The organism is Aeromicrobium sp. REDSEA-S38_B2 (assembly GCF_001628525.1).
In the GTDB taxonomy this organism is placed as follows: Bacteria; Actinomycetota; Actinomycetes; order Propionibacteriales; family Nocardioidaceae; genus Aeromicrobium; species Aeromicrobium erythreum.
The window spans coordinates 1-53,562 of the sequence record NZ_LUNH01000043.1 but is presented as its reverse complement, the minus strand read 5'-3'; the positions used below and the strand labels follow the sequence as shown (position 1 = coordinate 53,562).

At 71.9% G+C, this 53,562-nt stretch carries 46 protein-coding genes and 1 pseudogene; 20 read left to right on the top strand and 27 right to left on the bottom strand.

Translation table 11 applies throughout. The features are described from left to right. Positions 1-630: 630 nt before the first annotated feature. Both A6Q81_RS10495 and A6Q81_RS10490 read right to left on the bottom strand, forming a co-directional pair. The gene (locus A6Q81_RS10495) at positions 631-1,305 is read right to left on the bottom strand and encodes a potassium channel family protein (RefSeq protein ID WP_067858832.1); all 675 of its coding nucleotides are present in this window, start codon (positions 1,303-1,305) and stop codon (positions 631-633) included. Beyond that, positions 1,298-2,644 carry a TrkH family potassium uptake protein gene (locus tag A6Q81_RS10490; RefSeq protein WP_067858836.1) on the bottom strand — a complete coding sequence of 449 codons (1,347 nt, stop codon included), beginning with the start codon at positions 2,642-2,644 and terminating at the stop codon, positions 1,298-1,300. Before A6Q81_RS10490 ends, A6Q81_RS10495 begins: the two co-directional genes overlap by 8 nt. 61 nt (positions 2,645-2,705) lie before the next feature. Between A6Q81_RS10490 and A6Q81_RS10485 the strand changes: the two genes are divergently transcribed. After that, positions 2,706-3,686 carry a glycosyltransferase gene (locus tag A6Q81_RS10485; RefSeq protein WP_067858839.1) on the top strand — a complete coding sequence of 327 codons (981 nt, stop codon included), beginning with the start codon at positions 2,706-2,708 and terminating at the stop codon, positions 3,684-3,686. Between the two features lie 21 nt (positions 3,687-3,707). Here the strand turns inward: A6Q81_RS10485 and A6Q81_RS10480 are convergent, their stop codons facing one another. Continuing rightward, positions 3,708-4,412, bottom strand: a complete 705-nt coding sequence (locus tag A6Q81_RS10480) for an IspD/TarI family cytidylyltransferase (protein WP_067858840.1) — start codon at positions 4,410-4,412, stop codon at positions 3,708-3,710. Between the two features lie 100 nt (positions 4,413-4,512). Between A6Q81_RS10480 and A6Q81_RS10475 the strand changes: the two genes are divergently transcribed. Beyond that, positions 4,513-6,423: a glycosyltransferase gene (locus tag A6Q81_RS10475; protein WP_067858842.1), complete on the top strand. Its 1,911-nt coding sequence runs from the start codon at positions 4,513-4,515 to the stop codon at positions 6,421-6,423. An 18-nt stretch (positions 6,424-6,441) separates the two neighbouring features. On the opposite strand, the gene A6Q81_RS10470 is transcribed toward A6Q81_RS10475, so the two are convergent. From A6Q81_RS10470 to A6Q81_RS10460, 3 genes are read right to left on the bottom strand one after another with little or no spacing between them, the layout of a single operon-like run. Further along, positions 6,442-7,413, bottom strand: coding sequence for a lysylphosphatidylglycerol synthase domain-containing protein (locus A6Q81_RS10470; protein WP_067858844.1), 972 nt, complete (start codon positions 7,411-7,413; stop codon positions 6,442-6,444). Beyond that, positions 7,403-8,638, bottom strand: coding sequence for a polysaccharide pyruvyl transferase family protein (locus A6Q81_RS10465; protein WP_067858847.1), 1,236 nt, complete (start codon positions 8,636-8,638; stop codon positions 7,403-7,405). The genes A6Q81_RS10470 and A6Q81_RS10465 overlap by 11 nt, the downstream gene beginning before the upstream one ends. Positions 8,639-8,640: 2 nt before the next feature. Then, entirely contained in the window at positions 8,641-9,864 is a 1,224-nt protein-coding gene (locus A6Q81_RS10460; RefSeq protein ID WP_067858850.1) for a glycosyltransferase, read from the bottom strand. A gap of 223 nt (positions 9,865-10,087) precedes the next feature. On the opposite strand from A6Q81_RS10460, the gene A6Q81_RS10455 reads away from it, so the two are divergent. Beyond that, a complete protein-coding gene (locus A6Q81_RS10455; RefSeq protein ID WP_067858853.1) occupies positions 10,088-11,914 on the top strand; it encodes a hypothetical protein in 1,827 nt (608 codons plus the stop codon). Positions 11,915-11,998: 84 nt separating this feature from the next. Here A6Q81_RS10455 and glf read toward each other — a convergent pair whose 3' ends face one another. After that, complete coding sequence (gene glf / locus A6Q81_RS10450) at positions 11,999-13,156, bottom strand: UDP-galactopyranose mutase (protein WP_067858856.1); 1,158 nt, start codon at positions 13,154-13,156, stop codon at positions 11,999-12,001. 160 nt (positions 13,157-13,316) lie between these two features. On the opposite strand from glf, the gene A6Q81_RS10445 reads away from it, so the two are divergent. Then, the gene (locus tag A6Q81_RS10445) at positions 13,317-14,324 is read left to right on the top strand and encodes a glycosyltransferase family 2 protein (protein ID WP_083516415.1); all 1,008 of its coding nucleotides are present in this window, start codon (positions 13,317-13,319) and stop codon (positions 14,322-14,324) included. Positions 14,325-14,369: 45 nt separating this feature from the next. On the opposite strand, the gene A6Q81_RS10440 is transcribed toward A6Q81_RS10445, so the two are convergent. Together A6Q81_RS10440 and A6Q81_RS10435 are read right to left on the bottom strand one after the other, a co-directional pair. Further along, on the bottom strand, positions 14,370-15,140 hold the full coding sequence (locus A6Q81_RS10440; RefSeq protein WP_236749730.1) for an ABC transporter ATP-binding protein: 771 nt from the start codon (positions 15,138-15,140) through the stop codon (positions 14,370-14,372). After that, on the bottom strand, positions 15,140-16,000 hold the full coding sequence (locus tag A6Q81_RS10435) for an ABC transporter permease (RefSeq protein ID WP_286690392.1): 861 nt from the start codon (positions 15,998-16,000) through the stop codon (positions 15,140-15,142). The genes A6Q81_RS10440 and A6Q81_RS10435 overlap by 1 nt, the downstream gene beginning before the upstream one ends. Before the next feature lie 138 nt (positions 16,001-16,138). On the opposite strand from A6Q81_RS10435, the gene rfbB reads away from it, so the two are divergent. After that, positions 16,139-17,140 carry a dTDP-glucose 4,6-dehydratase gene (rfbB, locus tag A6Q81_RS10430; RefSeq protein ID WP_067858863.1) on the top strand — a complete coding sequence of 334 codons (1,002 nt, stop codon included), beginning with the start codon at positions 16,139-16,141 and terminating at the stop codon, positions 17,138-17,140. 32 nt (positions 17,141-17,172) lie between these two features. Here the strand turns inward: rfbB and A6Q81_RS10425 are convergent, their stop codons facing one another. The 4 genes from A6Q81_RS10425 to A6Q81_RS10410 form a co-directional block, all read right to left on the bottom strand. Beyond that, positions 17,173-17,934, bottom strand: a complete 762-nt coding sequence (locus A6Q81_RS10425) for a DUF6716 putative glycosyltransferase (protein WP_286690391.1) — start codon at positions 17,932-17,934, stop codon at positions 17,173-17,175. A 132-nt stretch (positions 17,935-18,066) separates the two neighbouring features. After that, positions 18,067-18,480 carry a DUF6716 putative glycosyltransferase gene (locus A6Q81_RS10420; RefSeq protein ID WP_286690390.1) on the bottom strand — a complete coding sequence of 138 codons (414 nt, stop codon included), beginning with the start codon at positions 18,478-18,480 and terminating at the stop codon, positions 18,067-18,069. Continuing rightward, entirely contained in the window at positions 18,477-19,370 is an 894-nt protein-coding gene (locus A6Q81_RS10415; RefSeq protein WP_286690389.1) for an N-acetylneuraminate synthase family protein, read from the bottom strand. The genes A6Q81_RS10420 and A6Q81_RS10415 overlap by 4 nt, the downstream gene beginning before the upstream one ends. Continuing rightward, positions 19,363-20,622 carry an acylneuraminate cytidylyltransferase gene (locus A6Q81_RS10410; protein ID WP_083516416.1) on the bottom strand — a complete coding sequence of 420 codons (1,260 nt, stop codon included), beginning with the start codon at positions 20,620-20,622 and terminating at the stop codon, positions 19,363-19,365. Before A6Q81_RS10410 ends, A6Q81_RS10415 begins: the two co-directional genes overlap by 8 nt. Positions 20,623-20,831: 209 nt before the next feature. Here A6Q81_RS10410 and A6Q81_RS17250 point away from each other — a divergent pair. After that, a pseudogene (locus tag A6Q81_RS17250) lies at positions 20,832-21,975 on the top strand (DUF6716 putative glycosyltransferase). Positions 21,976-21,985: 10 nt separating this feature from the next. On the opposite strand, the gene A6Q81_RS10400 reads toward A6Q81_RS17250, so the two are convergent. Next, positions 21,986-22,672 (bottom strand): siderophore-interacting protein, encoded by a 687-nt coding sequence (locus tag A6Q81_RS10400; protein ID WP_286690387.1) that lies wholly within the window; start codon positions 22,670-22,672, stop codon positions 21,986-21,988. 17 nt (positions 22,673-22,689) lie between these two features. Here A6Q81_RS10400 and A6Q81_RS10395 point away from each other — a divergent pair, with 17 nt between their 5' ends. Together A6Q81_RS10395 and A6Q81_RS10390 are read left to right on the top strand one after the other, a co-directional pair. After that, the gene (locus A6Q81_RS10395; RefSeq protein WP_502692815.1) at positions 22,690-24,705 is read left to right on the top strand and encodes a M13 family metallopeptidase; all 2,016 of its coding nucleotides are present in this window, start codon (positions 22,690-22,692) and stop codon (positions 24,703-24,705) included. After that, the gene (locus A6Q81_RS10390; RefSeq protein WP_286690386.1) at positions 24,702-25,931 is read left to right on the top strand and encodes an MFS transporter; all 1,230 of its coding nucleotides are present in this window, start codon (positions 24,702-24,704) and stop codon (positions 25,929-25,931) included. Before A6Q81_RS10395 ends, A6Q81_RS10390 begins: the two co-directional genes overlap by 4 nt. Here the strand turns inward: A6Q81_RS10390 and A6Q81_RS10385 are convergent. From A6Q81_RS10385 to A6Q81_RS10365, 5 genes are all read right to left on the bottom strand, one after another. Continuing rightward, entirely contained in the window at positions 25,912-26,973 is a 1,062-nt protein-coding gene (locus A6Q81_RS10385) for an HTTM domain-containing protein (RefSeq protein ID WP_286690385.1), read from the bottom strand. The two genes, A6Q81_RS10390 and A6Q81_RS10385, sit on opposite strands and share 20 nt — an antisense overlap. Beyond that, positions 26,970-27,746: a DUF5819 family protein gene (locus A6Q81_RS10380; RefSeq protein ID WP_067858877.1), complete on the bottom strand. Its 777-nt coding sequence runs from the start codon at positions 27,744-27,746 to the stop codon at positions 26,970-26,972. The genes A6Q81_RS10385 and A6Q81_RS10380 overlap by 4 nt, the downstream gene beginning before the upstream one ends. Before the next feature lie 77 nt (positions 27,747-27,823). Beyond that, positions 27,824-29,608 (bottom strand): choice-of-anchor G family protein, encoded by a 1,785-nt coding sequence (locus A6Q81_RS10375; RefSeq protein WP_067858880.1) that lies wholly within the window; start codon positions 29,606-29,608, stop codon positions 27,824-27,826. Positions 29,609-29,764: 156 nt separating this feature from the next. Next, positions 29,765-30,739 (bottom strand): HTTM domain-containing protein, encoded by a 975-nt coding sequence (locus A6Q81_RS10370; RefSeq protein WP_286690384.1) that lies wholly within the window; start codon positions 30,737-30,739, stop codon positions 29,765-29,767. Next, entirely contained in the window at positions 30,736-31,515 is a 780-nt protein-coding gene (locus tag A6Q81_RS10365) for a DUF5819 family protein (RefSeq protein ID WP_158509207.1), read from the bottom strand. Before A6Q81_RS10365 ends, A6Q81_RS10370 begins: the two co-directional genes overlap by 4 nt. A gap of 40 nt (positions 31,516-31,555) precedes the next feature. Between A6Q81_RS10365 and A6Q81_RS10360 the strand changes: the two genes are divergently transcribed. Then, positions 31,556-32,065 (top strand): GNAT family N-acetyltransferase, encoded by a 510-nt coding sequence (locus tag A6Q81_RS10360; RefSeq protein ID WP_067858889.1) that lies wholly within the window; start codon positions 31,556-31,558, stop codon positions 32,063-32,065. On the opposite strand, the gene A6Q81_RS10355 is transcribed toward A6Q81_RS10360, so the two are convergent. Beyond that, positions 32,035-32,505 (bottom strand): MarR family winged helix-turn-helix transcriptional regulator, encoded by a 471-nt coding sequence (locus A6Q81_RS10355; RefSeq protein ID WP_067858892.1) that lies wholly within the window; start codon positions 32,503-32,505, stop codon positions 32,035-32,037. The genes A6Q81_RS10360 and A6Q81_RS10355 overlap by 31 nt on opposite strands. Beyond that, positions 32,502-34,133 (bottom strand): MDR family MFS transporter, encoded by a 1,632-nt coding sequence (locus tag A6Q81_RS10350; RefSeq protein WP_317698372.1) that lies wholly within the window; start codon positions 34,131-34,133, stop codon positions 32,502-32,504. The genes A6Q81_RS10355 and A6Q81_RS10350 overlap by 4 nt, the downstream gene beginning before the upstream one ends. A 122-nt stretch (positions 34,134-34,255) precedes the next feature. Here A6Q81_RS10350 and A6Q81_RS10345 point away from each other — a divergent pair, with 122 nt between their 5' ends. From A6Q81_RS10345 to A6Q81_RS10305, 9 genes are all read left to right on the top strand, one after another. Then, positions 34,256-34,639, top strand: a complete 384-nt coding sequence (locus tag A6Q81_RS10345) for a DUF1304 domain-containing protein (RefSeq protein WP_067858899.1) — start codon at positions 34,256-34,258, stop codon at positions 34,637-34,639. Between the two features lie 238 nt (positions 34,640-34,877). Next, positions 34,878-37,004, top strand: coding sequence for a DUF6002 family protein (locus tag A6Q81_RS10340; RefSeq protein ID WP_286690383.1), 2,127 nt, complete (start codon positions 34,878-34,880; stop codon positions 37,002-37,004). A gap of 33 nt (positions 37,005-37,037) precedes the next feature. After that, positions 37,038-38,063: a hypothetical protein gene (locus A6Q81_RS10335; RefSeq protein ID WP_286690382.1), complete on the top strand. Its 1,026-nt coding sequence runs from the start codon at positions 37,038-37,040 to the stop codon at positions 38,061-38,063. Continuing rightward, the gene (locus A6Q81_RS10330; protein ID WP_286690381.1) at positions 38,060-39,244 is read left to right on the top strand and encodes a hypothetical protein; all 1,185 of its coding nucleotides are present in this window, start codon (positions 38,060-38,062) and stop codon (positions 39,242-39,244) included. Before A6Q81_RS10335 ends, A6Q81_RS10330 begins: the two co-directional genes overlap by 4 nt. 89 nt (positions 39,245-39,333) lie before the next feature. Then, positions 39,334-41,724 (top strand): lantibiotic dehydratase, encoded by a 2,391-nt coding sequence (locus A6Q81_RS10325; protein ID WP_286690380.1) that lies wholly within the window; start codon positions 39,334-39,336, stop codon positions 41,722-41,724. Further along, a complete protein-coding gene (locus A6Q81_RS10320; protein ID WP_286690379.1) occupies positions 41,721-43,055 on the top strand; it encodes a hypothetical protein in 1,335 nt (444 codons plus the stop codon). The genes A6Q81_RS10325 and A6Q81_RS10320 overlap by 4 nt, the downstream gene beginning before the upstream one ends. Further along, positions 43,052-43,606, top strand: a complete 555-nt coding sequence (locus A6Q81_RS10315) for a thiamine pyrophosphate-binding protein (RefSeq protein WP_286690378.1) — start codon at positions 43,052-43,054, stop codon at positions 43,604-43,606. Before A6Q81_RS10320 ends, A6Q81_RS10315 begins: the two co-directional genes overlap by 4 nt. After that, positions 43,603-44,277, top strand: coding sequence for a thiamine pyrophosphate-dependent enzyme (locus A6Q81_RS10310; protein WP_158509208.1), 675 nt, complete (start codon positions 43,603-43,605; stop codon positions 44,275-44,277). Before A6Q81_RS10315 ends, A6Q81_RS10310 begins: the two co-directional genes overlap by 4 nt. Further along, positions 44,274-45,575 carry an MFS transporter gene (locus A6Q81_RS10305; RefSeq protein WP_067858920.1) on the top strand — a complete coding sequence of 434 codons (1,302 nt, stop codon included), beginning with the start codon at positions 44,274-44,276 and terminating at the stop codon, positions 45,573-45,575. Before A6Q81_RS10310 ends, A6Q81_RS10305 begins: the two co-directional genes overlap by 4 nt. 57 nt (positions 45,576-45,632) lie before the next feature. Here the strand turns inward: A6Q81_RS10305 and katG are convergent, their stop codons facing one another. Together katG and A6Q81_RS10295 are read right to left on the bottom strand one after the other, a co-directional pair. Then, entirely contained in the window at positions 45,633-47,825 is a 2,193-nt protein-coding gene (gene katG, locus A6Q81_RS10300; RefSeq protein WP_286690393.1) for a catalase/peroxidase HPI, read from the bottom strand. 80 nt (positions 47,826-47,905) lie between these two features. Next, entirely contained in the window at positions 47,906-48,370 is a 465-nt protein-coding gene (locus A6Q81_RS10295) for a Fur family transcriptional regulator (RefSeq protein WP_067858923.1), read from the bottom strand. A 127-nt stretch (positions 48,371-48,497) separates the two neighbouring features. Here A6Q81_RS10295 and A6Q81_RS10290 point away from each other — a divergent pair, with 127 nt between their 5' ends. Next, the gene (locus A6Q81_RS10290) at positions 48,498-48,992 is read left to right on the top strand and encodes a GbsR/MarR family transcriptional regulator (protein WP_067858926.1); all 495 of its coding nucleotides are present in this window, start codon (positions 48,498-48,500) and stop codon (positions 48,990-48,992) included. Here the strand turns inward: A6Q81_RS10290 and A6Q81_RS10285 are convergent. From A6Q81_RS10285 to A6Q81_RS10270, 4 genes are read right to left on the bottom strand one after another with little or no spacing between them, the layout of a single operon-like run. Then, on the bottom strand, positions 48,946-49,743 hold the full coding sequence (locus A6Q81_RS10285; RefSeq protein ID WP_286690377.1) for an ABC transporter ATP-binding protein: 798 nt from the start codon (positions 49,741-49,743) through the stop codon (positions 48,946-48,948). The genes A6Q81_RS10290 and A6Q81_RS10285 overlap by 47 nt on opposite strands. After that, a complete protein-coding gene (locus A6Q81_RS10280) occupies positions 49,740-50,756 on the bottom strand; it encodes a FecCD family ABC transporter permease (RefSeq protein ID WP_286690376.1) in 1,017 nt (338 codons plus the stop codon). Before A6Q81_RS10280 ends, A6Q81_RS10285 begins: the two co-directional genes overlap by 4 nt. Further along, positions 50,753-51,733, bottom strand: coding sequence for a FecCD family ABC transporter permease (locus A6Q81_RS10275; RefSeq protein ID WP_286690375.1), 981 nt, complete (start codon positions 51,731-51,733; stop codon positions 50,753-50,755). The genes A6Q81_RS10280 and A6Q81_RS10275 overlap by 4 nt, the downstream gene beginning before the upstream one ends. Further along, entirely contained in the window at positions 51,733-52,752 is a 1,020-nt protein-coding gene (locus tag A6Q81_RS10270; RefSeq protein ID WP_067858935.1) for an iron-siderophore ABC transporter substrate-binding protein, read from the bottom strand. Before A6Q81_RS10270 ends, A6Q81_RS10275 begins: the two co-directional genes overlap by 1 nt. Positions 52,753-52,987: 235 nt before the next feature. Between A6Q81_RS10270 and A6Q81_RS10265 the strand changes: the two genes are divergently transcribed. After that, positions 52,988-53,464, top strand: coding sequence for a neocarzinostatin apoprotein domain-containing protein (locus A6Q81_RS10265; RefSeq protein WP_067858939.1), 477 nt, complete (start codon positions 52,988-52,990; stop codon positions 53,462-53,464). Positions 53,465-53,562 lie beyond the last annotated feature (98 nt).

Here is a 53,562-nt window from a genome sequence, read left to right as displayed (position 1 = left end):
GGGCTTGGTGGTGCGCTGCCGCGGGGGTCTGGGTCTGCTGGTGCGCTGCCTGCGGGGGTCCGGGTTTGCTGGTGCGCTGCCGCAGGGGGTCTCGTCCTGCTGGTGCGCTGCCTCGACTTTCGCTGGGGGTGGTCTCCGAAAGGCCTCGACCGGGCGGCTGGCGGCGGCGCTGGTCTGGGGTCTCGGGCCGTGGCCCGCGTCGGACGCAAGGATCTGCGTTCGTGCGTGGGACTCCAAGGCTTCTGCGTTTGCTACGGGATCCCGTCACCAACGCAGAAGCATTCGACCTTCGACGCACGAAGGAAGAATCGTGGGTGCCCTTGGGGTGGGGGGCAGTGCTTCTCCCTTCGCGTGGCACGGTCCACGAGAAGGGAGAACCTCTGCCACGTCTGGCCCCGCTCAGCGGTGGATCCGCCACCTGTACAGCGCTCAGAAGGTGGCAGATCCACCCCCGACGACGATCCAGTGGCAGACCCACCGCTCGACCCTCAACACCAACCCGCAGCCCGAGACCCCGGACCAGCGCCGCAGCCGCCCGGTCGAGGCCCTGGCGGAGCGCAGGTCCACGAGAAGCCGCGCCGACGCAGCCGCAGGTCGAGCGAGGAGCCGCGTGCACGCAGCAGCAGCCCCTCACCCCAGCGCGCAGTACTCCTCGACCTTGGAGGTGGGGCCGGAGACGATCAGCTCGTCGCCGGTGGTGACGAAGGTGTCGGCCTGGGCGTAGGTGAAGTCCTGGCCGCGGGTCTTCACGCCGACGATGGTGACGCCGTACTTGCGGCGCACGTCGGAGTCGGTGAGCGTACGGTCGACGGTGCACTCGGGGGCGCGGGTGCGGGCGATGGCGAAGCCGTCGTCGAACTCGATGAAGTCGGTCATGGTGCCGGTGACGAGGTGGGCGACGCGCTTGCCCATCTGCGACTCCGGCCGGATCACGTGGGTGGCGCCGACGCGCTCGAGGATGGCGGCGTGCTTGCCGCTGATCGCCTTGGCCCACACCTCCTTGACGCCGAGGTCGAGCAGGCCGAGCACGGTCAGCACGCTCGCCTCGATGTCGGTGCCGATCCCGACGACGGCCACCTCGAACTGCTCGGCGCCGATCTGGCGCAGCGCCTCGGTGTCGGTGGTGTCGGCGGCGACGACGTGCGTGAAGTCGCTGGCGTAGCGCTGCACGATCTCCGGACGCTCGTCGACGGCCAGGACGTCGTGCCCCAGGTGCACGAGGGAGCGCGCCACGGCGGTGCCGAAGCGACCCAGCCCGAGGACAATGACGGGCGCATTGGGTGCGGTGTCCTTCTTCTTAGCCAATGATCGGTTGCTCCTCGGGAAGGTGGTAGCGCGGTGCACGCCGTCTCAGGACGAACGCCGACGCCGCCGCAATCGTGCCCACTCGGCCGATGAACATCAAGACGGCGAGCACCAGCTTCGCGCTGTCGGGCAGCTGCGGCGTGAGCCCGGTGCTCAGCCCGACGGTCGCGAACGCCGACGTCGTCTCGAACAGGACCTCGTCGAACGGGAAGTCGGTCAGGATCATGATGAGCAGCGTCATCGACGTCACGAGCATCACCGAGAGCAGAGCGATGCTGAGCGCCGTGCGGACCACGGCGGGGCCGACCGACCGGTTGCCGACCGTGACCTCGGGGTCGCCGCGCAGCTCGGCGAGGATGACGAACGCGAGCAGCAGGAACGTGGTCACCTTGATGCCGCCCGCGGTGCTGGCGCTGCCGCCACCGATGAACATGAGGATGGTGCCGATGGCGAGGGTCTCCCCCGACACGGCACCCCAGTCGAAGCTGTTGAGCCCGCCGGAGCGCGGCATGATGCCGCCCTCGATGCCCGTGACCAGCTTGTCGTGCACCGACATCGGCGCGAGGGTGTCGGGGTTCGCCCACTCGAGCGCGAGGAACGTGAGCGCACCGAAGACGAGCAGGCCGAGGGAGCCCCACACCGTCAGCCGCGTGTGGATCGTCCAGCGGTCGGGCGTGCGCCACTCCTTGAACAGCTCGGCCAGCACCGGGAAGCCCATCGCGCCGATGAAGACCGCCACGCAGATGGGGATGATGATGAGCCCGTCGCCGGCGTAGCCGACCAGGCTGTCGCTGTTGAGCGAGAAGCCGGCGTTGTTGAACGCCATCACCGAGTCGAACACGCCGTGCCAGAGGGCGGTCGGCAGGTCGTCGAAGTACGCGAGGCGGTACCGCGTCGTGAGGATCGCCGCGATGACGGCCTGGAACCCGAACATGGTCACGGCCACGCGGCGGAACAGGGGCCGCACCTCGCCGATGTTGACGACGTGCATGTCGGCCTGGGCGACGAGGCGCGTGCGCAGGCCGAGGCGCCCGCCGATGAACAGGCCGAGCACGGTCGCGAGCGCGACGATGCCGAGCCCGCCGATCTCGACGAGGACGAGGATGATCGCCTGCCCGGTCGGGCTCCAGTACGTCGAGGTGTCGACGCTGGCCAGCCCGGTCACCGTCACGGCCGACGCCGACGTGAAGAACGCGTCGACGAGGTCGGCGCGACCCTCGGCGCTGCGCGCGACGGGCAGGAGCAGCAGGAGGGTGCCGAGCACGACCAGGGCGAAGAACGTGAGGGGCAGCAGACGCACGGGGTGCGCGATGGCAGCCGGGATCCTCGGTCGGGGCACGGGACGACGGTACCTGCCCCACCCGGCCACCTGGCCTGGATCGGCCGATAGTCTGACGCGGATGTCCGACGTCCCCGCCTCGCCTGCCGCCCGGCTGGCCATCGTCATCGTCACCTACAACAGGTCGACGTACCTGGCCGACCTGCTGCGCAGCGCCACCGCGCTCACCGTGCCGCCGTGGCGCATCGTGGTCGTCGACAACGCCAGCACCGACGACACCCCCGACGTCGTCGCCGAGGCCGCCGGCTGGTTCCCCGAGGGCGTCCTGGTCGACCGCCGCCTCGACACCAACACGGGCGGGTCCGGCGGGTTCTGCGAGGGCACGCGCACCGCGCTCGAGCTGGGCGCGGAGTGGGTGTGGCTGATGGACGACGACGTCGAGATCCTGCCCGAGGCGCTCGAGCGGTTCGCGCCCGCGATGGAGCGGTTCCGCGTCATCCACGGCCGCCGCTACGACTTCGACGGCTCGCCGTTCTACTGGCAGGCCAAGTTCAACCAGTTCCTCGGCGTGCCGCTGCCGTACGGCTTCCGGCGCACCTTCGACGACGAGGGCTACGCGATCACAAACTCGGGCACGTTCGAGGGCATGCTGATCCACGCCGACGTCGTGCGCACGATCGGCCTGCCGGACCCCCGCTTCTTCATCACGTGGGACGACGCCGCCTACGCGTGGCTGGCGGCCCAGCACACCGAGGTCGTCTACATGGACGCGTTCGTGCTGCAGCGCAAGCGCGAGCAGCAGCAGGTGAACCTCGGCGTGCGGCACCTGAACGACGGCAGCCCGCTCTTCCGCTTCCACGTCATGCGCAACCGCGCCTACGTGGGACGCTACTTCGCCGAGCACGGGCAGCTGCACCGGGTCGGCTTCGCGCTGGGCACGCTGCTGACCTTCGCCAAGGAGGTCTTCCGGCTGGTCGTCGTCCAGCACACGCTGCACGGCGTCGGCGACCTCGTGCGCGGGGCGCGGGCGTCGCGTCGCATCTGGCGCGACCGCACCTGGCGACCGATGGACCCCGCCGAGGTGCCGCCTCCGCCGAGCTGACCGGTCGGCGGCGGGGATCCCCTAGGGGCGCGCGGCCAGCAGCGCCCGGGCCACGACGAGGTCGGTCGCGTCGGTGATCTTGAGGTTCTCGGGGTCTCCCTCGACGACGCCCACGCGGACGTCGGGCACGAGCGCGATCGCCAGCGTGCAGTCGTCGGTGACCTGCACGGCCGGGTCGGCGCAGGCCCTGCGGTGCGCCTCCTCCAGCACGCCCACGGTGAAGCCCTGGGGCGTCTGGTGGCGACGCAGCGTCGCGCGCGGGAGCGGCGCGGTCGGCAGCCCGGTCGTCGGGTCGACCTGCACGATCGTGTCGGGCGTCGGGACCAGCACGGCGACGACGTCGTGCTCGTCGAGCGCGCGCACCACGTCGGCGACGATGCGGGCGCTCACGAGCGGACGGGCCGCGTCGTGCACCAGGACCCTGTCCCCCGCGCTCGCTCCGGCCCCGAGCAGGGCCGCGAGACCCGCCCGGGTGCTGTCGTGACGTTCGCGTCCGCCGTCGACGACCCGCAGCCCCGGCCCCACGTGCTCCTCGACGGCTGCGCGCCACGCGGCGGGCGCGACCAGGACGACGTCGTCGACCGCGGGGTGGTCGCGCAGGGCGGCCACGCTGCGCTGCAGCACGCTGCGTCCGGCGAGGTCGAGCAGCTGCTTCGGCCGGTCGGCGCCGACCCGCAGTCCGAGCCCGCCAGCGAGCACGATCGCCCACGTCCGACGCTCTGCCACGCCGGTGAGCGTAGCGCAGCAACCGGCGTACTAGGCTCGGACGCGCATGCCGCCGCCCGTCGCCCGGCCGCGGACCGTCGACCTCGGAGACCCCTGACCTATGCCCCACCTGCTGCAGCGCGTCCTCTTCCCCCTCGAGCGGGACCCCGACATCCTGCCGCTCTACGCCGACCCCGAGGTCTGGACGGCCGTGCGGGGCAAGCCGCTGCGCGTGAGCGACGACGCGCACGCGAACGACATCCTCGGCCGCGACCGCTTCCGGGTCCGCACGTCGCGCCGGGTGTCCTTCGCCAGCTACTTCAACGCGTTCCCGGCGGCCTACTGGCAGCGCTGGACGGTCGTCGGCTCGGTGCGCCTGACGGTGCGCACCCAGGGCGAAGGCAGCATCATCGTCTACCGCTCGAACGCCCAGGGCGTGCAGCAGCGGGTCGCCACCAACGACCTGAGCGGCCTCACCGAGAGCGTCTTCGACCTGCCCATCCGCAACTTCGGCGACGGCGGCTGGTACTGGTTCGACATCGTCGCGGGCGACGAGCCGGTGGTGCTCGAGGGCGGCGACTGGAGCACGGACGACGAGCCGGTGCGGACCGGCAACACCTCCCTCGGCATCACGACCTTCAACAAGCCCGACTACTGCGTCACGACCCTGCGCACGCTCGCCGACCAGCCCGAGGTGCTGCGCGAGGTCGACGTCGTCTACGTCGTCGACCAGGGCGACCAGAAGGTCGCCGACCAGCCCGGCTTCCCCGACGTCGCCGCCGCGCTGGGCGACCAGCTGCAGATCGTCGACCAGCCGAACCTCGGCGGGTCGGGTGGCTTCTCGCGCGCGATGCTCGAGACCGTCGACGCCGGGCGCAGCGACTTCCTGCTGCTGCTCGACGACGACGTCGAGGTGGAGCCGGAGAGCATCCGCCGCTCGGTGCAGTTCTCGCGCTTCTGCCGTACGCCCACGATCGTCGGCAGCCACATGTTCGACCTGCTCGACAAGCCGATCCTGCACGCGCTGTCGGAGACGGTCGACACCTACTACTTCATGTGGCGCTCGGCGCTGCCCGAGCAGATGCGCCACGACTTCCGGCGCGCGAACCTGCGGCAGACGCCCTGGATGCACCAGCGCCTCGACCCGGACTACAACGGCTGGTGGATGTGCATGATCCCCACCCAGGTGATCCGCGAGATCGGGCTGTCCCTGCCGGTCTTCATCAAGTGGGACGACGCCGAGTACGCGCTGCGCGCCCGCGAGCACGGCTACCGCACCGTCTCGCTGCCCGGCAGTGCGCTGTGGCACGTGTCGTGGGTCGACAAGGACGACTCGCAGGACTGGCAGGCGTACTACCACGCCCGCAACCGCCTCCTCACCGGCCTGCTGCACTCGCAGCACCCGGGCGGCGGCAAGCTGCTGAGCAACTCCGGGCGCATCGACCTCAAGCACCTGCTGACGATGCAGTACTACGCGGCAACCCTGCGCCACCGCGCGATCCGCGACCTGCTCAAGGGTCCGAGCCACCTGCACCCGACCATGGCCGGCACGATGCCGGAGCTGCGCGCGGCCACGCGCGACTTCGTCGAGACGCAGGTCATCAGCGACCCCGAGAAGCTGCCCGACACGTGGGAGGGCAAGCGGGTGTTCCCGCCGAAGTTCGACCGCGAGCCGCGCGGCCCCCGCCTGGCGCTGTTCACGGCGAAGGCCGCGGCCCGGCACTGGCGCACCGAGGTGCCCCAGGGCAACGTCGAGCGTCCGCAGGTCGAGCTGGCCAAGGGCGACGCCACGTGGTGGCGCGTCCCGGCCTACGACTCGGCCCTGATCTCCAGCGCCGACGGACGCGGACAGTCGCTGTACCGCCGCGACCGGACGACGTTCCGTCGCCTGTGGCGCGAGAGCCGTCGCCTGCACGCCGAGCTGCGCAAGAACTGGGACCGGCTGGCGCGCGAGTACCGCGAGGCGCTGCCCGAGGTCACGTCGCCCGAGGCCTGGAAGGACACCTTCGGCACCAGCCGCGACCGCGGCTGAGCCCGGTCCGCCGGCGGGTCAGCCCGCGGGCGGCGGGGCGACCGGGCCCGGCACCGTGTCGTTGCGGGCCAGGACCTTGCGTCCGAGGACGGCCGTCCCGAGGAACAGCAGGTCGACGAGTGCCGACCAGAGCCGGCTCGCCACGGTGATCGCGAGCGCGAACTCGCTGGGCATGATGAGCGAGAGCAGCACGAGCTGGACGCCGTCGCGCACGCCGATGCCGCTGGGCAGCAGCGGCGTCGCCATGCCGAGCGCACCGGCCAGCGTGAACGCGCCGACGATGAACCAGAAGTCGTCGGCCGCGTTGATCTGCGGGTACATCGCCTTGGTCAGGAAGAAGTAGCTGCTGCCCGCCAGCACCGTGCCGATGCTGTAGAGCACGAACGAGCGGATCGTGGCGGTCGCGTTCGTGCGGACCTCCGCGAGCGCCGACTCGCGCTTGATCAGCCGGAACGCGAAGCGCGTCGCGCGGTTGAAGACCGGCGGCACGAGGATGAGCAGCATGGCGAGCGCCAGGCCCACCATGAACGCCTTCATCGTCGTGGAGATGACGTCGAGCCGCGGGTCGAGGCCGAGGATGAGCAGCGCGACGAACATCGACGCCACGATCTGCATGCCTGCCTCGAGCAGCGAGGACACGGCGAGCCGGCTCTTGGCGATGCCCTGCTGGCTGGCCAGGTAGATCTTGCCGCCGATCCACGCGACTGTGCCCGGGATGTAGCGCCCCATCCACGCCTTCGCGTAGATGTCGGCGAGCACCGGGAAGCGGGGCAGCCGCGGGGCACCGAGGTCGCGCAGGATGAGCGCCCAGATCATCACGCCCCAGAACCGGAACGCGAGCGAGACGAGCGAGGCGAGGACGACGAGCCACCACGTGAACGTCAGGTCGCCGAGCACCGACCAGTCGAGGTCGTGCAGGTAGAGCGCGAAGAAGACGACGACCAGGACGATGAACGTCGTGACGAGCGCGAGGCGGACCCTAGAGGACACGGAGCGCCTCGTCGTAGGCCGCGGCGACCGACGCACGCTGGGCCGCGGTCGCCTCCTCCAGGGAGGCCCGCACCTCGTCGGACTCCGCCAGCAGCGTGGTCAGCAGACCGCCGACCCGCGCGCCGAAGCCGTCCTCGAGCGCGTCCTCGATCGGGAGCGCGTACCGGCTCATGCCCACCTGGTCGAAGAAGACCCGGCCCTTGTCGACGTAGTACACGTTGATCGACGGTACGCCGGAGCTGATCGCGATGATGTTGGAGTGCAGGCGGAAGCCGACCATGGCGCGTGCCGAGGAGATGACCGACCGCAGCTCGGCCGGCCCCAGGTCGTCCTGGTCGAGCACGCAGGTCTGGGTCAGGTCGCCGACGGCGGCCGCGAGGTCGTGGCAGAGCGCGGTGTCGGCCTCCCCCATGTGCATCGGCAGGAACAGCAGCCGCGAGCCGGACGCCTGGGCGACCTCGCGGACCGTGCTGCGCAGCGACGCGAGGTAGGCCTCGTGCCGCTCGTCGCCGACCGTGACGTCACGACCGAGACGCCGCAGCAGCGCCTGGCGGTACTTGAACGGCAGCAGCCCGCTCTGCTTGTAGTGGAACCAGTCGCGCGGGCCGATGCAGACCACGTCGTCGAAGAAGTCGTCGGCGAGGCCGTAGGTGGCCACGAGCGAGGCGCGCAGCTCCTGCGACATCGGCTCGGGGCGGGGCAGCACGGCCGGGTCCGACGCCGCGAGCACCCGGTCGGCGTCGACGCCCCAGCCGAGCAGCTTGTCGCGCGACTCGTCGTCGCGGACGATGAAGCGGCGGCAGCGGCCGACGACGAGGGCGATGAGCCGCCGGCTCGACGCGGACCGCGTGGGGCCGATGCCCTGGAACGCGCCCACGACCTTGCGGTTGACGAACGAGAGCATCGTCATCTTGACCACCCAGTACCAGAGGGCGGCCTTGTTCGTGTAGTCCTTGAGGATCTCCCCGCCGCCCCAGAGCACGACGTCGTGACGCCGCGCCTCGCGCAGCAGCCGCAGCCAGGCGAACGGCGACAGCGACTGGAAGTCCATGTCGAGGACGTCGATGTCGTACCACCGGCCGTCGCGCTCGGGGTACTGCGAGATGCCGGTGATGCGGGCCTCGGGGTCGCGCGAGCGCACCAGGGCCACGATGCCCTCGGCGATCGCGCGGTCTCCTCGGTTGGCTGCGAGGTCGCTGTTCATCAGCAGGATGCGGCGAGCCACGGTCACACTCCTTCGTCCGCGAACAGGAAGTCGAGATGGGCACGGGCTACGGTGGGCCAGTGGAACTGTCGGGCGGTCCGCATCGCCTCGTGTCCCATGCGTGCGCGTCGTGCGTCGTCCAGGTCGACGGCGGCGGTCAGCGCCCGGGCCAGGGCGGCGCTGTCGCGCTCACCGACCAGGAAGCCGTTCTCGCCGTCGACGAGGAAGTCGTCGGCACCGCTCTCGGCGGTGGCGATGCACACCTGACCGACGGCGAGGCCCTCCATGAGCGCCACCGGCAGGCCCTCGGCGTCGCCGCTGTCGGTGATGATCGAGGGGACCACATAGGTGCCGTGGTCCGCGAGGAGGGCCGCCTTGTCGGCGCCCGTGAGGTAGCCGGTGAACCGCACGGCGTCGGCGCCGAGACCGAGCTCGACGGCCCGCTGCTCGAGGTCGGCGCGCAACGGCCCGTCGCCGGTGACGGTGAGCGAGACCTGCGGCCGGGTGCGACGCACCTCGGCGAGCGCCTCGAGGAGGTAGGCGACGCCCTTCTTCTCGGCCAGCCGGCCGACGAAGAGCACACGCTCGCCCGGACCGACGGACGGCTCCTCGGCGTCGGGCAGGTCGACCCCCATCGGGATGATGCGGGTGCGGGGCTCGAGCGCCGCCCAGGCGTCGTCGTCGAAGAACGCGCGGAGCTTGGCCATCGAGCGTCGGCTCACCGCCGTGATGCGCCGGGCGCGCACGGCGTGGGAGCGGACGACGCGGGGCCCGAGCCACGGGATCTTCCACCAGACGCTGACGTCGGAGGCGTGGGTGGTGAACACGAACGGCGTGCCGGTGAGCCGCCCGACCCAGCGCGCGACCACGGCCTGCGGGGTGAACCAGTGGGCGTAGACGACGTCGGGGCGCTCGCGGCGCACCAACGACCACAGGGCGAGGAACTCGCCGACGAAGAGCGTGAGGACGGTCGGCAGGAGCCAGGGCTTGGCCTGCAGCGTGGGCATGATGCCCCGACCGGCCAGCTGCTCCGCACCGCGCGGCCACGCGTAGTGGAAGCGGTGCTCGTCGTAGTCGGCGTGCCGGGTGGAGCTCTGCGTGCCCGACCGGCGGTCGTGCGGCGCCAGCACCGTGACCCGCAGCGACGGATCCTCCGCCCGCAGGGCGATCACCTGGTCGCGGACGAACGCGGGCACGGGGTCGGCGTCGTGCGCCGGGAAGGTGGAGGCGACCACGAGGAGGTGCACGCTGCTTCGTCCCCGTCCCCGGGCGTGCTGCGGCACGCCCGTCTCGTCTCGCTGTCACTCCCGCTGAACGGGCGGTCTGCTGGCTCTCCGACCGACGATCGGAGCCACCCCACCCTAGCAGCGCGGGCCCACGGCCCCGGGGACGCCGAAGGGCTCGCCGCGCCCCCGCATGGCCGCCGGATAGCATCGTCGATGATCTTCACGACCTGACGAGGGAGCCTCCTTGCGCGAGACCACGCCGCAGCAGCAGAGCGGACGCGGCAGCGTCGACCGCGAGCTGATCGACCCCGCCGGCGCCACGCCCGCCCACGCCCGCTTCTGGTGGGTCGTGTCGGTGGGCCTGCTCGTCGGCCTGGTCCTGCTGAACCTCTACGTGGCCCTGTCCGCCGCCGCGCCCCGCACTCCGTACGACGAGATCGGCGTGCTGCAGGCGTCGAGGCTGCTGTCCGGCGAGGGGACGGTGACCAAGACCCTGTCGCTCGGCTACTACCCGGGCGCGGGCCTGTTCCTCGCCCCGATCTGGTGGTTCACGCAGGACGGCGCCACGGTCTACGCCGCGGCGATCCACGTCAACATCCTGGTCGGCCTGCTCACCGTCGTCCCGCTGACCTTCCTCGGCCGCCGCCTCGGCCTCACGACGCCGCAGGCGGTCGCCGCCGCCAGCGTCGTGATGCTCTTGCCCGCGCGCACCGCCGTCTCCGACTACGTCCTCGCCGAGCAGTCGCTCGCGCTGTTCGCGGCGTGGGCGATGGTCGCGGCGTACCGGCTGTGGGACCGCCCGACCGTCCCGAACGTCGGATGGTTCGTCCTCGCGACGCTGCTCGCCTACTTCACGCACGCCCGGGCCCTGGTGCTGGTGCTCGTCGCCGGCATCTGGCTGCTGCTGCTCGTGCGGCGCCGCTGGCAGACCGCGCTCGTCGGCCTGGTGCTCCTCGGCGTGGGCCAGCGCCTCGTCGCCTGGCTCGCCGGGCTCGTCGTCAGCGAGGTCACGGTCGACGGCTTCGGCCAGGGCACCTCGCTGCTCGGCAAGCTGACGTCGCTCGGTGGCATCTTCGCCCGCGTCACCCTGGTCCAGACGTGGGCGCAGCTGTGCGCGACGCTCGGCCTGGTCGTCATCGGCGGGCTCGTCCTCACGCGGCACACGTGGTCGGACCTGCGGCTGCGCCGTGCGGTCGGGCCCGACGGCTTCGTGTGGGGCCTGGGCGTGGCCGCCGCGCTGCTGTCGTTCGTGGCGTGGTCGTCGACCACGTCGCACGTCTACCCCGACGGTCCCCGCTTCGACTCCTGGACGTACACGCGCTACATCGACCCGTTCGTCACCGGCGTCGTGCTGGTGGGGCTGGCCGCCGTGATCCGCCGCCTCGACCGGCGGACCGCCGCCGTCGGCCTCGGTCTCTCGCTCGTCGTGGTGGCGGGCACCGTCGCGTGGGCGATCCGCATCGTCCCGACGTGGGGCTCGAACTACGGCCCGGCGAACAACGCCGGCATCTACCCGCTCCTGCGGTTCCGCGACCTCGAGCCGTTCCGGCTGCCGCTCTTCCCGACGTTCACGAACGACAACCAGATCTGGGCCTGGGGCTCGCTGCTGGTCGTGGTCTCGCTCGTCGTGATCCTGCTGCTGGCGTCGCGACCCCGCGTGCTCTTCGTCGTCCTCGCCGTCGGCGCCGTGGCGCTGTCCTGGTACGGCAACCCCTACCAGACGCGTGACGCGCCCTACCGGATCGAGCAGGCCCTGGAGAAGATCGACACCGTCGACGGTGGCGACACGCCCGTCTCGATGCTGATTGACTGCCCGGTCTCGAGCCAGCGCAACGTCGCCACCAACTGGGTCGGGTTCTGGTTCGCCGACCGCGACGTCGACCTGGTCGACGCGACCGACGAGCTCACCGGCGACGAGCCGGCCGTCGTGGCGTGCAACGGCTGGACGAACCCCACCGACGCACCGCGCATCGCCGGCTCGGACAACTACGGCTACTCGCTGTACGTCCTCGACCCGACGGTCGCGGAGCGCCTGCGCGAGCGCGGGGTCGAGCTGACCTCCCAGCCCTAACCTCCGGCCGAGGCACAGCACGACGACGCCCTCGCCGCGACCGTGGTCGCGACGAGGGCGTCGTCGTCGGTGCTGCTCGCGGCCTCAGGCGCCGAGCAGCGGCCCAACCTGGTTGCGGAACATCGACAGCGCCGAGCCGATGGCCATGTGCATGTCGAGGTACTGGTAGGTGCCGAGCCGGCCACCGAAGAACACGTCCTGCTCCCCCTCCGTGAGGGTGCGGTAGGCCAGCAGACGCTCGCGGTCGGCGTCGGTGTTGACCGGGTAGTACGGCTCGTCCGTGCGCTCGGCGAACCGCGAGAACTCCCGCATGATCACGGTCTTGTCGTCGGGGTAGGACGTCCGCTCGGGGTGGAAGTGGCGGAACTCGTGGATGCGCGTGTACGGGTACTGCGAGTCCGGGTAGTTCATGACCGACGTGCCCTGGAAGTCGCCCGTGGGCAGCACCTCGCGCTCGAAGTCGAGCGTGCGCCACGACAGCTCGCCCTCGGCGTAGTCGAAGTAGCGGTCGACGGCGCCGGTGTAGACGACCGGCACCTGCCCGACGGTCGAGGCCTTGCTGACCGGCTGGTCGGCGTCGAAGAAGTCGACGCCGAGCCGCACCTCGATGTTGGGGTGGTCGGCCATGTTCTCGAGCCAGCGCGTGTACCCCTGCGTGGGCAGACCCTCGTGGGTGTCGTTGAAGTAGCGGTTGTCGTACGTGTACCGCACGGGCAGGCGGGTGATGATCTCCGCGGGCAGCTGCGTGGGGTCGGTCTGCCACTGCTTGGCCGTGTAGTCGCGGATGAACGCCTCGTACAGCGGGCGGCCGATCAGCGAGATGGCCTTCTCCTCGAGGTTGGCCGCCGACGCGGTGTCGAACTCCCCGGCCTGCTCCGCGATCACGGCGCGCGCCTCGTCGGGCGAGTAGGCGGCCGAGAAGAACTGGTTGATGGTGCCCAGGTTGATGGGCAGCGGGTACACGACGCCGGCGTGGTTCGTGTACACGCGGTGCTGGTAGCCGGTGAAGGTCGTGAACCGGTTGACGTACTCCCACACCGTCTCGTTCGAGGTGTGGAAGAGGTGGGCGCCGTAGCGGTGCACCTCGATCCCGGTCTCCGGGTCGTCCTCGGAGTAGGCGTTGCCGCCGACGTGGTCGCGTCGGTCGATGACGACGACCTTGCGACCCAGCTCACGGGCGACCCGCTCGGCGATGGTCAGTCCGAAGAATCCCGATCCGACGACCACGAGGTCGGCGTCCATGTGCACTCCTTGCGTTGGTGGCGAGGGACGCTGCAGTCTACCCGGCGCCCGACGTCGTCCGACCCGCGTGACGCGCCGCGCCAGCGCCCCGCAGGCTGGACCGGCGTGCTCCGGCCGGTAGGATCGTCCGGGCCGTCCCACGGCCTCCTGGAAGGAACTCATGCGACTGTTCGTGCAGGTCCCCTGCCTCAACGAGGAGGCGACCCTCCCCCTCGTCCTCTCGTCGATCCCGCAGCAGATCGACGGCATCGACGAGATCTTCGTCCTCGTCATCGACGACGGCTCCAGCGACCGCACGGTCGAGGTCGCCCGCGAGCACGGTGTCCAGCACTTCGTGTTCCACACCCGCAACATGGGGCTGGCCCGCTCCTTCCGCGACGGCGTCGACTACGCACTGCAGCACGGCGCCGACATCGTCGTGAACACCGACGGCGACAACCAGTACCCGCAGCAGAGCATCGCCGAGCTGGTGCAGCCGCTGCTGCGCGGCGAGGCCGACATCGCGATCGGCGACCGCCAGACCAAGACCATCGAGCACTTCTCGCCGTTCAAGAAGGTCATGCAGTCATTCGGCAGCAAGGTGGTCAACTACGCGGCCGAGACCGACCTGCCCGACGCCGCCAGCGGCTTCCGCGCCTACTCGCGCGAGTCGCTGATCCGGCTCAACGTCGTCACGCAGTTCAGCTACTGCATGGAGACGATCATCCAGGCCGGCAACAAGCGGCTGCGCATCGCGAGCGTGCCGATCCGGACGAACCCGAAGACCCGCGAGTCGCGGCTGTTCTCCAACATCTTCCAGCACATGGCCCGCTCCGGTCAGGCCATCATCCGCAGCTACATCATGTTCAAGCCGTACGCGGTGTTCACGACGCTCGCGCTCGTGTTCTCCCTCGCCGCGGCGATCCCGTTCGTGCGGTTCCTGGTCCTGTACCTCCAGGGTGCGGGCTCCGGCAACATCCAGTCGCTGGTGTTCGGCGTCGGCATGCTCGTCGCCGCCCTGCTGTGCGTGGCACTGCTGGTCATCTCCGACATGCTGCGGACGAACCGGGTGCTGCTCGAGGACGCCATGGAGCGCATCAAGCTGGTGCAGTACGCCGACGAGCGGCTGCTCGACCCGCACCGTCCCGACGAGGTGCACGTCAGCCCGCGCGGGCTGCACCACGACTGAGCGCCGCTCGGGCCACGCCCGAGCACCGGCCCGCCCAGCGGCAGGTCAGGCCATCATGGCGTCGATGGCGGGCTCGATCGGCCCGTCGTAGACCTGCTTGCCCTGGCGGATGACGATGCCGCGGTCGCACACCTGGCGCACCATCTCCTGGTCGTGGCTGACGATGACCATCGTCTTGCCCTCGCGCGAGAGCTCCTCGATCTTGGCGCGGCACTTGGCCTGGAACGGTGCGTCACCGACCGACAGGACCTCGTCGACGAGCAGGATGTCGAGCTCGCAGTGGATGGCCACCGAGAACGCCAGGCGCATGAACATGCCCGAGGAGTAGTGCTTGACCTCCTGGTCGATGAACCGCTCGACCTCGCTGAACGCGATGATGTCGTCGTAGCGGGCGTCGATCTCGTCCTTCTGCATGCCGAGGATCGCGGCGTTCAGGTACACGTTCTCGCGCCCGGTGAGGTCGGGGTGGAAGCCCGCGCCGACCTCGATGAGCCCGGCGAGGCGTCCGCGCACCAGCACCGACCCGTCGTCGGGCTCCATGACGCCGGAGATGAGCTTGAGCATGGTCGACTTGCCCGAGCCGTTGAAGCCGAGCAGCGCGACGGACTCGCCCTCGTGGATGGTGAACGAGACGTCGTCGAGGGCGAGGAACTTCTCGCTCGAGACGTCCTTGCCACGCACCCAGCCGACGAACGCCTCCTTGAAGGCGTGCGCCCGACGCAGCAGGAACTGCTTGCTGACGTGGTCGACGATGATGCTGGGGCGGGCCTGCACGGCGGTGTCGCCGGGCATGGACGACGTCGTCTCCTGGGACATCACAGCTCCTGGGCGAATCGGCGCTCGAAGCGGCGGAAGACCATCTGGCCGATGACGAGGAAGACGACGCAGATGCCGAGCGCGATGAACGCGTTGGTCCAGAGGTGCTCGGGGTGCGGGATCTTCCCGTCGGAGGTCGGGAACCACATGCCGGCGTGGAACAGCTCGACGGCGGCCGTCAGCGGGTTGGCCATGTAGAGGTCGAAGAGCCAGCGCGGCACGGCGTCGCGCACGAACTGCCACGTGTAGAGCACCGGCGCGGCCCAGGTGGAGAGCATCTGGATCAGCTCGACCACGTTCTGCGCGTCACGGAAGGACACGTTGACGGCGCCGAACAGCATCCCGAGCCCGAGCGACAGCGCGGCGATGATGACCAGCCCGAGCGCGATGGCCAGCACGCCGCTGACCGACGGCGTCCAACCGAGGAAGAGGCAAGCGATGAGCAGGATCACGGCCTGGGGCACGAAGTGCACGAAGGCCACGATGATCGCGGCGATCGGGAACAGCTCGCGCGGCAGGTAGATCTTCTGCACCAGGGCGCCGTTCTCCAGGATCGAGCGCGTGGCGTTGCCGAAGCCCTCGTTGAAGAAGTTGATGACGACGATGCCGCTGAAGAGGTACACGGCGAAGTTGTCGACGCCGCGGTTGAGCCCGAGGAACAGGCCCATGACCACGAAGAACACGCCGAACTGGAACGCGGGCTTGACGTAGGACCAGGTCCACCCGAGGACGGAGTTGCGGTACCGGGTCTGCGTGCCCTTGCGGACGAGGAGACGGAGCAGGTAGCGCCAGGTGAAGACGGCGAGGATCCCGCGGCCCCGGCCGGGGGTGCGGAACTCGCTCAGGTCAAGCGTGGTCACGGGGGTGGGCGGTCCTTCGACTCGGGAACGGGCGGAGCCTCCGCCCTCGGCATCGTAGCGTGCGGGTCCCGACGCCGTGGCTCGACCGGCCGCCCCGACCGGGCCCTCCCCGGGGACGCCAGTCGGTACGCTCGGCCCATGCGGCAGCTCCTCGTCACCGGCGGTGCGGGTTTCATCGGCTCCAACTTCGTCCACCACGTCGTGGCCCACACCGACCTCTCGGTGACGGTGCTCGACCACCTCGGCTACGCCGGTCACCGGGAGTCCCTCGCCGGGCTCCCCGAGGCGCGGGTCGGGCTCGTCGTGGGCGACGTCGCCGACGCCGAGCTGGTCGACCGGCTCGTCGCCCAGGCCGACGCGGTGGTGCACTTCGCGGCCGAGTCGCACAACGACAACTCGCTGTCCGACCCGAGCCCGTTCGTCACGACGAACCTCGTCGGCACGTTCACGCTGCTCGAGGCCGCACGTCGTCACGACGTCCGGCTGCACCACATCTCGACCGACGAGGTGTACGGCGACCTCGAGCTCGACGACCCCGAGCGGTTCACCGAGTCCACCCCGTACAACCCCTCGAGCCCGTACTCGGCCACGAAGGCGGGCTCGGACCTCCTGGTGCGGGCGTGGGTGCGCTCGTTCGGCGTCCGGGCGACGCTCAGCAACTGCTCCAACAACTACGGTCCGCGCCAGCACGTCGAGAAGTTCATCCCGCGGCAGGTGACGAACCTGCTCGACGGCGGCCGGGCCAAGCTCTACGGCCGTGGCCTGAACGTGCGCGACTGGATCCACGCCGACGACCACAGCAGCGCGGTCCTGGAGATCGTGCAGCACGGCCGGATCGGCGAGACCTACCTGGTGGGAGCCGACGGCGAGCGCAGCAACCGCGAGGTCGTCGAGCTCATCCTCACGCTGATGGGTCTGCCGTCGGACGCCTACGACCACGTGACCGACCGCGCCGGGCACGACCTGCGCTACGCGATCGACTCCACGAAGCTGCGCACCGAGCTCGGCTGGACGCCGCGGTACACCGACTTCGAGCAGGGGCTGGCGGCGACGATCGACTGGTACCGCGAGAACGAGGCGTGGTGGCGGCCGCAGAAGGAGGCCACCGAGGCCCGCTACCGCGAGCTCGGCCACGTCTGACCCGGGCCGGCAGCCTGCCCCGGGACCGACGGTCAGGACGTGGGCGTGCGCACGTCCTCGGCCTGCGGCGCGGTGGCGCTGTTCTCGGCGGCGAACGTCTGCGCAGCTCCCCCGCGCACGTCGGGGCGCACGAGGCGCAGGAGCCGGCCGCGACGCTGCGTGAGCCACAGCGCGGCGCCGGCGACCCGGTGCTCGACGGTCGCGAGCAGCGTGGTGCGCTCGGTGCCGTCCGTGAACGCGAAGTGCCGGTAGAGGATCCGCCGGAACCCGTCGCGCCACGACCCGGGCAGCTCGGGATAGGCCGGCAGCCCGTCGGACCGTCGCTGCTCGACGAGCCCGCGGACCCGCTCGACCCAGGTGTCCTCGGACGGGTCGTGGAAGTAGTTGTCGACGCACCAGGCCGGGTCGGCGTGGGCGAAGCGACCCGCCACCACGTCGTCGAGCGAGCCCAGCAGCCCGCTGCCCTGCAGGGCCAGGTTGATCTGCTCGACCCCGACGCCGAAGTCGTCGAGGGCCACGGCGGGCACCCCGCACGCGACGGCCTCGAGCAGCGCGGTGGAGCTGACGGTGACGAACGCCCCGGCGCGCTCCAGGTGCTCGTGCATGGGACCCGTGCGGACGACGAGGTTCGCCGGCCGGTCGTCGAGCGACTCGACGAGGTCCTCCAACGGCACCTGCTCGTGGTGGGTCTGCGCCTCGCCGCGGCGGGCCCGCACCTTGACCACGACCTCGCGGTCGGGGTGGGCGCGGGCGGCGTCGGCGAGCCGGGAGGTAGTAGGCCTCGGGGCCCGCACCCGTGTCGGAGGGACGCAGCAGGATGACCGTCGCCGCGTCGCGGGGCTCGGCGGCGATGCGGGTGCCGTCGGCGTACTCCCGCGCGACGTCGACCACCGTCTCCGGCAGCGGCACCGGCGGGAGCGGGATCCTCACTTGACCTCGACCAGCAGCTCCACCTCGACGGGCGCGTCGAGGGGCAGCACGGGCACGCCGACGCCCGGCAGCCCGGTGACGATCACCGGGCGGCCGGGCACGTTGTCGACGACCGACGTGGCCGCCTGCACGGTCCAGCCACGCGCCGACAGCACGAGCACGTCAGGGCGCTCGGACTGCAGACGTCGCCGTAGGTCGGCGAGTCCGACCACGTCGGGCGTGCTGCCGGCGGCAGCGGTCCCGGCCAGCGCGTCGGCCAGCTGCGAGGCGCTCGGCGCAGCCGTGCTGCGGGCGACCACCAGGTCCACGCGCCAGTCGTCCGGGAACCGGTCCCCCAGCGCCGCACCCCACTTGACGTAGGAGTCGGTGTCGCAGAGGACCAGCACCCGGACGACGTCGGCCTGGCTCACGAGGCGGCGATGACCGCGTCCGTGTGGCGCCGCAGGCGGGCCATCGGCTTGTGCTCGCCCGGCATGACGCGCTTGACGCCGTCGCCGAGCGCGAGCTCGACGGTGCGGATGTCGCGGACGAGGTCGACGAACGGCTGCGGCTCCAGGCTGGCCGCCTGGTCCGAGCCCCACATCGCGTTGTCGAGCGTGATGTGCCGCTCGACCGCGACCGCGCCGAGGGCGACGGCCGCGAGGGAGATCTCGAGGCCGGTCTCGTGGCCGGAGTACCCGACCGGGACGCCGTAGCGCTCCTGCAGCGTGTGGATGGTCCGCAGGTTGGCCTCCTCGGCCGGCAGCGGGTACGTCGACGTCGCGTGCAGGATGACGAGCTGGTCGGTGTCGAGCACCTCGACCGCACGGTCGATCTGCTCGAGCGTGCTCATGCCGGTCGACAGGATGATCGGCTTGCCCGTCTCGTGCAGGGCGGCCAGCATCTCCAGGTCGGTCACCGACGCCGAGGCCACCTTGTGGCACGAGACGCCGAGCTCCTCCAGGAACTCCACGGCGGGCACGTCCCACGGCGACGCGAACCAGTCGACGCCGCGGTCGGCGGCGTGCGCCGCGATCTGCGCGTACTGCTCGGCCTCGAACTCCACGCGGTAGCGGTAGTCGAGGTAGGTCATCTCGCCCCACGGCGTCTGCCGCACGACGTGACGCATGTCCTCGGGCGTGGAGATGTGCGGGGTCCGCTTCTGGAACTTGACGGCCTGCGCTCCCGCGCGGGCGGCGACGTCGATGAGCTCCTTCGCCACCTCGACGTCACCGTTGTGGTTGATGCCGATCTCGCCGATGACGTACGTGGGACGCCTCCGTCCGACGATCGCGTCGCCGATCTTCACCCATTCAGCCATGATCCGGTCCCTCCTGTGTCGTGTCCGTGACGGACGAGTCCTTCGCCGCGAGCACGCGGTCCGCGAGCTCGCGCACCGCTCCCTGCCCCCCGGGTCGACGCAGCACGTGGCGTGCGGCGACCCGGCAGGCCGGGTGGGCGTCGGCCGGTGCGACCGGCCAGCCCACGGCAGCCAGGACCTCGACGTCGGTGACGTCGTGGCCCAGGTAGGCGATGTCCTGCAGCGCGACGTCGTGCTCGCGCGCCCACGTGCGCAGGGCCGTGAGCTTGTCGGGGGTGCCCTCGAGGTGCACGGCACCGAGGGCCTGGGCGCGGCGTGCCGCGACCGCGTCGGGTCCGTCGGTCAGCACCACGACGGGTCGGTCCGAGCGCAGCAGCCGCTCGACGCCCTCGCCGTCGGCGCGGTGCACGAGGGCCGTCTCGCGACCGTGGGCGTCGAGCGCCACCCGGCCGTCGGTGTGCACGCCGTCGAAGGCCGTGACGACGACGTGTGCCGCGACGGGCGACGCCGACGGGTCCGAGCCGACCGCGCGTCGGTGCTGCAGCAGCTCCTCGGCGAGGCGCAGGTCCTGCTCGGTGTCGATCTCGAGCGCGTCGGCCTGGTCGACCTCGACCATCGCGACCCGGCCGAAGAAGCGGTGGCCGTGCCGGCGGAAGCCCTCGGTCCGCATGACGTAGAAGGCGCCGGTCTCCTGGAACTGCGGCTCCATGTCCTGGCGGCGCTGCCGACGGTGCATGTCGTGGTTGACGCCCTCGGGGCCGTGCTCGCCGTGGCGCCACAGGTGCGCGTGGGTGCGGACCACGCTGAACGCGACGTCGTGGTCGCCGTCGCGGACCAGGGCCACGGCCTCCGCCACGCGCGCCGGGTCGACGAAGGGGCTCGTGGCCTGGGCGAACACGACGACGTCGGGCAGCCGGCCGATCGACTCGAGGTGGTCGAGCGCGTGGGCCACCGCCGACTCCGAGCTCGCCGTGTCGCCGGCGATCTGCTGGGGGCGGTCGACCGTGCGGGCACCCGCCGAGCGCGACGCGTAGGCGATCTCGGCGTCGTCGGTCGTGACGACCACGTGGTCGATGCCGTCGACCGCGCGCAGGGTGCGGACGGCCCGCACGACGAGCGGCTCGCCGCCGACCGGGCGCAGGTTCTTGCGCGGGACGCCCCGGGACCCACCACGTGCCGGGACGATGGCGCACACGCTGGCGTCGCCCGGGTCCGCACGACGGCGCACGGGCAGGGGGTGGTGGAGGGTCATAGGACGAGACGTTAGGGAGCCGGCCCGACGCGCAGGTGAACGAACAGGGCAGGTTCGGCGAACGTCGCGTGGCGTCCCGACCCCGTCAAGAGGGTTGTGGGACGAGGCGGTGGACATCCGGTGAAGCACCGACGAACCCCCGGACAACAGTGCCCGCAGGCGGCCGCTCGGCCTCGGAGCAGCGCCGTCACCGGGGCTAGCGTGCCTACGTGCACGACACCACAGACTCCCCCACCGCGCTCGTCGTCGCGGCGTTCGACTCCCAGCTCAAGTGGGCCGCGGCGCTCTGGACGCAGCTGCGCGACCGAGGCTTCCAGGTCCGGGTCGTGGCGCCGCGCAGCATGGCCACGCTGTCGCCGGCGCAGATCTCGGCGACGGGGGTCGACACCGTCGACGTCGTCCCCGACGACGACCTGGTCGCGCTGGCGCAGGCGCACGACGTGGTGGTCTTCGCGCTCTCCGGCCCCTCCGTGCACCGGTTCACGCTCGACCTCGCCGAGGCCGCGGGCGACGGACCGCGCCCGGTCGTGGTCGCGGGCTGGGTGGGCGTGATCATCGAGAAGATCACCGCCGGCTACCTCGACCGGTGCGCGGCCGACGTCGTGGCGGTCAACGCGCGCCACGAGCTCGAGCACTTCCTGCACGTGGCGTCACGGCTCGACATCGCGCCCGGCAACCTGCTGCTCACGGGGCTGCCCATCCTCAGCACCTCGCCCGCACCGCAGCAGACCGGACCGGTGCGCACGGTGCTGTTCGCCGACCAGCCGACGGTCCCGGCCAGCCCGGTCGACCGGTTGCACCTGTACCGACGCCGCCGTCACGTACCGGCCGGTGCCGGAGCTGCTGGAGGAGGCCGACCTGCTCGTGACGGTGTCGTCGACGGCCTGCCTCGAGGCGGTGGACCGCGGACGTCGTGTCGCGCTGGTGCTCGACCTCGGCGTGCACGAGCGGCTGGGCAACCACGTGCTCCTCGACTCCGGCCTGCTGCGCACCTTCGACCAGGTCAACGCCGACGACCTCGGCACGCCCGACCCCGACTGGGTCGACAGCTGGTTCGGCGGACGCGACGTCGCGCCGGCCGTGGCCGTGGTGGACCGGGTGGAGGAGCTGCTCGCCACGGGCGAGCGACCCTCGCGCGACGCGCTGCGCTCCGCCTACCTGCGCAGCGCCCTCGCGCTGCACCGCGAGCAGCGCGACGGCGGACGACCCGCACCCCCGACGGCCTGGGAGCGCCGCACCCGCACGCACGGACTGGCCAAGGGCGCCGCCGTCCACGTCGGGTTCGAGTGGGTGCCGCCCGCGGTGCAGAAGCCGGTCCGGCGCTGGTGGCGGGAGCACCGCCCCCTGGGGTGAGACCGACGACTCAGCCGGGCTCGACGGCGCGCTGCTCCGCCTTCCAGCGCCGGAACCCCTCCTCCGTCGCGCCGAGCCGCCAGTAGGCGGACACCGACAGGTCGCCTCGGGCGACGCGCTCGCGGACGTAGGGGCGCACGGTCTTCAGCAGCCGCGACTCACCGTGCACGAAGGCCTGGACCCGTCCCTCGGGCCACGGCCAGGCCCGGACGGCGTCGTCGAGCAGCGTCGTCGTGCCGGCTGCGGCCTCGCCGCGGTGCAGCCAGCGCAGGTCGACGTCGGCGACGGTGTGCACGTCGAGCTCGTCGTCGGGGCCGTCGACCTCGCAGAACACGGTGGCGCGGGCTCCGGCGGGCAGGGCCTCCAGGGTCGCGGCGATGGCGGGGTGCAGCACCACGTCGACCCAGAGCTCGCGGGCCTCGAGGTCGAGCCGACGGACGGTGTAGGTCCGCAGCACCGGCCAGACGTCGCTCGGCAGGCTCGTCCGCACCTCGTCGAGGTCGAGCGGGTCGGGGTAGGTGACGCCGTCGGCCAGGAACACGAGCTTGACGTAGGAGTCGGCCCATCCGGACCACCGGGCGGCGAGCGCGTCGAAGCCGCGCGCGACGTCGCCGTCGCCGAGGACGAGGCGGCGCAGGTGCGGCCCCACGTCCTGCACGTCGAGCACGGTCAGATGGGCGGGGTGCGACACGGACACGCAGGTAGCCTATCCAGGTGACCGATGCCAGCGCCCCGTCCACCGAGTCCCCCTCCGCGCCGGCTGGTCCGGCCATCGACACCTCTGCGTTCGATCCCGCGACCCGCCCTCAGGACGACCTCTTCCGGCACGTGAACGGACCCTGGCTGCGCGACGCGCCCATCCAGCCCGACCGCGCCACGGCCGGCGCGTTCGTGACGCTGGTCGACGAGGCCGAGCGGGTCGTGCGCGGCATCGTCGAGTCCTGCCGCGACGCACTCGACGACCCGGCCGCCGACCTCGACGCCGACGAGCGCAAGATCGGCGAGCTCTACGCCAGCTTCATGGACACCGACCGCATCGACGCGCTCGGCACCGAGCCGCTGCAGGACGACCTGCACCGCATCGACGGCGTCGCCGACGTGCCCACCTTCGTCGAGGTGCTGGGCCACCTGGAGCGCTCCGGCGTGGCGAGCGTCGTCGGCCTGTACATCGCGCCCGACCGCGGCAACCCCGAGCGGTACGTGACCCACGTCGTGCAGAGCGGCCTGGGCCTGCCCGACGAGTCGTACTACCGCACCGACGAGACCGCCGAGGTCCGGGCCGCCTACCGCGACCACCTCGAGCGGATGTTCACCCTCGGCGGCTTCGAGTCGCCCGCCGACCGCGCGGCGCGCGTCCTCGACCTCGAGACCCAGGTCGCCGCGCACCACTGGGACCGGGTCGCGTGCCGCGACGCGCAGCGCACCTACAACCTCCTCGACCGCGACGGCCTGCAGGCCCTGCTCGGTCCGCTCGACCTGACCACGTGGAGCACGGCCGCCGACATCCCGGCGTCGGTGCTCGAGGAGGCTGTCGTGTCGCAGCCGTCGTACCTCGAGGGCCTCGCCGGGCTGCTGACGGTCGAGCACCTCCCCGCGTGGCGCGACTGGCTGCGCTGGCAGGTGCTGCACGCCGCCGCGCCCTACCTGCCGGCCGCGTTCGTGGAGGAGAACTTCGCCTTCTACGGCCGCACGTTGAGCGGCACCGACGAGCTGCGCCCGCGCTGGAAGCGTGGCGTGGGCTTCGTGGAGTCCGCGATGGGCGAGGCGATCGGCCGCATCTACGTGCGCACCGAGTACCCGCCGACCGCGAAGGAGCGGATGGACGACCTCATCGCGCACCTCGTCGAGGCCTACCGTCGCAGCATCTCCGCCCTGCCCTGGATGAGCGAGGCGACGCAGACCGAGGCGCTGGCCAAGCTCGACGCGTTCACCCCCAAGGTGGGCCACCCGGAACGCTTCAAGGACTACACCGCGCTCGAGACCGACCCGACCGACCTCCTGGGCAACGCCCGTCGGTCGCTCACGGTCTCGATGGACCGCGAGCTGGCGAAGATCGGCCGGCCCATCGACCGCGACGAGTGGTACATGACGCCGCAGACGGTCAACGCCTACTACAACCCCACGATGAACGAGATCGTGTTCCCCGCCGCCATCCTGCAGCCCCCGTTCTTCCACCCCGACGCTGACGACGCCGTCAACTACGGGGCGATCGGCGCGGTGATCGGTCACGAGATCGGTCACGGCTTCGACGACCAGGGCAGCCACTACGACGGCACGGGCGCCCTGCGGAACTGGTGGAGCGACGAGGACCGTGCCGCGTTCGAGAGCCTCACCGCGGCGCTCGTGGAGCAGTACGGCGCGCTGTCGCCCGACGGCGCCGACGGCCAGAAGGTCAACGGCGAGCTGACGATCGGCGAGAACATCGGCGACCTCGGCGGACTCGGCATCGCCTACCAGGCGTACCGGATCGCCACGGGCGGCGAGGCGCCGACGATCGACGGCCTCACCGGCGACCAGCGCTTCTTCATCTCCTGGGCGCAGGCCTGGCAGTCGAAGGTCCGCCCGGCCGAGACGGTCCGCCGGCTCACCGTCGACCCGCACTCCCCGCCGGAGTTCCGGTGCAACCAGGTGGTGCGCAACATCGACGCCTTCCACGAGGCGTTCGGTACCACCTCGGCCGACGCCCTGTGGCTCGACCCGGAGGACCGCGTCACCATCTGGGCCTCGTGAGCGCCGCGGAGGTCGCGCAGCGCCGCGTCCTGCGGGTGCTGGTGGTCGTGCAGGTGGTCGGCGGCATCGGCAGCGGCGCCGGCCTCGCGGTCGGCGTGCTGCTGCTGCGCGAGGTGTCGGGGTCGTCGGGCTGGGCCGGCATGGCCACCGTCATGCTGACGCTCGGTGCGGCGCTCGCGACCGTGCCGCTCGCGACCCTCGCCGTCCGGGCCGGCCGCCGGCCCGCCCTGACGGTGGGCTGGTTCCTCGGCGCGGCCGGCGCGGCGATCGTGGTGCTGGGGGCCACCGCCGACAGCCTCGTGCTCGTGCTGGTCGGCCTGCTGCTGTGCGGCGTCAGCACCGCGGCGACGCTGCAGTCGCGCTTCGCGGCCACCGACCTCGCGGCCAGCCACCAGGTCGGCCGCTCGCTCTCGCTCGTCACCTGGGCGACGACGGTCGGCGCCGTGCTCGGCCCGAACCTCACCGGCCCGGGCACGTCGACCGCCCGTGCGCTCGGCGTTCCCGACCTGGCCGGGACCATGGTCTTCGCCTGCGTGGCGTTCCTCCTGGCCGGCCTGATGAACCTCCTGCTCCTGCGGCCCGACCCGCTGCCGCCCACCCGACGCGACGGCATGGAGGTCGCAGTGCCGCGGGTGCGGTCCGCGCTCCCCCACGTCCGCGGCGAGACCCGCACGGCCGTCGTCACGATCGCGCTCGCGCACGCCGTGATGGTCTCCGTCATGGCACTGACGCCCGTGCACATGCAGGACCACGGCGCCGCGGTCGAGGTGATCGGCCTGACCATCAGCCTGCACATCGCGGGCATGTACGCGCTGTCGCCGGTGATGGGCTGGCTCGCCGACCGCTGGGGACCGGCCCGCACGATCCTCGCCGGTCAGCTCGTCCTGCTGCTCGCCGTGGTCGTCTCGGGCACGTCGGGCGACTCGCAGGTGCAGATCACCGTCGGACTGGTGCTGCTCGGCCTCGGCTGGTCGGCCGCCGTGATCGCCGGTGCCGCGCTGCTCACCGCCTCGACGCCGCCCGACGTGCGTCCGCTGGTCCAGGGGCTGGGCGACCTGACGATGAACCTGTCGGGGGCGGCCGGTGGCCTGCTCGCCGGCGTCCTCGTCGCGTGGCAGGGGTTCGGGACGCTGAACGCCGTCGCCGGCACCCTCGTCGTGCCCGTGGTGCTGCTGGTCGTGGCCGGTCGCCGTGCGGCGACGCAGGTCAGCGTCGGAACACGCTGAACCGGACGCGGTCCCACAGGCCCAGCACGCGGTCGTACCACCAGTCCGCGACGCGGTCGGCCACCGCGTAGCGCACGTCGGCGGTGCGGTCGAGCACGGGCCACGCGAGGTCGGCCACCCGCTCGCCGAGCGCCGCCCAGCGGTCGTCGCTGACGAACAGGCCGGTCACGGCGATGACGGCCAGCGACGACCATGGGGTCGCGAGGACGACGGCGAAGAGGACGTTCACGCCGATCGCGACCCCGGCGACGAGGTTGCGCGTCTCGCGACGCAGCAGCATCGGGGCGAAGAACAGCTGCACCGCCAGCACCGTCCAGGTGAGCAGCGCGAGCAGCACGGTCGCGTTCGAGAGCAGGTCCGAGAGCCACGGGAACGGACGGAACTCGGGCAGCTGCAGCGTCGTGTACAGGGCGGTGCCCTGCTGCCACACCGGCTGGGAGGCCTTGTCGAGACCGCCCGCCAGGTAGGCCAGCACCGTCTGCGCACCGAGGCCGACGAGACCGACGTTGTGCAGCCCCGTGCGCAGCCAGTCCGGTGCGACGTCGTCGCTCTCGCGCGGCTCGAGCCGGTTGGCGTCGAGCGACCAGACGTCGGCGGTGCGCATGAGCAGCATCCACAGCAGCGTGAGCCGCACGAGGTTGTCGCCGATCGACCCGAGCACCGGGTTCTGCGCCGTCACCGCGATGAAGCCGAGCAGCACGACGATGGTCATGGCCTTGGCCCGCCAGCCGAGGACGAGGCCCACGGCCGCGAGCATGACGACCACGTACACGACGGTGAGGAGGTCGCCGCTGACCCCGTCGAGCAGCGACACCTCGGGGAAGCGGCTGACGGCCCGCGCCGGCTCGGCCCACGCCGAGGCGTCTCCGACCCACACCTGACGGGTCGAGTAGTTGGTGACGAGCAGGCCGAGCACGGACAGACCCACGAGGATGCGCGCGAGCGCGACCGCGTGGAGGGCGTGCCGCTCCGCCGTCAGCCACCGCTCGGCGGAGCGGCGGGTGCGTGCCAGCGCGTCCCTCAGACGCCACAGCGTGCTCATCGGTCGACCCCCAGGTATCCGTCGAACGCGGACTGTGCCTCCGCCGAGCCCCGCACGGCGGCACGCCATCCGGCGTCGAACCACTCGAACGGCACCGACGACACCCGCTGGGCGTCGCGGTCGGCGTGCGGCGGGACGGTCCGGCGGGCCACGCGGTACTGCACCTGCACGACCCGGCGGTCGGTGTAGGCCTGCGTGTACAGCGACGCGAAGCGCGTCGCCATCGTGTCGAGGTCGGCGTAGGCGGCGACGTCGGCGGGGCGCACGCCGGCCGACGCCAGCGCGCCGCGCAGCGTCTCCGGCGGACGTCCGACCGTCGACTCGAGCACGACCTGGCGGCCCGAGCGGCCGAGCGCGAACATCGCGTTGTTGAGGTTGGTGGCGAGCCGGCGGCCGGCGAGGTGGACGCGGGCCGGCGCGACGTCGTCGCGGGTCCGGGTCAGGTCGGCCTTCGTGACGTCGAGCCAGGGCGTGAGCGCCAGCGTCTGCGGTCCGGTGCGCACCCGCGCACGCACCCAGAGCGCCTCGTCGACCCGTTGGGCGCTCGGCTCGAGCAGGTCCCACGACTGACGGAAGTAGGGGTCGACGTAGGTGGCGAGCAACGAACCGCCGGCGACGTCGCGCACGGGTCCGCGCGGGGCGAGCCAGAGTGCGACCAGCAGCGAATGCACCAGGGCCAGCACCGCGAGGGCCACGATCAGCGTCGCGCGCCAGTCGTGCCGGTCCTCCTCGGCCTGGCGTGCACCGTCGCCGTCACCTCCCGCCACCGCCATGCCTCCATCGTAGGTCCGGACAGACGCCTGCCCGGCGACCGCGAGCGGTCACCGGGCAGGCGTCGTGGATTGCAGCGTCAGAGCGACATGCGACGACGCTCGTTGATGAGCACCGCGGCGCCGAAGAGCACCAGGCCCAGACCCAGCAGCCAGAAGGGCAGCAGGTTCGGGGCGCCCGTGCTGGGCAGCGTGGTGGTCACGTCGGCGTCGGCCTGCGCATCGGCGTCCGCGACCGCGTCGGCCTGGGCGTCGGAGGCAGCGTCCGCGATCGCGTCGGCGTCGGCCTGGGCGTCAGCCTGGGCATCGGCCTGGGCGTCAGCCTGCGCGTCAGCGTCGGTCTGCGTGTCGGCCTGCGCGTCGGTGTTGTCCGCCGCGGTCAGCGCGACCTCAGCGTTGGCGAGGTCGACGCTGGCGAGCTGACCACCGAGCAGGTCGACGCGCAGCGCGCCCTGACGGTAGTACGTGCCGGTCGCGGCGGCGGCCAGGACGCCGGCGCTCTCGCCGCCCGCGGACAGCGTGGGCGTCGTGGACGTCGACTGCGTGTTGGCCGTCAGCTTCACGATCTTGGCCAGGTCGGGCGCGAGGTCGCCGAGCAGGTCGTCGATCGGCGCGCCGATCTGCTGCACCGCGTCGGTGACCTGCTTGAGGATCGCCGTCAGCGGGTCGGTGAGCGCACCGAGGTCGGACTCCGGGATGACCGTCGTGCCGGCCACCGTGACCTGCAGGCTGACCTTGCCGATGTTGGTGACGATGTCGTCGATCGCGTTGTTCAGGACGTTCGTGATCTTGCCGGCGATCAGGTCGCTGGTGATGTACTGCACGAGGTCCGTGTTCGGCGGGAGGTTGTTGATGTCGATGCCGGCCGCCTGCAGGATCTTGGCGAGGTCGAGCGAGATCGTGCCGTTCGCCAGGTCGACGGCCACGCCGTCGCTGGAGAAGCTCTTGAGGCCGTTCGTGACATCCGCCAGACCCTTGACCTGGACGGTCACCAGCTGGGCGAGCGTCTCGTTCGTCAGGATCGCGCCGATCTGGGGCGGCAGGTTGCAGAGGTTGACGTTCGAGACGCCGAGCAGCGTCAGGACCGGCTCGAGCGCGTCGCCGACGGCGCCGAGGCCGAGGCTGTCGAGCTGCGCCAGGAGGGTGCTCGTCGTGACGTTCAGCGTGTTGCCGATCACCGGGCACAGCGAGGCCGGGCTGATGGTGATGTCGTTCGCCTTGTCCAGACCGCCGAGCGCGGTGGAGAGGTCGGGGATCAGGTCGGCGAGCAGCGGGACCTTGACGTCCAGCGTGGCGCTGCCGATCTGGTAGTCGCGCGTCAGGTCGCCCTTGTCGATGACCGCGGAGCCGGACAGCGCGCCGAGGGACAGGTCGACACCGGCGAGCTCGTCGTTGATGCCGTTCAGCAGGCCGCCGTCGAGCGAGATCTTGGCGTTCGAGGGGAACTCGCCGTTGCCGGGGGCCAGGATCGCGCCGGTGTTGTTCACGGCACCGCTGGCCGCGGCGGCGGAGTTGGTCTGCGGGGCGGCGGCGTAGTGGTTCGCGACGCCGGCCGAGCCGTTGCCCGGGCTCAGGAAGTCGGCCAGGTTGAGGTCGATCCCGCCGGGGATGTTGATCGGGATGGCCTGCAGCACCGTCAGCGACAGCGGGTTGGTGTTCGGACCCGGGTCGCCGGGGTTGTCGGCCGAGGTGCCCTCCAGCTCCGCGATGGCGTCGAGGTTGGTGCCGCCGATCGTGCCGCTGAGGAAACGGCTGGTCGCGTGCGACTCCGTCTCGTCGGCCGCGTTGGCGGAGAAGGCCGCCGCTGAGGTGATGAGCAGGGTGCTCAACCCGAGGGCGAGGGTGTTCCTGCCGAGCTTGTTCATCGTGGAGTGACTCCCATGTCGCTGTGTCTTGCGGTGCGCTTCTTGGGGGAAGAGCTGCGGACCGCGGGCCGGTGCAACGCCCGCCTCAGCGGTCGTTGCCGCACATCTTACGCAGATCTCAGGTCAGCGTGCGCATCGGCTGTCACCTGAGACACATCACACAGCGTTGCGCAGATCAACCACGTGCGCGTCGTCGGGCCGGCCGCGACGTCGCGCCCACCATGCCCGGCACCACCGCCCGCCCCGCTGCCACGAGGCGTCGCTGACGAGCATCATGTCGACCGCGATCATGACGAGCGAGAAGTACATGATCCCCATGAACACGCCGATCCCGAGGTGCATGCCGGTGACGACCACGAGGGACACGGCCCGGGTGCTGCGGTACAGCAGCAGCACGGGGAACAGCAGCTGGACGACGATGGCGGTCCAGGTGGCGGCCATGACGACGGGTGACGCGCTCGAGAGCGGGTGCAGCAGGTCGCGCCAGGGCGAGTACGCCTCGGTCTGCAGCGGGTAGTAGACGGCCGTGCCGTCGAGCCAGAGGTCGCTCTGCACCTTCCACAGCGCCGAGCCCACGTAGACCATGACGACCTGGTGGATGATCAGGACCACGGCCACGTTGTGGAGCGTGGTCGAGAGCCAGCCGGGCAGCACCGGCCGCAGCTCCCCGCGTCGGGCGCGCAGCCAGGCGTCGACGGAGAGGTGCCGGCCGGAGTCGGTGAAGCAGGCGTACAGCAGCACCATGCGCAGTACCGCGTCGCCGCCGGAGCCGACGAACGGGTTGCAGACGTACAGCGACATCCACAGGAACAGCGTCAGCAGCGCCGACGCGCGGGTCCAGAGGCCCACCATGAGCAGCACGCCCGCCAGCACGGTGAGCAGGTACAGCGCGTCGAAGCTCGCGCCGTGGGCCTGCTGGAAGATGCCGAGGAATCCCGGCCAGGACTTCACGTCGCGCACGCCCTGCGTCCACGTCGCGCCGTCGCCCCACGTGTAGTGGCGGTCGGACCAGTTGGCGAGCAGCTGCGTCCAGACGATCAGACCGAGCACGATCCGCGTGATGGCGAGGCCGCGGGTGGCGTGCTTGCGGGCGGTCAGCCAGGTCCAGACCCGGTCGCCGACGCCGTTCACCGGTGCCTCCGCAGGAAGTCGGCGACCACGGCGCGCTCGGCGGCGTCGCCGCGCAGCGGGGTGCGCCAGCCGTTGATCCGCTGGACGGGTGTGGGACGCGCGGTCTGCCGCTCCGCGGCCGAGCCGTGCCGCGCCGCCCACGGCGTGACGTCCTGGCTGCGCGTCGCGTACCGGACGGCCACGAGGCGGCGTCCGGGGTGGGCGGCCTCCAGCGCGTCGGTGGCCAGCTCGGTCGTCGCGCGGTCGTAGGCGAGGTAGAGGGCCACCTGCGCGTCGTCGAAGCGGTCGTTCGAGCCCGCGCGCAGCTCACGGTCGAGCCGCCTCCAGGTCAGGACCTTGGCGGGGTCGACGACGTCGGCGACCTTGCGCTGGGGCTCGTCGAGCGCCGCGTAGCGGTTGGCCAGTGGACCGTAGAGCTTGTTGGTGACGTAGCCGGCGCGACCGCCGACGAGGCGGTGACGCACGAGGTCGAGCTCGACGTCGGTCCAGTCCAGCCATGGCGTGACCTCGGTCCGGCCGTCCTTCTCGTAGGCCCCCTGGAAGCGCACGACCCGGTCGGACGCGATGGGGTTCGGGGCGAACAGCCGCCAGTTCTGCGAGAAGTAGGCACCGAGGTAGGACGTCGCAGGTCGGGCGGCGTCGGAGTACGCGTTCGGCGGCAGGGCGGCCGCGGTGACGGCGAGCAGGTGCGCGGCACCGAGCGCGACGACCACGCCGACGACCGCGACACGCCACCGGGAGGGACGCGAAGGCGCGTCGACCGACTCGTGCTGCACCCGGTCACGGTACTCGCCGGACCCGCGCGAGGATGGCCACATGCACGTACGGACCGTCTCGCCCCACGACCCCGACGTCGCGGCGCTGCTCGACGAGCACCTCGCCGAGATGCGGGCGACGTCACCGCCGGAGAGCGTGCACGCCCTCCCCCACGACGCGCTGGCCCGACCCGACGTCCGCATGGTCGCCGCCTGGAGCGACGACGAGCCGCCCGTGCTGCTCGGGGTCGGCGCGCTGAGGACGCACGCCGGACTGCTCGGGGAGCTCAAGGCCATGCGGACGACGCACGCCGCCCGGGGTCGGGGTGTCGCGGCCGCCGTCCTGGAGCACCTGATCGACGTCGCCAAGGCCGCCGGGCTCCAGCGGGTCTCCCTCGAGACCGGCGCCGAGGACCACTTCGCACCCGCCCGGCGGCTCTACGCTCGGCGGGGGTTCGTCGAGTGCGGGCCGTTCGCCGGATACGGACCGGACCCGCTCAGCGTCTTCATGACGCTCGACCTCGGGGCCGACGCGACCGCTCAGGCCTCGGGGCCGAAGCTGGCGTTGTAGCGGCGCAGGGTCTGCGCGACGTCGCAGAGGTCCTCGCGGCTCCAGTCCGCGAACCTCTCGCCGAGCATCTCCCGACGGGCGACGTCGACGGCGCGGACCCGGCGACGTCCCTCGTCGCTGACCGACAGGAGCGTCGCGCGGCCGTCGTCCGGGTCGGGCGTCCGGTCGACGAGCCCGAGGTCGAGCAGGTGCTGCACGGAGCGGCTCACCGCGCCCTTGTCGAGGTGGAGGACGTCGCACAGCCCGCTCCCCCGGACCGGGCCGTCTGCCTCGACCTGCACGAGGACGAGGTAGCCGATGGCCTGGAGGTCGGGGTGCACGAGCCGCGCGCGCTCGGTGAGCGCGCGGCGGGCCCGTCGCATCAGCACCCCCACCTCGTGCTCGACGAGCCGGAGCGCGTCGAGCGACGAGGCGGCGGGGGGCACCGTGCCGGCGGTCATCGCAGGCTCGCCACCGTGTCGGCCGGCTGTCCCTCGGTCTCGAGCACGTCCACGTCCTTCTGGATCGTGGTGCGCAGCGGGACCTCCTTGATGAACAGGATGCACACGAGCGCGGCGACCGCGAACGGCGTGGCCACGAGGAAGATGTGCCCGAACGCGTCGCCGAAGGCGGTCTCGTACAGCGTCCGGAACGGCCCCGGGAGCGTGGACAGGTCGGGGATCTGGCCGGTCGAGTGGCTCAGCCGCTCGAGGTCGGCGCGGTCGAGCTGACCGGAGGCGGCGAGCTCGCGGACGCCGTCGGAGACGTTGCCCTTGACGTCGTGGCTCAGGATCGTGCCGAGCACTGCCACGCCGGCGGACCCGCCGAGCGAGCGGAAGAAGGCGACGACGGAGCTGGCGGCGCCCATGTCCTCGAGCCGCGTGTTGTTCTGGACGGCGAGCACCAGGTTCTGCATGGTGGCGCCGAGGCCCAGGCCGACGAGCGCCATGTAGAGGCCGACGACGTACAGCGGGGTGCTCGCGTCGATCGTGCCGAGCAGGCCGAAGCCGATCACGACGAGGAGCATGCCGCCGACCAGCCAGCGCTTCCAGACACCGGTGCGGCTGATGATCCGCCCGGAGGTGATGCTCGAGACGAGCAGGCCGCCGACCATGGCGATCGACATCAGGCCGGCCTCCGTCGGCGTCATGCCGCGCGAGTACTGGAAGTACTGGCTCAGGTAGACCGTGGCACCGAACATCGCGACGCCGATCATGACGGAGGCGAGGGTGGCCAGCGACGTCGTGCGGTCGCGGAAGAGTCGCAGCGGGATGATCGGCTCGCGGGCGAACCGGGCCTCGACGACGAGGGCGAGCGCGATGAGCAGCACGCCACCGACCACGAGCAGGGCCGACGTGGCGGAGACCCACGCGAAGTGCGCACCGGCGAGGGAGATCCAGACGAGCAGGAGGCTGACGCCGCCCATGATGAGCGTGGCGCCGAGGTAGTCGATCGAGACCTCGCGGCGCACGACGGGCAGGTGCAGCGTGCGCTGCAGCAGGACGAAGGCGGCGACGGCGAACGGCAGGCCGACGAAGAAGCAGCCGCGCCAGCCGAGCGGGCTGTCGACGATCACGCCACCGATGAGCGGTCCGCTGACGGTCGCGAGGGCGAAGACGGCGCCGATGTAGCCGGAGTAGCGGCCGCGCTCGCGCGGGCTGACCATCGAGGCGATGACGACCTGCACGAGGGCGGTCAGACCGCCGACGCCGAGACCCTGCACGGCACGGGCGCCGATGAGCACGCCCATGCTCTGGGCGGAGGCGGCGATGAGCGAGCCGATCGTGAAGATGACGAGCGCCACCTGCACGAGCAGCTTCTTGCTGAACAGGTCGGCGAGCTTGCCCCAGATGGGCGTGGTGGCCGTCATGGTGAGCAGCGTCGCGACGACGACCCAGGTGTACCCGGTCTGGCTGCCCTTCAGGTCGGTGACGATCCGCGGCAGGGCGTTCGTGACGACGGTGCTGGACACCATGGCGACGAACATCGCGAGGAGGAGGCCGCTCAGCGCCTCGAGCACCTGGCGATGGGTCATCTCCCCGCTGTCCTCGGACGACGGTGGTGCGGTGGCGGTGGTGGGTTCTGGCACGGCTGCTCTCTCTGCTCGGCTGGACTGGTTGACGACGACAACCATACTCCGATGGTTGTCAACTGCAACCAAGCCTGGCGTGACCTCGGCCACCTCGTCCCTGCGTCGGCCATGATGGGCCCATGACCGCGCTCGGAGTCGCCCTCGTCGCCCTCGCAGCACTGCTGCACGTGTACATCTTCTGGCTCGAGTCCTTCGCGTGGACGACCCCGCGGGGACGCCGCACCTTCGGCCTGCGCCCCGAGGAGGCCGAGGCCACGCGCGAGCTCGCCTTCAACCAGGGCTTCTACAACCTCTTCCTGGCCGTGACGGCCGGCGCAGGAGCCGTGCTCGTGGCGCTCGACGTCACCACCGTCGGCGCCACCCTGGCGTTCACGGGCGCGGGCTCGATGGTCGCTGCCGCCCTCGTCCTCCTCGTGTCGAGCCCCGACAAGGCGCGCGCCGCCGTCGCGCAGGGCACGCTGCCGCTGCTCGGCGTCGTCGCGCTGGCCGTCGGCCTGCTCTGAGCACCCCCGCTCCGCCGCACCGGCCGCGGGTCGGCAGGGCGTCGGGGGCCCGCGCGGGGTGTGCACCGCGGGTACGCACCCGTTCCTGAATCGACCCGGATCGTCGGGGCCAGAGGGGTCCGAGACCACGTCGGATGGGACGGACGACCCATTCGAGGCGCTGAACGGGATCGCGATGTTTGGCGTTCTGCACCTCGGGTATGGCTCCCGTCACACACGCCAGCATTCGGGGGGATGCATGCCAGGGATCGACAACGCCATCGTCCACTACTACGACCGCCTACGACCTGGCCCGACCGAGGGAGCGGGCCCGACCGAGGGACCCTCGTTCGAGCTGCCCGACCTCGACGAGCGCTGGCGGGAGTTCTTCGCCGTCTCGAGCATCGCCGCCGCCCCGCTGCACGCGCCATCGGCGTTCGACGGGCTGGACGTGGTGCTGCTCGACCTCATGGGCAATCCGCGGACGCGCACCACGAAGACGAACCCGTCGCTGCTCATGGTGGCCCGCGCCGTCGTCCACGTCACCTCGACGGGGCGGCCCCTCACGATCGTCACCCCGTCGTCGGCGAACAAGGCAACCGCCCTGCGCGACGCCGTCCTCCGCGCCTACGAGTGTGGTCTCGTCTCGCCCGAGGAGCTCAACGTCGTCTGTCTGGTGCCGCCCTCCTCGGTGGAGAAGATCTGGTCGTCGCCGCTCGCCACCCACCCGGAGTGGGCTCGCCGGAACCCGGTGCTGGTCCTGGACGAGGGCGCGCGCTCGTCGGTCAAGCAGGTCGTCGAGGCCCTCCGGGTCCACCACCAGCAGGGTGCGGACCACCAGGACGACGCCACCTGGTGGTTCACGATGCAGCTCGACAACTACACGTTCGCGGATCGCCTGCGGGCCTGGTTCGAGACCGACCTCCTCCCCACGGACGGGCGCCGCTGGCACTCCCACGCCGTGTCCAGCGCCTTCGGCCTGCTGGGTCACGCGCGGGGGACTCCCTCGACCGGTCCCCACCCGGGGTACCTCCTGGTCCAGCACCTGGCGACGCCGGACATGGTCCTGCACCTGCGCACCGGGTCCTTCGACCGAGCCGGCCTCCCCCGCTACGACCTCACGCCGAGGGGGTTCGCGCAGCAGGGTGACCCGCACTTCCCCGGGGTGACGCAGTCCCTCGACGAGGTCCTCGAGCCCACCTTCTACACCCACGCGCCGCCGACCCAGGAGCGCATGCAGCGACTCATCGAGGAACGCGGCGGCGACGGGATCGTGGTGTCGCTGCAGGAGTGCCTCGAGACCTACGACGTCGTGCGGGGACTCCTCCGCGACCTCGTGCCCCTGCCCGCGGACCCTCGCGACCTCCGCGAGTGGTCGTTGTCCATGGCGATGACCGGCAGCCTCCTGGCGGCACGGCGGGGACTGCTCGACGACGTCGAGTCGCTCGTGGTCCACGCCAGCGGCTCCTACGCGGTCGGCGACTACGTCCCCGTGCCGGCGCACGTCACCGCGACGGTCGGCTCCGCGCAGGAGCTGGCCGACGTGGTCCGGACGACGCAGGCCCGCACCTCCACCAGCACGTCCGCACGACCCACCAGCAGAAGGAGAAGCACCATGACGCACTGCCCCATCAGCATCCTGTCCGCCGTCGACTTCAACGACGAGGTGATCCCACGCGACGACCTGGTCCGGACGGCGCGCGACATGCTCGACGAGCACGGGTACGTCCAGCTGGTCAACGTCCCCGACGACTTCCACTACGTCGACTTCGCCTCGAAGTTCGGCGACTTCGTGCCCAACTACGGCGGCCCCGTGGTCGGCGACGTGCGGCCGGAGCCGGGGATGGAGGACGTCTACCACGCGGGGAACACCAGACCGCTGACCCCGCACACCGAGGGGTACGACTTCACGACGCCGCCACCTCGCTACCTCATGCTCTGGTGCGTCACGCCCGCCTCCGGCGAGGGCGGTGAGACGACCATCGGTGACACCAAGCCCTGGATCGAGGCGCTCGACGACAGCGACCGCGAGCACCTCTACTCCACCGTCTTCCACTGGAAGACGACCGACGGCATCGCACGCAAGGGGCTCGACCTGCACACCGAGCACCCTGTGCTCGAGGACATGGGCGCACCGACCCCCACCGTCCGCTTCTCCTGCAACAACCTGCTGCACGAGGACGACGACGTCGCCGTGCGTCTACAGGCCGAGTGGCAGCGTCGCTACGCCGACGAGGCCGTCTGGATCCGTTACCACCGCAACGACGTCCTGCTGTGGGACAACTGGCGCGTCCTGCACGCACGCAACGCCTTCTCCGACCCGCAGCGCCACCTGCGTCGTCTGCAGATCCGACCGGCCGGCGTCCTCGCCGGCGTCCAGGGCTGAGGTCACGCCATCAGGCCGCACGCCAGGACGATCATGGTCGTCGGGACCGGCCGCTTCGCGACGCAGCTCGTCCGGCGACTCAGCACCGTCGTCGACGTCCCGCTGCACGTCGTGCAGTGCGGTCGCGGGCACCGGACGTCACAGGAGGAGGTCCACGCCGACGACCTCGTGCAGCACACCTACGCCCGGACCCCGAGCCTGTCCGGGCCTCGGGGCCGCGAGGACCTGCAGGCTCTGCTCGAGCGGTGGGGACCGTCGGTCGTCGTGGTCGCGACGTCGCACTACTCGCCCTACGCGGGGGGCGCCGGGGGTGTCCCGTTCGGCTCCTCGCTGGCGCAACAGCTGCCCGTCGCCCTCACGGTGGCTGAGGTGGCCCACACCCGCTCCCGGCCACCGCTGCTGCTCAACGCCTGCTACCCCGAGCTGGTGAACACCGTGTGCTCGATGCTCGAGCTGCCGTTCCACGCCGGTCTCGGCAACGCCCAGACCCTCAACTGGAGCGAGCGCGCGGACGAGGCGACACGAGTCCTCGGCCATCACGCCCACCTCGGCTCGGGTGACGTCGCCGCTCCTCTCGTGGCGGCGACGGACCTGCGGACCGTCCACGAACCCTCCCGATCCGAGCTGGACCGCATCGCCCGTCGCCGCGCACTGCCGCGGGAGCAGCGCAACGCGTTCGGGGCGACGGCAGCCGGAGACCTCGTAGCGACGCTGGCGGCGTCGGGGACCTGCACGGACCTCCTCCCCGGCGTCGGCACGTTCGGCGGCGCGGTGCCGGTCTCCCTCTCTCTCGGGTCCGGAGCCGCCGCCTCGGCGGAGGCCGACGTCCTCCTGCGCCCCGAGGACGCGACGCTCGCCCGCGCGCGTCACCGAGCAGCGAGCGCGTCGGAGGGGTGGACGTTCGACGAGGGTCGGCTCGAGCTCTCGGCGCAGGCGGCGGAGGGCATGGGCGCGTGGGCGCCGTCGAGCACGATCCTCGACGCCGCCGGCCTTCGAGCGTGGGCCACGAGGACCATCGCCTCGCTCCACGGCACGCTCGCGCAGGGAGCCCACCCGTGAGGGCCGACCGGATCCTGCGAGCGCGAGTCCGCCACGCCTGGGACAACACGGCGAATCCGGTGGTCGGCCGAGCCCACACCCAGTGGGACGTCGTCCGCGGCGTCCCCCACGTCGTCAGCCGCGTCGTCGACGACCCCGCGGCGCCCACCGTCGGGTACCGCGGCTTCCACCAGGGCCTCGCCAACGTGCTCCAGCTGACCGACGTGCTGCGCGCGCGGTCGTTCCCGGGCCGGGTCGAGTGGACCACCGAGGCCCCGTCGCGGTCGGCACGCCGCGCCTCCCGGCAGGAGACCGCCGACATCGAGCTCGTCGGCGCGCCGAGCGGGACGGTCCTGTCGTCGCCGGGAGAAGCGACCGTCGTCCTGCCCTTCCGCGTCCACCTCGTGGTGCGGACGCCCGACCTGGCGACGGTCCGCGCCCACGTGTCGAAGCGAGAGCGGCCTCGCTTCAACGAGTCCCTGCGCCACGAGCGCTTCCGACCACGGATCGTCCGCGACGAGGCCTCGGTCGTCGACTTCTTCCATCGGATGCACCGTCCCACGATGCAGGCGCGTCATGCCGAGAAGTCTCGGACGGAGTCGCTCGAGGCAGCCGTGCTCCTCGCCTCGCGCGGCGGGCTCTTCCTCGCCGACGACGCCGACGGCCCCGTCGCCGGGTGCCTGTACACGGTGCGTCGCGGTGTCTTCACCACGCGACTGCTGGGAGTGCGTGACGGAGCGGACGAGCACTACGACAGCGGCGCGTTCAAGGCGCTCTACCACCTCATGATGCAGCACTGCGCCCTCGCCGACGGGCTGGAGACCATGGACCTCTTCGGCACGGAGGCCTTCTGCTCGAAGGGCATCTACCAGTGGAAGCGACGCCTCGGTGCCGCCGTGGTGGAGGCTCCCAACCACTTCGGCTCCAAGCAGCTGCTGATGAGCGTCACCCGGGACCGGCCGGGCGTCCGACGCTTCCTCGTCGAGAACCCCGTCCTCGCCCGCATGCCGCGCGACGTGACCCTGCACGGGTCACCTCCGGCTGCCGACGCCGCGCTGAGGCCGCTGCGCTTCGTCGACACCGGCCTCTCGCCCGGGCACCCCGTGGCGACGACAGCGCGAGGGCTCGAGCCCGAGCTCACGGTCGACCTCGACACCTTCCTCGCCGCTCCGGCGAGCATCGCGCCGAGGAGGACCGTGTGACGAGCCGCCACGGCAGGGCAGGGCGACCCTCGGACCCGCCCACCGAGACGTCCCTCCGCTGGCGGCTGCTTCCCCACAGCGTCGTGCGCATGGCGGGGTTCGCGTTCGACCGCCTCGACGTCCTGCAGGACACGGCCGTGACGAGTGCTGCCCTGGCGGTGCTCGAGGCGCGTCGTGCCCGCCAGGACGCGGCTCGCGGTCGACGAGCCGGCGAGTGTGGTGCCCTCAGCGGCGAGCAGGCGGCCCGTCTGGTCACCGAGGCCGAGCGGGAGTACGAGAACGCGCACGCGACGAGCTGCGCCGCCACCGGGTCACGTCTGCACCGGGAGTTCGCCGACGACCCCCTGCTGCGTGCCACGGTGATGCTGTCGAACGAGGACCTCTGGGCCCGACTCCGGCCGTGGCTCGACCGGACGCCCCCGGACGACCTCACTCGACGGGATCGACGGCACGTCGACACCCTCGCCCTGTACCTGCAACGCTGCTGCGCCAAGAACGACACGGCGAGCCACCACGGGCCCTTCGCCCCGGGGAGCGTGCACCGTGGCGCCACCGGGCTGCGTCTCTCGGGAGAACGCCACCGCCTCCCTCTCCTGTCGCGTCGAGCGACGTACGAGATCTGCGAGACGCTCCGCGACGACGCCACCCTCCGCCCCCACCTGCCGGTCCGCGTCTCGCCCGCCGTCGTCCGTCCGTCCGACCTGCCGCCCGGCGACGACTCGGTGCGCACGTGGATGGTGGAGCTGGACCACACCCGCCGCGCGAGCAGACTGCACGACGTCGCGACCGTCACACCTCTGCACCTGACCGGCGGACAGCACGCCCTGCTGGTCGACCTGCTGCAACGTGCGCGGGACGCGCGGGAGGTGACGGTCCGCGACGTCGAGCGCATGGCGCGTCGGCGAGGTGTCAGCGGGACGGACCTGGACGCGCTCTACCGCGATCGCGCGCTCGAGGTCGGGCCGCACGTGCCCTACGGCGAGCCCGACCCGCTCCCCCACCTGCTCGCAGCGGTACCACCCGACCATGCGGCGTCGAGCCTGCTGCACGAGTGCGGCGCGGCGGTGCGTGCCTTCGGCGTACGCCCCGCACCGGACGACGACGCGGCGCTGACGGCGGTGAACGACGCAGTGCGGTCGATCGTCCGTCAGGTCCGACGACCTGCTCGGGCGGCGACCTTCTACAGCGACCGCAGCTTCGTGCACGAGGAGTGCATCGGACCGCTCGAGGAGCTCAGGACCGGCGCTCGGGCCCACGCGCTGCTCGAGGACGCCCTGCAACCGGTCCTCGAGCTGTTCATGGCCCGGGCGCACCTGGCCCACCAGGCCCAGGTCGCCGCCTTCGCCGCGTGGTTCGACCACACCTTCGCCTCGTCCAGCGTGAGCGTCGAGACGTACGTCCGCGCACTCCTGGACGACGCGGCGGGTCTGGAGTCGATCGCGCACGAGGTCAGCAGCAGCGCGCTGCGCTCCGACGAGCGCCTCCGCGCCGTTCTCGACCTGGACCCGCTCGCCGCGCGACAGGTCCTCGACCCGGGCGTGATCCACCGGTTCCTGGACGAGGCGAGCGCCGGGACGCCCGTGCGCGGGCCGGCGATCTGCAACCCGGACGTGATGATCCACGCCGGCAGTGCCGGCGACCTGGACGCGGGTCGGTTCCGTCTCGTGGTCGGTGACCTGCACGCCGACGAGGACAACCTCACGCACGGACTCTTCGGGCCCTTCCTCGCCAGCCACGCGCCCGAGCTCCCTGACACGGTCCTGGCGGCGTACCGACAGCTCGTGGGTCCGTCGGAGCGACTGGTCGACGTGTGTCTCGCGCACCGCAACAAGACGTTCCTGCGTCAGCCGCTGGACCTCGTCGACCTCGAGCTGCAGGACCCGAGCCCGCGACCCTCGACCCGCCTCCGCCTCGACGAGCTGCTGGTCGTGCGCACCCCCCGGGGACTCGCCCTGCGCGAGCAGGGGCGTCCGGAGGACCTGCGGCTCGTGACGCTGCCCCTCGCGTGGTCCGGGGTGGAGATCAACCCCTTCGCCGTGTTCGGGTTCCCGCAGCGCGACGGGGCACCGCTCCTTCCCCTCGGGACGGAACGCCACCTCCCTCGACTCGAGCTCGGGCCCGCCGTCGTGCAGCGGGAGACGTGGGCCGTCGATCCGCGGACGGTGGCTCCCGGGTCCCCCACCACCCAGTTCCTCGCCGTCCAGCAGCTCCGACGCGACCACGGCATGCCCGCGCACGTCTACGCGAAGAGCGCCGACGAGCCGAAGCCCGTGTTCGTGGACCTCGACAGCCCGCTCCTCGTGAAGGCCTTCGCGGCGCTGTGCCGCGACACGAGCGAGGACGTGGTGGTCCAGGAGATGTTCCCGTCCCGCGCAGGACTGTGGGTGGACTGGGGCGACGGACCCGTCACGTCGGAGCTGCGGTGCACCGCCGTCACCGGACGAGCTCTCGACCCGGACCGAGGAGAGGAAGCATCATGATCACGCCCCCACGACCGTCGGCACCCCTGGAGCTCGTCCGCGGGACCGTCCGGGAGGGCACCGCGGACACCGGCATCCCGCCGCGCGAGGGATGCCCGCTCTCCCCCGTCGTCCTGCCGCGGGCGACCGAGCGCGAGGTCCAGCGGGCCGGTCTCGCTCTCCTCGACCTGTCGCGTCGCACTGTCCTCGACCTCGGCGACAGCACGCAGGCGCGGATGGAGGCCTTCGGGACCACGGCGGAGGACTACCCGTTGTTCAGCCGGGACCAGCAGTTCGAGGACCGCTTCTGCGACGTCTTCGCGCGTCCGGACTTCGTGGTCACGGACGCAGGCCCCCAGATCTTGGAGTTCAACGTGAGCGGCGCCGTCGGTGGTGTGCCGGAGCTGAGCACGTTGCAGAGCGCGCTCTCCGACGTCTACGCACGGGACGAGGGGGTCACCTGGGACTGGAGCGACCCGTACGACGATCGCGCGCGCACCTTCGCCGACGTGGTCCGCGCATGCGGCCTCGAGCCACGCGTGCTGGTGCTGGGCTCGGTGCGCGACCTCAAGCACACCGACAGCACCAAGATCTTCGACCTGGAGGTCGCCGCGTTGGACCGCGCCGGCCTGCAGGGCGACTTCGCGGAGCCGGAGGGCCTCGTGCCTCTGCTCGAGTCGCTCCCGGCAGGCGCCGTCTCGCACCCGCTCAGCCTCAGGATGTTCACGGTCCCCGAGTGGGCCGAGCTCGGCATCGACCTGACGCCCGTCCGGGAGTGGCTCGACCGTGGCTCGTGGCTGCTCACCTCCCAGACGTCGTCGTTCCTCGCCAACAAGAAGACCCTCGCCTGGCTCTCGGAAGGACTGCCCTGGATGACCGCGCGCGAACGCGAGCTGGTCGACCGGTACGTGCCCTGGTCGCGGGTGACCGGGGACCGGGACACCTCCCTGCCCGACGGCTCCCGCGGCGCGCTCGGCACCTACGCCTTGGCTCACCAGGACGACCTCGTCCTGAAGAAGGGCATCGGCATGCAGGGCCTCCAGGTCACCGTCGGCCGCGACACGACAGCGGCGGGGTGGTCCGACGCCGTCGAGGCGGCGGTCCGTGACACCGACTCCGTGGTGCAGCGGTACGTCGAGCCGTCGCTCCAGGAGGTGTGGATGAGCCACGGGCCTGCGGAGGACGAGGTGGAGCTGCTGCGGACGCGCCCCATCGTCAGTTACTTCCTGTTCGGTCGTCGCGCCGGGAGCGGGTGGGCCCGCTTCCGACCTGACGACACCTTCGGCGTGGTGAGCCGCGAAGGGTTCAACGCCTACGAGACCGCCATCGCACCCCGCGAGGAGACACCATGAACTCGACCACGGCACCACCGACGACGCCGCCCCGCCCGCCCGGCGTCGCGGAGCCATCGGGCTTCGCAGCCTCGGCAGCAGCCCTCTACGAGGACCTCGTCGCGGACGGCGCGACGTCCCACGTCGGCACGCCCTGCGGCATCCTCGCGCCGCTGTGGACCCAGGCGGAGAACGATCCTCGGGTGACGCTGACGACGATCTCGCGGGAGGACACCGCGCTCGCCTTCGCCGCGGGCCAGGCGCTCGCCGGGGGACGGCCGGTCGTGCTGATGCAGAACTCGGGCTTCGGGAGCTGCGTGAACGTCATGGCGTCCCTGGTCTGCGCCTTCGAGCTGCCAGTGACGCTCGTCGTGAGCCTGCGCGGCACCGGGGTCGACCACACGGCCGAGAACCGCGGCATGGGCGCTGTGACCCGGACGCTCCTCGATGCGTGGCGCGTCCCCTGCGTCGCGCTCGACGAGCCCGGCTCACGGGCTCCGCTCCACCGGCTCGACCCGGTCGGCCCTCGGGCGGTGCTCGTGGGTCCCAGCTACTTCGGATGGCGCCCGTGAGCCGCGACGGCGAGACGCTCCGCCCCGACCTGCCGTGCCTGACCAAGGACGAGCTCGTCGCGCACGTCGTGGAGAGGTACGAGGACCGGCCGATCGTCCTCACGACGGGCTACGTCTCCCGCATCGCCTACGGACTGCGCCCCGGTGCGCCGAACCACTTCTACATGGTCGGCAGCATGGGCATGGCGGCCGCGATCGCGCGTGGTGTGTCGTCGCGGTGGTCGGACCCGGAGCGCGCGCCGGTGGTGCTCGACGGCGACGGTGCGGTGCTCATGGGTCTGCACGGGTTGTTGCTGGAGCAGGAGACCACGGGCTGCCCGATCCTCCACCTCGTCGCCGACGATGCTGCGTACGCGTCCACCGGTTCCCAGGCGGTCCCCTCGAGCCGTCGCCGCATCAGGGACCTGGCCGATGCCGCCGGCTACACCCGTCCGGCGCTGGTGTCGGGCGACGAGGTCGATCTCGAGCGGGTGCTCGACACGGCCGATGCGACGGTCGCGGGCGGGCGCAGCACCTTGGTCCAGTGCCTGGTGCGCTCCGGGCCGCCGCCTCGCGCCCGCGTCGAGTCTGCACTCCCCGCGGTCGCCGAGGCCTTCGGCTCGTTCTGCCGGGACAGGGCGGACGGCCGCGCCCGCGGCGCCGACACAACCCGAAAGACGGACCGCCGGTGACGCGACGAGGACACCGCCGACGACCGGACGTCGCGGAGACGGGAGCGGACACGGCCGACCGGCAGCCAGCACGCGCCGACGAGGTCCCGCCGCGGTCCTACACCTCGCTGCTGCGTGATCCCCAGTTCGCGGGTCTGTTCCTCACCCAGGTGTGCACCGTCCTGGCGACGTCCGTGAGCGGTCTCTACCTCGGCACCATCGTGAACGAGGAGACGGGATCGCCGTTCCTCACGTCGTTCGCGATCTTCGCGCCCTCGCTGGCCAACCTGGTGAGCGCGGCGAGCCTCATGTCGGTCGCCGACACGCGGGCACCGCGTCGCACGATGACGCTGCTGCAGGTCGGGATCGCGGTCACGATCGGGGCACAGGCCCTGCCCGTCCCTCTCTGGGCACGGTTCGCGCTGCTGCTCCTGAGCGGCGCCCTGACCGCCCTGAGTGCAGGCATCCGACTCGGCCTGGTGAGCCTGACGGTCGGTCGGGCGGGCTACGCGCCGGCGAGGAGCCTGCTCAACCTCACCAACGGGGCGGTCCAGGTGACCGGGTACGCGTTCGGTGCGCTCCTCGTCCGCGTCGCGAACGCTCCCACGGTGTTCTGCGCGCTGGCCGCGCTCATGGCCCTGGCCGCGGTCGCGGTGGTCCTCTGCGTCCGCAGGCTGCCCCCTCGGTCCCCCGCGGGCCGGCCCCCCACCGACGCAGGCACCCGGAGCGCACGAGGTACCCGCTCGGCCCTCGGCAGCACCCACGCCGTCAACGCCTGGGTCCTGCGCCAGCCACGGACGCGCGTCCTCCTCCTCGCGTTGTGGGTGCCGAACGGTCTGGTCGTCGGTGCGGAGAGCCTGTTCATCCCCTACGCCGGCACGCACGCCGGCTTCCTGCTGGCGGCGGGGGCAGCGGGCATGATGGTCGGCGACCTGGTCGTGGGTCGCTTCGTCTCCCGTCGCGGGCGGGGTCGGATCAACGTCGCCCAACGACTGCTCCTCGCCGTTCCCTACCTCTTCTTCGTGCTCGTCCTCCCGTGGCAGCTCGCGACCGTCCTGGCCTTCGTCGCCAGCCTCGGCTTCTCGGCGTCGCTCCACCTGCAGGAACGCCTGGTCGAGGCCACGCCCGACGAGCGAGCCGGCCAGGTCCAGGGCCTGGAGGCGTCCGGGCGGACGGCCGGCCAGGGCGTCTGCGCCCTGGCTGCCGGAGCACTGGCCGAGCTGGTCGGCCCGGGGGCTGCGATCTCGGTGTTCGCGACGGCGTCGCTCGCGGTCACCCTCGTCCTCTCCCCGCTGCTGCGCCGCTCCGCCTCCGACTGACGACGCAGGAGGGCCCGGACCGTCGCGGTCCGGGCCCTCCTGTGCGTGCAGGGTGCGTCAGCGGTGCAGGTCGAAGCGGTCGGCCTCCATGACCTGGACCCAGGCGCCCACGAACTCCTCGACGAACGCGTCGGCGCCGTCATCGCTCGCGTACACCTCGGCCACGGCCCGCAGCTCGGAGTTCGAGCCGAAGACCAGGTCGGCGCGGCTGCCCGTCCAGCGGACGGCGCCGGCGGCGTCGCGGCCCTCGTAGATCCCGGCCTCGGGGTCCACCGACGTCCACGTGACGTCCATGTCGAGCAGGTTCACGAAGAAGTCGTTCGTGAGCGTGCCCGGGGCGTCGGTGAGGACACCGAGCGTCGACCGGTCGTACGTGGCGCCCAGCACCCGCAGACCGCCGACCAGCGCGGTCAGCTGCGGGGCGCTGACCCCGAGCAGGTTCGCGCGGTCCAGCAGCAGGTGCTCCGCCGGCAGCCGGTTGCCCTTGCCGAGGTAGTTGCGGAACCCGTCGGCCCGCGGCTCGAGCCACTCGAAGGACTCGACGTCGGTGTGCTCGAGGGTCGCGTCGACACGGCCCGGCGTGAACGGCACCTCCAGCTCGCGACCGGCCGCCTTCGCGGCCAGCTCGATGCCGACACCGCCCGCGAGGACGATGAGGTCGGCGAGGGAGACGTAGGTCCCCGACTCCGCCTGGATGCCCTCGAGCACGCCGAGGACACGACGCAGCTCGCCCGGGTTGTTGACCTCCCAGCCGACCTGCGGCTCGAGGCGCACCCGTGCACCGTTGGCGCCACCGCGCTTGTCGCTGCTGCGGAACGTCGAGGCCGACGCCCACGCGGTGCCGACCAGGTCGGTCACGCTCAGGCCGGAGTCGGCGACACGCTGCTTGAGGTCCGCGATCGCCGCGGCGTCGAGCGGGGCGCCCGTCGCCTCGGGCAGCGGGTCCTGCCAGATCAGCGTCTCCGCCGGGACCTCGGGGCCGAGGTAGCGGTCCTTCGGGCCCATGTCGCGGTGCGTGAGCTTGAACCAGGCTCGCGCGAACGCGTCGGCGAACGCGGCCGGGTCGTCCTTGTAGCGGCGCGAGATCTGCTCGTAGGCCGGGTCGACGCGCAGCGCCACGTCGGTGACGAGCATGCGCGGCTTGCGGTTCGGGCCGCCGTGGGCGTCGGGGATGATCGCCTCGGCGTCCTTGGCCTCGAACTGCCAGGCGCCGGCGGGGCTCTTGGTCAGCTCCCACTCGTAGCCGAAGAGCAGCTCGAAGTAGTCGTTGGACCACTGGACGGGCGTGCGCGTCCAGGTGACCTCCAGGCCCGACGTGATCGTGTCGTTGCCGTGGCCGGCGCCGAAGGAGTTCTTCCAGCCCAGGCCCTGCTCCTCCAGCGACGCGCCCTCGGGCTCGGCGCCGACGTACTTCTCGGGGTCGGCCGCACCGTGGGTCTTGCCGAGCGTGTGGCCGCCGGCGATGAGGGCGACGGTCTCCTCGTCGTTCATGGCCATGCGGCCGAACGTCTCGCGGATGTCGCGGGCCGCGGCCAGCGGGTCGGGCTCGCCGTTGGGGCCCTCGGGGTTGACGTAGATGAGGCCCATCTGCACGGCGGCGAGGGGGCGCTCGAGCTCACGGTCGCCGGAGTAGCGCTCGTCCCCGAGCCACTCGGTCTCCGGGCCCCAGTACACGTCGGCGTCCGGCTCCCACACGTCCTCACGACCGCCGGCGAAGCCGAAGGTCTCAAAGCCCATGGACTCCAGCGCCACGTTGCCGGTGAGCACGATGAGGTCGGCCCAGGAGAGGTTCTTGCCGTACTTCTTCTTGACCGGCCAGAGCAGACGGCGGGCCTTGTCGAGGTTGCCGTTGTCGGGCCAGCTGTTCAGCGGGGCGAAGCGCTGCTGACCGGCGCCCGCGCCGCCACGGCCGTCGTGCACGCGGTAGGTGCCGGCGCTGTGCCACGCCATGCGGATCATGAGACCGCCGTAGTGCCCGAAGTCGGCGGGCCACCAGTCCTGCGAGGTCGTGAGGACCTGCTCGATGTCGCGCTTGACCTCGGCGAGGTCGAGCGACTCGAACGCCGCGGCGTAGTCGAAGTCGTCGCCGAGCGGGTTGGCGACCGACGGGTTCTTCGCGAGGATCTTGAGGTTCAGGCCCTCGGGCCACCACACCTTGTTGGCGTCCTGGCGCGTCGGGTACGGCAGGCTGTCGTGCGCGACGGGGCACTGGCCCTCCGGCGCACCCTTGGCCTCCAGGGGGTCGTTCATCTCGCCGACTTCGGCGTTCGGCTTGTCGTGCTCGCTCACGATGTTCCTCTCAGGTGGGTGGACGGTGCGGACCGCTGCCCTCAGGCGGGCGCGGGAGTCTGGGGATCGCGCGGAGTCTCGGCCGACCCGGCGCGCGCACAGGCGGGGCAGGTGCCCCAGAAGATGACCTCGGCCTCGTCGATGACGAAGCCGTGGTCCTGCGACGGGACGAGGCAGGGCGCCTCCCCCGTCGCGCAGTCGACGTCGGCGATGGTGCCGCAGGTGCGGCACACGACGTGGTGGTGGTTGTCGCCGACGCGCCGCTCGTACCGGGCCGTGTGGCCGTGCGGCTGGATACGACGCACGAGACCGGCCTCGGTGAGCGCGGCCAGCGAGTCGTAGACCGCCTGGTGCGAGACGTCGGGGACGTCTCGCCGCGCGGCGTCGATGACGTCGCCGGTGTCGGCGTGCGGCAGCCGCTCGAGCGCCTCCAGCACGGCCACCCGTGGACGGGTGACACGCAGACCGACCCCGCGGAGGAGCTCGGCGACGTCGAGGTGCGGCATGACCTCGACTCTACCGGCTTTCTTGAACGAGTCAAGAAAGGACACGCGGTGTTCACCTGCTGCCCGCGTCCCCGTTCCTCGCCCGCGCGGACGAGCCGACGCCCCCGCCTGCACCTACCCTGGTCCGATGACGATCAGCGGCGCTCGTCGAGCCGAGTTCATCGAGTCCTTCGCCCGCGCGTGGACGTCGCGGGGCGCCTCGCGCACCGAGGGACGGATCGCCGCGTACCTGCTCCTCGACGAGTCCGACGGCGTCACGGCCGCCCAGATCGCCGCCGACCTCGACGTGAGCACGGGGTCGGTCTCCAACGCCACGCGCAGCCTCGCCGACGCCGGCTTCCTCCACCACGAGCGACGTCCCGGCGAGCGCGCGACCCGCCACTTCATGGCGCGCGACGTGTGGGGCCGCTTCCTGCAGCACGAGCGGCCCTACCTGCAGGCCCAGCGCGACCTCGCCGCCCGCGCGCTGCCCGACGTCCCCGAGGGCAGCCCCGCCCACGAGCGGCTCACCCACATGCACCACTACATGGCGTGGCTGCTCGACGACGTCCGCCTCGACGAGCGTTGGCAGGAGGTCAAGGCCGGGCGCGCTGATCCTGCAGCGGGATCATCAGCGGAGTAGCCGACTCGGGGTCCTCGACCAGGCGGCACCGGACCCCGAAGACCTCCTCGACCTGGGCGCTCGTCACGACCTCGCGCGCCGTCCCCTCGGCCACGACGTCGCCGTCGCGCATGAGCACGACGCGGTCGGCGTAGCGGGCCGCCTGGTTCAGGTCGTGCAGCACCGCCACGACGGTGCGTCCGGCGGCCCGGATCTCCTGGCACAGGTGCAGCACGTCGAGCTGGTGCGCGAGGTCGAGGAACGACGTCGGCTCGTCGAGCAGGACGAACTCGGTCTGCTGCGCGAGGACCATGGCGATCCAGGCGCGCTGGCGCTGCCCTCCTGAGAGGTCCGCCACCCGGCGACCTGCCAGCGCCTCGACGCCCGTGGCCGTCAGTGCCGAGGCGATCGCCTCGTCGTCGCCCTCGCTCCACTGCCGCCGCGGCGCGTGGTACGGGTGCCTGCCCCGCGCGACCAGCTCCTCGACGGTGATGCCGTCGGGCACCACGGGCTCCTGCGGCAGCAGGCCGATGCGTCGGGCGACGTGCTTGGAGCGGTGCCGCTCGAGGGGCACGCCGTCGAGCACGACCTGGCCCGCGGTCGGCCGCAGCGTCCGGGCGAGGGTCTTGACCAGCGTCGACTTGCCGCAGCCGTTGGGCCCGATGACGGCCGTGAAGTGGCCGCGGCTCACCGTGAAGTCGAGGTCGCGCAGCACCGGGGCGCCGCCGTAGCCCACGGTGATCCCGTCGGCACGCAGGGATGACTCGTTCATGTCGTGACGTTCCTCCAGTGGACGAGCAGCAGGTAGCCGAGGTAGGCGCCGCCGACCCCGATCGTGACGACCCCGACGGGCAGTCCCTCCGCGGCGGGGACGTGCTGGGCGACCACGTCGGCGGAGAGCACGATCAGCACGCCGACGAGCGCCGAGGCCACGAGGTTGGGGCCCACGGCGCCGGTGAGGCGTCGGGCGACGTGCGGCGCGGTCAGCGCGACGAACGAGATGGGCCCGGACACCGAGACGGCGACGGCGGCCAGCAGCACCGACAGCACGATGGCCCAGGTCCGGGTCGCCGACGCGCGGGCACCGAGCGCGTCGCAGAGCTCGTCGCCCATGTCCATGACGAGCAGCCGGTGGTGCAGGGCGGCGACGCACGGCAGCAGCAGGAGCAGGCCCCCCGCGATGGTCGCGGCGTGCCCGAGGTCGCGGGCCGACAGCGAACCGACCGTGTAGGCGGCCAGGGCGTGCGCGCTGTCGCGCATCTCGACGGCCACCACGTACTGCGTCACCGCGGTGCACATGGCTGCCACGCCGATGCCGGTGACGATGACCCGCGCCGGCGACGCGAAGCCCGAGCCGTTCGCCAGGTACACGATGCCGATCGCCGCGCCGGCTCCCAGCACCGCTCCGACAGGGGCGGGCACGGTGGAGCCGAGCACCACCGTCACGGCCACGCCCGCCCCCGCGCCGGCGGCGAGGCCGATGACGTCGGGGCTGCCCAGCGGGTTGCGGGTCACCGTCTGGAACAGCGCGCCCGCGACACCGAGGGCGACCCCCACCCCGACCGCGACCAGCAGACGTGGACCCCGCAGCCGCTCGAGCACGAACCGCGACCTCGCGTCGAGGTCGCCGGTGACGGCGTCGCGCAGGTCCGCCACGGACAGGCCCAGCCGGCCGAGCGAGAGCGTCAGCAGCGAGAGCACCACGCTCACCGCCACGATGCCCAGGCAGACGGTCAGGGTGCGGCGACGCACGGGCACGACCACCCGCCGCACGGTCGCGCTCACGCGGCGGCCCTCGTCCGTCGCACGGCCGCGAGCAGGAACGGCGCGCCGAGGAACGCGGTGACGACACCGACCATGAGCTCGGTGGGTCGCGCCACGACCCTGGCCAGCACGTCGGAGCCCACGAGCAGCGTGGCCCCCAGCAGCAGGGCCACGGGCACCTGCCACCGCAGGTCGGAGGCGACGAGCGCCCGCACGACGTGCGGGACCGCCAGGCCGACGAAGACGATCGGCCCGGCCGCCGCCGTGGCCGCCGCCGCGAGCAGCGTCGCCGCGGCGAGGGCCCCGAGCCGCACCCACGCGACCCGCACACCGAGCGACGTCGCGACGGCGTCGCCGAGCTGCACGGTGTTCAGGCCCGGTGCGACCAGCACCGTCAGGACGAGACCGACGAGCATGACCGGGGCCACCATCGCCAGCGTCTCCCACCGCACCCCGGCCAACGACCCGACCACCCAGAAGCGGTAGGAGTCGAAGGCGTCGGGCCGGGTCAGGATCATCGCCTGGACGTAGGCGCCCAGCACCGCGCTGACGACCGCGCCGGCGAGGATCAGCGGGACCACCGACTCGCCGCCGGCGCGTCGACCGAGGGCGTAGACGACGGCCACGGCGACGAGGGCGCCCGGGATCGCCACCCACACTATGGCCGTCCCGTTCCCGAGCCCGAGGAACGCCGTGGCGGTCACGATGGCGGCCGACGCGCCCATGCTGACTCCGAGCAGGCCCGGCTCGGCGAGCGGGTTGCGGGTGACCGCCTGGATCAGCAGCCCGGCCACGGCCAGCGCGGCTCCCACCACCGCGCCGACCACGGTCCGCGGCACCCGGGCCTCGACGATCCGGCCCAGGTACTCGTCGCCGCGACCGGTGAGCACGTCCCAGACGTCCGACACCTCGTTGGCGCGCACCCCGAGCACGACGCTGAGCGCCGCGGTGCACGCGAGGACGACGACCAGGCCGAGGAGCAGAGCCCCTCGACGCATCACGCGTCGGCCCGCGCCAGGGCTCGGTCGATGATCGGCCGGTAGCGCTCGAGCGCCCAGGGCACGGTCAGCGGCGTGATGATCGAGGACGCCGTCACGAAGGACTGGTCCGTGGGCGCGACGAGCGCACCCTTCTCCACCGCGGGGATCCCGGCGTACAGCGGCTGGGACTCGGTCTCCTTGCGGCTCTTCTCGTCGGCGTAGAAGGTGAAGACCAGGTCGGAGTCGTCGAGCATGTCGGCGTTCTCGAGGCCGATGAGCGCGGAGTCGGTGCCCGGCTCCTCCCAGTCCTTCAGCTCCTTCTCGCTCAGCGCGGGCTCGAGGCCGAGCGCCGAGACGAACGTCACCCGCTGCTCGCCGGGGTAGAACACGCCGAGCGTGCCCGGTCCGTTCGTGTAGATGAAGGAGAACGTGCGGCCCTCGTACCTCGGGTCGGCGGCGGAGGCGAACTGCTCCTCGATGTCGTCGACGAGTCCGGCGGCGGCCTTCTCCTCGCCCAGCGAGCGGCCGATCGTCGCGATCTGGTCCTCCCAGGTGATGACCCACGGCTCCTTCTCGTAGGCGACGGTGGGGGCGATGTCGCTGAGCAGGTCGTACTGCTCCTGCGTCACGCCCGACCACGGGGCCAGGATGAGGTCGGGCTCGAGCTCGAGGATCGCCTCGATGTCGAGCTCGGTGCCTCCGGTGAACTGCTGCGGCAGCTCGTCGCCGCGCTCGGTGACGGCCTCGTGGATCCACGGCAGGTAGCCGGTGTCGTCGGCACCCCAGGGGTAGGACTCGATGCCGACCGGGGTGACGCCGAGCGCGATGGCCGTCTCGGCCGACCCCTGGCCGAGGGTGACGACCCGCTCCGGCTTCTCGGTGATCTCGGCCGTGCCCAGCGCGTGCGTGATCCGGACGGTCTCGAAGTCGCTCGAGGCGGAGTCCTCGGCCGTGGACGACCCTCCGCAGGCGGACAGCAGCAGGGCGGCGCACAGCGCTCCCACGACGCTCGTGAGCACGGGACGGACGGACGACATGGGACCTCCTGGTCGACGGGCGGCACGACGCGCCACTGATCACTCAGGTGGACCTTAGTTGATGTTCAAATTTTATGAAACACTCAGCGGTGCGACGTGGGACACGCGTTCGGCCGACGACCGCCACCCCGGCATCGCCGCCCCCTGGTGCCGAGGGACCAGGTCTTGCGCACTCGGCCCCGACGCCTCTACGGTACGAGCCGTTAGGACAGCCTAACCTTACCGAAGGAGCACGATGAGCACCTCCCTCCCCCGCCGCCTCCCCCTCGCCCTGGGTCTCGCCGCTGCGGCGGTGACCCTCGCCGCGCCGACCGTGGCGCACGCGGCCGGCACCATCTCCGTCACGCCGAGCACGGGCCTGTCGTCGAGCGCCAGCGGCTCCGTCGTCACCGTCACCGGCTCCGGCTACACCGCCAACGGGACCTACAAGGTCGGCACCTGCTCGACGAAGTCGTACGGGATCCTCGGCGTTCCCGCGTGCTCGTCCGGCGTGGAGACGACGGCCGACGCGAACGGGAACATCTCCGTCAGCTACACCGCGAAGAAGGTCAACTCCAACGCCCACTACGGCATCCCGGTGGCCGGTGCGGGACAGCCCGCGTCGTTCACCTGCAAGGGCAGCGCGGCCAACGACCAGTGCGCCGTGACGATCACCTCGCACAACGGCACGTCCTCGACCGTCGAGGCGCAGGCCAACATCACCTTCCAGTGAGCCCCGGACGGGGGCGCGGACCGACGTCCGCGTCCCCGTCGCGCTCGCCCCTCCTCCCCTCCCCCTCCCCCTCCCCCTCTCGAAGGACCGTCATGGCT

Excerpts from the sequence above, each read along its gene's own strand:
- A6Q81_RS10485 (WP_067858839.1), top strand. The coding sequence starts at position 2,706 with ATGTCCGACGTCCCCGCCTCGCCTGCCGCCCGGCTGGCCATCGTCATC.
- A6Q81_RS10475 (WP_067858842.1), top strand. The coding sequence starts at position 4,513 with ATGCCCCACCTGCTGCAGCGCGTCCTCTTCCCCCTCGAGCGGGACCCC.
- glf (WP_067858856.1), bottom strand. The coding sequence starts at position 13,156 with ATGGACGCCGACCTCGTGGTCGTCGGATCGGGATTCTTCGGACTGACC.
- A6Q81_RS10445 (WP_083516415.1), top strand. The coding sequence starts at position 13,317 with ATGCGACTGTTCGTGCAGGTCCCCTGCCTCAACGAGGAGGCGACCCTC.
- A6Q81_RS10440 (WP_236749730.1), bottom strand. The coding sequence starts at position 15,140 with ATGTCCCAGGAGACGACGTCGTCCATGCCCGGCGACACCGCCGTGCAG.
- rfbB (WP_067858863.1), top strand. The coding sequence starts at position 16,139 with ATGCGGCAGCTCCTCGTCACCGGCGGTGCGGGTTTCATCGGCTCCAAC.
- A6Q81_RS10415 (WP_286690389.1), bottom strand. The coding sequence starts at position 19,370 with ATGGCTGAATGGGTGAAGATCGGCGACGCGATCGTCGGACGGAGGCGT.
- A6Q81_RS10410 (WP_083516416.1), bottom strand. The coding sequence starts at position 20,622 with ATGACCCTCCACCACCCCCTGCCCGTGCGCCGTCGTGCGGACCCGGGC.
- A6Q81_RS10385 (WP_286690385.1), bottom strand. The coding sequence starts at position 26,973 with ATGAGCACGCTGTGGCGTCTGAGGGACGCGCTGGCACGCACCCGCCGC.
- A6Q81_RS10380 (WP_067858877.1), bottom strand. The coding sequence starts at position 27,746 with ATGGCGGTGGCGGGAGGTGACGGCGACGGTGCACGCCAGGCCGAGGAG.
- A6Q81_RS10375 (WP_067858880.1), bottom strand. The coding sequence starts at position 29,608 with ATGAACAAGCTCGGCAGGAACACCCTCGCCCTCGGGTTGAGCACCCTG.
- A6Q81_RS10360 (WP_067858889.1), top strand. The coding sequence starts at position 31,556 with ATGCACGTACGGACCGTCTCGCCCCACGACCCCGACGTCGCGGCGCTG.
- A6Q81_RS10355 (WP_067858892.1), bottom strand. The coding sequence starts at position 32,505 with ATGACCGCCGGCACGGTGCCCCCCGCCGCCTCGTCGCTCGACGCGCTC.
- A6Q81_RS10345 (WP_067858899.1), top strand. The coding sequence starts at position 34,256 with ATGACCGCGCTCGGAGTCGCCCTCGTCGCCCTCGCAGCACTGCTGCAC.
- A6Q81_RS10340 (WP_286690383.1), top strand. The coding sequence starts at position 34,878 with ATGCCAGGGATCGACAACGCCATCGTCCACTACTACGACCGCCTACGA.
- A6Q81_RS10335 (WP_286690382.1), top strand. The coding sequence starts at position 37,038 with ATGGTCGTCGGGACCGGCCGCTTCGCGACGCAGCTCGTCCGGCGACTC.
- A6Q81_RS10325 (WP_286690380.1), top strand. The coding sequence starts at position 39,334 with ATGGCGGGGTTCGCGTTCGACCGCCTCGACGTCCTGCAGGACACGGCC.
- A6Q81_RS10320 (WP_286690379.1), top strand. The coding sequence starts at position 41,721 with ATGATCACGCCCCCACGACCGTCGGCACCCCTGGAGCTCGTCCGCGGG.
- A6Q81_RS10315 (WP_286690378.1), top strand. The coding sequence starts at position 43,052 with ATGAACTCGACCACGGCACCACCGACGACGCCGCCCCGCCCGCCCGGC.
- katG (WP_286690393.1), bottom strand. The coding sequence starts at position 47,825 with ATGAACGACCCCCTGGAGGCCAAGGGTGCGCCGGAGGGCCAGTGCCCC.
- A6Q81_RS10295 (WP_067858923.1), bottom strand. The coding sequence starts at position 48,370 with ATGCCGCACCTCGACGTCGCCGAGCTCCTCCGCGGGGTCGGTCTGCGT.
- A6Q81_RS10290 (WP_067858926.1), top strand. The coding sequence starts at position 48,498 with ATGACGATCAGCGGCGCTCGTCGAGCCGAGTTCATCGAGTCCTTCGCC.
- A6Q81_RS10285 (WP_286690377.1), bottom strand. The coding sequence starts at position 49,743 with ATGAACGAGTCATCCCTGCGTGCCGACGGGATCACCGTGGGCTACGGC.
- A6Q81_RS10275 (WP_286690375.1), bottom strand. The coding sequence starts at position 51,733 with ATGCGTCGAGGGGCTCTGCTCCTCGGCCTGGTCGTCGTCCTCGCGTGC.
- A6Q81_RS10270 (WP_067858935.1), bottom strand. The coding sequence starts at position 52,752 with ATGTCGTCCGTCCGTCCCGTGCTCACGAGCGTCGTGGGAGCGCTGTGC.
- A6Q81_RS10265 (WP_067858939.1), top strand. The coding sequence starts at position 52,988 with ATGAGCACCTCCCTCCCCCGCCGCCTCCCCCTCGCCCTGGGTCTCGCC.